Raw genomic sequence first — 57,671 nt, forward strand, 5'->3', positions numbered from 1 at the left:
AGCTGTGGTGTGCTCATCATCACAATATCAGCTTTAAGGCTATTAAGACGAGAGATAGCCTTAGGACTATCGCTACTACCGATGTATTCAAATTGTGCGTTGGGGTTGTGGTTTTGCGTTGTGTGTTTGTTTGTGTTATTAGATTCTAGGTTTTTATCATATTGGGTGCGTAAGTGCGAAATATCTTTTTTGGTTTCTATGTTAGATACTTCGCCCAAAGGCTCAGTATGACAAGTGGTTGTAGATTCTAACTTCTGTATAGAATCTTTTTTAGAATCTAAATCTTTTGTATATAGTTCAAAATCCTCTTTTGATGAAGTAAGATAGGTGTAAGGATAAGAGATGGAATCTAGATAAGTTAATATAGGCTTAAAAACATTGTGATATTGCTTGCCCTCACTATAAAAGACAAGTTTATGATTTTCTTGCTTACCTTTCTTAAGCTTTACTCCCCCGCCAGATGTCAAAGAAATAACTTTATAAAAAATACTTTTGAAGAAAAAGAGAGCTGAAGCAAAAAGAGCAATGGCAGATGAAAGCAATAAAGAGCCAGTGCCCGGATCAAGATAGGCAAATGCTATGCTAGGTGATAGGCATAGCAGAATAAAAAATGAGAGAATGGGTTTCATGTAAATCCTTGAGTATTATTTTAAGCTAGCATTAGTATTTGATAATTAAAATTTGACAAAAACAAAAATAAGTCGAGATTATAACATATATTATAGTTTTTTTTTGCTTTATGAGTTCATATAGAAAGCCTTGCAGCAATAAATTATCTCATCAAAACAAAGCTTACATGCACATTAACACAAAATTTATCCCCATTTTTCGTAGCTATAAAGCTTTATGCTACAATATGTTTTATTTAAGTTTTAAGGGGAATGTATGTCGATTTTTCGTGAATATGATATTCGAGGTATTTTTGAAGTTGATTTAACAAAAGAAGTGGTAGTAAAAATTGGCTATTTACTTGGAGAAGAGATTAAAAAGCATGATAATAAAGTTGCCATTGGATATGATGCAAGGACGCATAGTCCTACTCTCTTTGAATGGCTTAGCTATGGACTACAAGCAAGTGGATTAGAGGTCTTTAATCTTGGCATGATTCCCACACCTGTTGCGTATTACTGCACTTTTAGCACAGAAATTAAAAGCTCGATTATGATTACAGGCTCGCATAATCCACCGCAATACAATGGCTTTAAAATCACAATCAACAAAGCCCCATTTTATGGAGAACAGATTCAAGCACTTGGCAGAAAAATGGCAAGTATCAATGTGCCACATATCACACAAAAAGATTCAGTAAAGCTTAATGTTTTAGAATCTTATATAGACTACATGACAAAAGAGTTTGCGATATTAGAGGACTTAAAAGAGACTATTATATTTGACTGCGGTAATGGCGTGGCGGGCATTGCTTTGACAAAGATTATAGAGAATCTAGGATTGATGGCTATCCCCTTATACTTTGAGCCAGATGGCACTTTCCCAAATCATCACCCAGACCCAAGCGAAGAGCATAATCTAGTGGATATACAAAATGCCCTAAAAGCACACAACGCCCATATTGGTATCGCATTTGATGGTGATGCTGATAGAGTAGCCCTAATCTCACAGAATCACAACTTTAAAGGCGATGAGTTGGCTATACTTTTCGCACGAGACATTGCAAAGACTATTACAAATCCAACGATAATAGGCGAGGTCAAATGCTCTCAAGTCATGTATGATAGCATTAATGCGATAGGCAAAAGTGTAATGTATAAAACAGGACATAGCAATCTTAAAGTCAAGCTAAAAGAGCTAAACGCACAGCTTGCATGTGAGATGAGTGGGCATATATTCTTTAATGATAGGTATTTTGGCTATGATGATGCGATATATGCGGCTTTAAGGATTCTGGAGCTAATCTATAAAGAGAAGCAAACTCATAAGAATCTAAAAACGCCCATTGAGACATTGGAAAATAGCATAAAATCCCTGCCAAAAACTTATAGCACACAAGAAGAAAAGATAAAAACAGATGAAGCACAGAAGTTTCACATTATAACGAGTTTGCAGACTAGATTGCAAGAGATTCTAAAAGCGCAAAAAGAGGGCAAAAATACAGACTTTTCAGCAGATTTTCCGGAGATTGTAGAGATTATTAGCATTGATGGTGTGAGAGTTGTGTTTAAAGATGGCTGGGGGCTTGTGCGTGCGAGTAATACGACACCCACACTTGTTACGCGTTTTGAAGCCTATACAGAAGAGAAGTTATCACTCTATAAACAAGCACTTTTAAGCCTAATCAAGCAATAATGTAAATAAAAGGAATGCAAGATGAAGCAACCCTTAAAAAAGATATAGAATCTAAAAGTAAGGACTTATCACAGAACGATAACACAAAGTCTAGCCAATCACAAGATTAGTTTAAAGCTTTGCTGTGCTTAAATGATAGGTTATTTTAGATTCTAATGATTAAATTGCATAAGGCATGTTTATTGAAAAATCACTTCATCATGGATATTTCCATCTAAAAAGTGAATTGCTCTGTGTGCGTATTGTGCCATGTCTGGCTCGTGCGTTACCATAAGGATCGTAATATTCATATCGCGATTTAGTCGTGTTAGAATCTCCATAACTTCATTACTTCTTTTTGTATCAAGATTACCTGTTGGCTCATCAGCGAGTAAAAATAAAGGCTTCATAACGATTGCACGCGCTATGGCTACACGCTGACACTGCCCACCGCTAAGCTCTCCGCTACTATGATGCGACCAGTCCGCAAGTCCCACCATATCAAGTGCTTCAAGTGCGATTTTTTGCCGCTCTCTTTTGTGCATACCGCGATATATGAGCGGTAACTCCACATTCTCAAGCGCAGAAGTCCTTGATAAAAGATTAAAACCTTGAAAGATAAATCCCATATAATGCCGCCGCAATAATGCCCTTTGTGTCCGTGTCAGCGTAAAAACATCAACACCATTGAAATAATACTTGCCCGTTGTAGCAATATCAAGGCAGCCAAGTATATTCGCCATTGTGGATTTACCTGACCCAGAAGGACCCATGAGGGCTACAAACTCACCTTTTTTAATCTCTAAATTCACACCATGTAGGGCTTGAAAAGTATTTTTACCCTTGCCATAAGTCTTTGTTATAGAATCTAGCTGTATGAAACTCACAATTTTCCCTTACAAAATCTTTGATAGATCTAAAAAAACTAAAAAATTTAGCTCGTCATATTTTATATAAAAAATTTCACAAAAATATTAAAATACAACAGCAATGCAAACCTATATAAAGCTAGTTTCTAAACAAAAAGTATATAATATTGCTAAATTAAAATAAACACTAATAACTCTCACTCTCACTAGGAAAAGCTGCATTTTTTACATCATTAGCATAGTTACGCACAGCTTCTTTTAGCATACTTTTACCATCGCAATACTGCCTTACAAATTTAGGCTTAAACGCATCAAAAAAGCCAAAAGCATCACTCCATACAAGAATCTGCCCATCACAATGCACCCCCGCACCAATGCCAATAGTAGGCACTTTCACTGCTTGTGTAATCTTTTGTGCGACATTTGCTTTTACCCCCTCACAAAGTATGCCAAACACACCTGCTTCTTGCATAGCAATAGCGCTCTCTATCAATTCATTTTCCTCTAATTCATTTTTACCTTTTACTTTAAATCCACCTTCAAAACGCATGAATTGCGGCTTTAAGCCAATGTGAGCCATAACTGCGATCCCCTCACTACAAAGTGCTTTTACAATATCAAGTTTAGCAAAATCTACTTCTATTTTCAGCGCATCAACACTGCATTCCTTGTAATATTTAAGCGCATTTTTTAATGCCATTTTCTTTGTCGCATAAGTCCCAAAGGGCATATCTCCAAGAATGAAAGAATGCTTTGCTCCAGCACACACCGCCTTTGTGTGATAAATCATCTCATCAAGGCTTGCACGCAAAGTCTCACTCTCACCACCAAAACTCATTTTAAGACTATCACCGACTAAAATCATATCGACTTCACCATCAAAGATTCTCGCCATAAGTGCATCATAAGCCGTGATTGCTACAATTTTTTCTTTACCTTTTTTTGCACGAAGTGTATTTAGCGTTACTTTTTTATCTAGCATTCTTGTCTAACCTTGTATGAATTTTAGGGCTTTATTGTAGCATAACTTTCATAAAATCAAGTCGTAATAACGCCTATTCCACGAAGCCCAGAAATAATCATTTTCACTCCCATAGCAATGATAAACACAAGGGCTATGCGTGAAAAAATGTATAAAATAAGTTTGCCAAATATTTTTTCAATAGTCGCTGCATAATGAAATAATGAAAACATAAATAAAAACGCACACATAATCGCCCCAATGGCAACTAACATGCTTTTATCTTCTGCGATAACAATAATAGTCGCAAGTGTGCCCGGACCCACAAGCATGGGGAATGCCATGGGGATAATGCTTTTGCGGAATAATTCATCAAACTTTAAATTCTGATAGCTTGAAAAATCTTGTATTGTCGAAGAAAAAAGCAGGTTTTTTAAACTCATAACAATAAGGATCAAACCCCCTGCAATACGCACATCATCAAGGCTTACACGAAATAAATATTTCATAATAAAAGACCCGGTAAATAAAAACACAAGCACAATGCAAAAAGCAGTAAAAACGATATTTCTAAAAAGCTTTTTCCGCATGGGCTTTTTTACGCCCTCTGTCATTGAGATAAACTGCGGGAGATTACCAAAAGGATTTAAGACTGCAGTTACAGCGATAGCCCCAACAAACAATGCGTGTAAATCAGATTCCATACCGCTAAACATTTTTGCCCTTTATTTCAAAATCTTGCTATTATATTCTAAAATTACATATTTTCATAGATATGACTTAAGAAAGTGTTAGAATCTATTTATAAAAGCTACTTTGAATGTCTGTTATAATTACTTCGGAAAATAACAAAAGGATAAATATGCAAACAATAGCTATCGTAGGTCTAGGCAATATCGGCACAAAATATGCGATGACAAGGCATAATATGGGCTTTTTAAGCTTGTATGCCATCACGCAAATGCTAAATAATCCCTATATACTACACAACTCTTTGGACTATCAAAATACTAAAACTTTACTTGGCGATCTTGAAAGTCTTGTAGATAAAAAAAAGGGCATAATGCAATGGCAAAATCAAAAAAGTATGCAAAGCTTTCAAGCAAAAATTAGCCTTAAAGACTTTGTATCGCCTTTAGAGTATTTTCCATTTTTCTTAACTCAACTCAAATGTCTAAATCCACATAAAAAGCCCTTAGATAGCCTAGAACTACAAAAAATTTTTAGAGAGAAATTAGGAAGTTTATCAAATGAATATGAGATTCTATGTATCGCTCCAACCACCTTTATGAATAGAAGTGGTATCGCACTTCAAAGCATTGAAAAGAAGTGTAATATCGCCCAAATGATTGTTATCTATGATGATTTAGATACTCGTTTTGGGAATCTTAGCTTTCGTTATAAAGGCGGAAGTGGTGGGCATAATGGCTTAAAATCAATCCATGAATATGTGAAGAGAGATTATTTGCGTGTAAAGCTTGGGATTGGCAATAATATCATATTGCATGACATGCTAGATTCTCTTGTAGCGCATAACACACGAGTAAGTATAGAATCTTTTAGGACACTTTTTTATGAAACCTATTTAGAAAAGCTATGTATGGCAAAAATCTTTAAAACAAAAAGCCTTTTTAAAGTTATGGAATCTAAAATTTTTATGGATAAAAATTTAGATTCTAATGATTTTAATATTGGGTGTCAGCAAATGTCTAGCATGGATTCTAATCCTTGTCGTGTTGAGTGCAACAAAACATCTAACAAAAATTTTGAAAAAGATATTTCAAATACAACTCAATATAATAAGATTTTAGAATCTCAACCATTTGGACGGGTGCAGGGCGTAGGGGTGCAAGATAATGAGAATTTAGAATCTACTCAAAGCACAGATTCTATAAATAGCGTTGCAACAACACAGAATAAAGATTCTAAAACTTCCACCCCAAACACAGACTTAACACAAAAAATAGATTCTATAAAACAAGAAGACTACGAAGCTATTATGAATCTCTTTTCTTCACATCAAAAAAGTGGCGATAAAGAAGTGGCAAACTATGTTTTATCGCCATTTAATACGCATGAAAAAACTCTTTTAGCACCCCTTTTAGCATATAATGGGCTTGTAGTTATGGCTACATTATTTGAATGGGCGTATAGAAATCACAATACTCAAACAAGCACAGATTCTACACAAACTCAAACTTTCATGCCCCTTGATCCTTTTTCTGTGCTACTCAAATAGGCTACGCAGCTCTCTTTTTAACGACATAAAGTATAATTTTCTTAATTTTTAGTAACTCTAAGTTAAGATTGTTATCATAAAACCTTAACGCTAAGAAACTCATATACACATCGCTTAGTTTATACATGCTTGTAAAATATATAGACAAATATGAATTAAAGCTTAAATATACTATCCAGTCGTAAGAAAAGATTTGGGTGTGCCAACTTAATATTCTTTGCAAATGCCTTTGCATCAATATCTTGAATATTTCCATTTGATTGCTTGTAGGAATGAAACTCATGCAGGGCTACTGCCATTGTATCTTCTAAATCAATTGGCATAAGCTCTCTTATCTCATATCGTAAAAGCATTAAAAACTTCTCTTCATTATGTTGTTGAATATGTCCTAAAAGATTCTGTAGGGCAAATTGTGGCAGGGCGACAAATTCCTTTCCTTCTGTGGTCTTTAGAAACCACGCTTCATTTTCATTAAAATCCCCCTCTACAAACTCAAGCAGCCATCTAGCATCATCTAGCTTTGCCATATAGGCTACATTGCTCAGAGTTTGCAGGCTTTCTACTAGCTTTTTCTTGTCGTATTTTGTTCGTTTAGCCATACCATTACTCCTTTTTGTGCGTGAAGTCTGTTGTGTGCTTCTTCAATAATCTTGCTTTGTTTCCCATCAATTACTTCTTCACTTACCTCTAATCCACGATATGCAGGCAGACAATGCAAGAAAATCGCATTTTCATGTGCTAAAGACATGATTTTAGAATCTACCTTATAATCCTTAAAGTCCCACATACGCGTCTCTTTTTCGTTCTCTTGCCCCATTGATACCCAAGTATCTGTTGTGATAACATGTGCGTCTTTTGCAACACTAAAAATATCATCAGTGATGACTATTTTTGCACCACTCTCTTGTGCGTTTTTCTCTGCGATTTCTACAATATCCTTGCTAGGCATATACTTCTTAGGACAGGCAAGTCGTATCTCAAAGCCAAGCTTTGAAGCAAGCATAAGCCATGAGTTTGCCATATTATTCCCATCGCCAATATAGGCTACAATGGGCTTTGCAATGCTATTTTTTGCTCCCACATCATGCAGTATAGAATCTGGCACAAATATACCGCATTCAATCATAGTGAGATAATCTGCTAAAAGCTGCATAGGGTGAAATACATCGCTAAGCCCATTAATCACAGGCACACTTGAAAACCTAGCAAACTCTTCTAGCCTCTCGTGCATGTGTGTTCTCACCATAATCATATCCACCATAGAGCTAATCACAGCTGAGCTATCGCGGACGATTTCCCCTCTGCCAAGCTGTAATTCATTATTTGACAAAGAGATTCCAAAGCCACCTAGCTGATAGATCCCCACTTGAAAGCTCACACGAGTGCGAGTAGAGCTTTTCTCAAAAATCATTGCAAGGGTTTTGCCCTTAAGATATGGTGTCGCAATGCCATTTGTATATTCAGTTTTAATTTTTATCGCAAGTGCAAGCATTTCTAGAATCTCATGCTTTGTAAAATCATTGATAGTTAGAAAATGTCGCATGTTTATCCTTCATATCGCAATAAAGTAAAAGTGTAATATTACAATAAAACGCTAGAAAAATAGCTTTTTATAGAGAATTTCAGCTTATCACTGGATTTTGTGTTTAGATTCTAAAGATTCTTACCATCGTTACATTTTGTGCCGTGTCACGAAGTGTTTTATCCAGCATGTTTTAATCAAACACATTTTTATCTTGATAAAGTGAGGGGATACCAGATTGATTAAGCTCTTTGTAGGAATCACAACCTTTTTGCATACCCATATCACATGCCTTGCCATAAAACTCTTTTGCAAGTGACAGATTATGTGCTAAGGCTTTTCCTGCTTCATGCAAGTTACCAAGTGTGAAACAGGCATTAGGATACTTTAATTTACATGATTTTTTATAGAGTGTAGCAGCTTTTTCATAGTCTTGTCTTACACCTTTGCCATGCTCATAAAAATTGGCATTCATAAAACATGATGGAGCATGTTTTTTATCACATGCTTTTTCAAAATATGGCATTGCCTCTACAAAATTATTATTCTGTGCTTTATATAAGCCGATAAAGTAGCAACCATTCATATCTTTTTTATCGCATGCTTTTTCAAAATAGGACATTGCTCGTTTTATAGAATCTGCATATAAAAATATTTCGCCTATCACGCTACATTCATTTTTTGCCTTGCATTCATCTAGGGTTTTTAAGCCGATTCCAATAACTATTTTACATGATTCTGCGTTCTTATTAAGGCATTGTTGCGTATGGACTTCCCAAGTCTCTTTGCTGAAATTATTTGGCTTTTCTGTGCGTATGGAATCTAGTATATTTGCAAAACACACAGAAAATGTAGCCATCACAAAGAATACAAAACGCATAAAACCCCACTTTTGCCGAAATATTCTGTGAAATTTTACATTATTTCTCTATAAAATAAACTTAAAATAAAATATATATGTTTAGTAACTATTTGTTAGCTTTTATAAAGCTACATTTTAATCTCGCATAGAATCTTAAGATTCTGTGTTTTATATTTTTAAAGATTTTTTAGTAAATGCTCTAAAACTTTATAAAAGTTATCTTTTGTGGTTTTCTCTAAACGCTCATCTTTTGCACTCTCATCATCTTTTGCCCATAGAATGTGCTTTTTAAACGCTGATGATATACCACTACTTTTCTTTTCTAAACCATATTTTTCATAATCTTTTTTGCTGAATAGAGATTCTATCTCTTTAAATTTAGAATCTATTTCGCTAAGTTTAATAATATCTAGCTTATCATAACCCTTTTCTTTCTTTATGCTTTCAATCTCTTTGCTTGCTTCATCAGAATCTACTAGCAAGATAGGATCTTTACATTGTCCCATAAGCTTTTCTAATACAATGGCTTTTTCGCTAGAATCTTTACCTAAACCACATATTGGTAAAAAGACAATATCTAGCTTTTCATTTCTCTCTTTTTGTAATAAAAGCTTAAAGGCGCTCAAATAGTTATAATCTGTAATGCCCTCTACAAAAACAAGCCTTACATTCGGCGGATAGAATACATGCATATCTACACCAAATGCCCTTTTAATCTCTAAAAATGTATCTGTATCGCTTGATTGTATGCGTGAAAAGTCATTTTGTATGCTAACGCCTTTTAGCTCTTTGTCTTCGCGGTTTTTAATGATTCTTACTTCATTTAAAAAGTCAGAATCTATCCAAAATAAATCATGCGTTACAATCACAAAGGTGATCCCATTCTCTTCGCCATATTTGCGTAAAAACTCCGCACACTCTTTTCTTGCTTTAGGTGAGAGATTGTGGGCTGGCTCGTCCATTAGCACAATATCCCCACTTTTTAGAATCTTGCCATTTAAGAGATTGAAATATAGGTTAAAAAACCATTTAAAGCCTGTGGATTGCTGCTCTAGGATTAATACATCACGATCGGTTACACCCTCTCCATTAATTTTGTAAGCGGCAAAAGAGATTCTATGCTCTTCTAGTCGTATCTCAAAAGCATATCCATCATTATCATTTTTCCCAAAGATTTCATTAACTCTTTTTGTTACAATATTCTTAATCCTCTCATTTATGACTCTTTCTTGGTTGCTTAAAAAAGCTGGGGTGGTTTTAGCTTTTTTATACGCATTAAGGACACTAAACATTGGCTGATTGATTGCGTTAAAAAGAGATTGGAAAAATCTACTTTCACCAAGCTTATCAAGTGAAACAATTAAATCATCATTTTTAAACTCATCTCTTATATCATTGTAGTTAAAGACTTGTGGTAAAAAGAGAGAATCTTTACTCCCAATCTCTATTACACCACTTTCAAACACTTCCTCTAGCACTTCATCCGCATTTTCATAATTTTTTGTTGTATTGCTTATTTGCTCTTTTATTTCTTTTGGCGTGATAAAGGTAAATTCTAGCTGGTCGCCTTCATTGTTTTGCTCATACATTGCACTTACTTCTTGTATAAAATCTTGCATTTGCCTATAGGCTTGTGTCATTGTGTCATAATCTTTAGCAAAGTATATGTTGCGTTTGACTTTCTGCCACGAATCGCTATTTTGCATAGAATCTAGAAGCCCTAGCTCATTATCATCGTCTGTAAATTCATCTATAATATCGATGGCTGATTCCAATAGCTCATTATATGCTTGTCCCATATCATCATAATATTTACTTTTGAGCTGAATATCCTGAGAATAGCTTGTCTCCATATTTTTTAGCTTTGAATAATTTGCCAATAACTCTTTTTCATTTTTGCTCTCTTTTACCTTATTAGAGATATCAAATATCTCTGCTTTATAGTTTGCCAATAACTCTTCTTCTCTTTTGCTTTCTTTAACTTTATTAGAAGGGTAAAATATCTCTGCTTTATCTAGTAAAAACTTTGTATAGATTCTAATAGCTGCTTTTAGGGCTTCTTTATTATTGCAACATTCATATTTTATCTCGCCATCTTGTTGCTGTATTGCAGCTAAAGTGCGAGAGACATATTTTGCCCCCCCCCCCCCATTGTTTGCCGCTGCTGCTGCTTGTGTATAATCTCTTAACACAAAGCTTAAATCTGGCTCACAAGCTTCATAGTTTGAAAAATTGGGAATATCATTTTCATCAAAAGCCTTTGCATTCCCAAACATAAACTTTGCTAAAGCACGATTTACATTACTCTTACCTGTGTTATTTTCACCAATAATGGTTACTAATCCACCATGATGATCGCCTGTATAACTTGTATTTAGGACTAATTCTTCTGGTTTATCGCTTAAGTTATAATCAGAATCCATTTTGCTAACGCCGATATTTTTGAAGTTTTTGATTACCAAAACTCTTTGCTGTGTTTCTTTTTTCGCCATAATATGCTCCTTATAATAAAATTAAAGTTTTAAACCAAGACTTTCATAAAGCTTTAAAAGTGGTTGCAAAAATGCCTTGCTTTCATCACTCAATGTGTCTTTCTCTAAAAGTTCATAACATGAAATAAAATAGCCAAGTAAGTCATCAAAGCGATTAGATTCTAAAAGCAGGGTAATGAAAGCATCTTTTTGTGCGTTGCCTGTGATTGCCACTCTACCCATTGCCATGCTGCCTTGAAAATCTCTCTCTTTAAGTCTTAAGATATTTTGCGTGATATAGATAAAGACATTTTTCGCGTTGATAAACTCATTTTGTGTAATGTAGTTAAACAATGCGATATAACTAGAATCTAGATTTTCTAGCGTATTATTTTCATAAGATTCTATATGCTTATAGAGTGTGGGGCGTGATATATCTAGCATGTTTGCTAAATCTACAATCTTTATGCCTAACTCCCGCAGGCGATCTCTTAATGTGCTATTTTTATCCATATTATGTCCTTTATGCTTAAAATATTAGCACACTTTACATATATTGTCAATATAAATGTAAAATATTTTTACAAAAATAGTAAAAACTTTACACTATTAGCTATCAAGGTTTATTACAATCTGTTTGTATCCATGTAGATTCTATCTCGTTATAGTCTTGTTGTAGACAGAAATTTAGGCTTTGCTTATTTAAAAGATTTTCAAAAAGTTTTTCATACATGAGCGGATATTGCTGCTTTTTGTGATAGAGAGAATCTATTTGCGTGCTATGTGTAAGGGCTTCATGCCTTAGATATTGAAAATACTCATATTTATGATAAAAAAGTGCTAAAAAATAGAATATAAATATACATAAGGTTGTAAATAAAAGCATTTTTAGGAATGAACGCATACTATAAAATGCCCTTGCATAAAAGTGAATATAAGCTGGTTTTGTGCGGATATACTCTAATGCAAGTAGTTGCAAACATTCTTTCAAAGGCAGGTTAAATAGGCTTACAATGTCCTTAAAGTCTAGCAATAAATCTGCCTTACCGCTAAAATCACAATAAAAAATCTCACCAAAATCCTCAATCAATGAGTAATAATTCTGCAAAGCTTCAGTGCGCTCCAACACAATGCTTATGGTTAAAAAGCCCTGTGCGTAATGGCATAAGGCATGTTTGCTAGAATCTTGAAAAATGATGGTGTAGCGTTTTAAATGCGGGTAGAGTGTGAAAAGCGATGAAAACATTTCAAGTGGGTTTAAGCATAGAATCTTGCCTGAATACTTTAGGGCATAAGATTCTAGAACTTCACTTTTTATCGCAAAAAGCTGGAAGTTAAAATGTGTTTTGTTTTGGCTTTGCAGGAAATATTTGCATTCATGGTTGTAAGGTATTAATCCATTGCTTTTTGCTTTTAGTGGCACGATGGAATCTAGCATATTTGGGCTTTTTAACTCGCTTTTTTCAATGTCAATATTACTTGCTTCTAATGAGTTTAGCGGCAGGATTGTATAATACATTCTCATACTTTTCTTGCGATGAAATATATTTGCTAGTGAGTGTGGCTTTGTGTGATTGCTATTTAATTGATCTAATGTAATATAGGGCTTTTTTAGGGCGTGGAGCAAGGGGGTTAGATTTGCTTGAGTTAGATTCTGTGTGGAATGGATTGTATCTTTTGTGCTGGGATTTTTATTTGTTGTTTGTGTGAAGTATAAATTTCGTGTTAAATCTGCTTGGGGCTGGGAGTTTAGGGCATGATTTTTGGAATCTAGGTTTTGTGCTACTTGTGCGGATACTGGACTTTGGGGCATAGATGTTATAGAATCTAGATTTTGTTTATTGTCATTTTGAGCGTTAAGCAAAAAATCTGTTTTAGATTCTATATTAGATGTTTCGCTACGCTCAACATAACAAGCTGGTTTAGAATCTAGATTCTGTGCTGAATTTGGGTGGGCTGCGGGGTTTAGAGCGTAATTTTTAGAATCTAGATTCCGTTGTAGCTCTATGCTAGATATTTCCCTTTCGCTTTGCTCAAGGTCAATATGACAAGCTGTCGTATTGAAATCTAGATTCTGTGTTGATTTACTTATGGAATCTTGCGATTTGCTGACACTAAGGCTAGGTTTTAGATTTTCCCTATTTTGTACCACTACACCCTGCACCCACCCATTTGGATTAAACTCTAAATTCTCTGTTGTTTGCGTGATAGCTGTATTCTGTAATGTGGAATGTATAGAATTTAAACTTTCAATATTATTTAAATTAGCACTAAATCTTAAGTCGTAATTGCTAGATTCTAACTTCTCATTATTATCCTGAAAATCACTTAAGCCTTCTAAACTCATGCTAGATTCTAGACCTGTTTCATTTTGTGCTACATAAGGCTGGATAGATTCTATAGCGTCTCTCTCGTTATTGTAGGCAGTATTACATGCAGATTTTTTATTTGGTGTAGAATTATTAGTATCTAAAGAAGTCTTTAAGTGCGGATATAAGTCAATGTAAGTATAAGTAGCAATATGCGTATGCCAAAAGTCCTTAAATGCCCTATACTTGCGTATAATTGCATTCAATATCTGCATTATGCACCCAAAATACACACTTTAAAACTTCAATCTTACACGAAAGTTGTGCCACCATCAATGACGATTGTCTGCCCTGTTAGCCAAGAGCTTTGCGTATTATCACAAAGGAAGAATGCAGCCCCCGCTAAGTCATTTGGCGTTCCCATTCTTTTTAATGGACTTTGTTCTTCAACCTTTGCTTTTACCTCATCATAATCTGGAAAAGCTTTTAGTGCGTCTGTGTCAATAGGTCCGCCACTCACTGCATTTACGCGGATATTAAACTCACCTAAATCTTGTGCGGCGTATTTTACCATTGTTTCTACTGCATTTTTAGAGTTGCCATGCCCTGCATAGTTTGGCATATAGACAAGATTCCCTGTGGAGCTAAGTGTTACAATATTGCCACCGCCTACTTTTTGCATACGCTTAACCGCCTCTTGTGCGCCAACGACAAAGGCTAACACGGTTGCTGTGTAAATATTATTTAACCCCTTAGGCTTTAAACGCATAAATGGTGCAAACCCACCGACAACACTTCGTCCATAAATAATAGCATTTGATATAAAGAAATCCACTCTATCAAAATCTTTATCAATCTGCTCAAATAGCCCTACATACTGCTCTGGCTCTAATACATTAAGCGGATAATATCTTGCCTTGATTTGATACTTAGATTCTAAATCCTGTGCGATTTTTTGTGCTTCTTCTTCATTCTTATTATAAGTAAAAGCTACATTCACACCCTCTCGTGCAAAGCGATAAAGAATAGCCTTGCCGATACCCCGAGTAGCACCGCTTATAACTAGAGTCTTGCCTTTCATGTATTCACTTGTCAGTTGTTCTTTCATTTTTGCACCTCATAATGTTGTAAAGTTTTCTCAAGCAACGCTTTGCATTCCTTGCTTGGCTCACACAATGGCAGTCGATATTCTAAAGTAGGGATAAGCCCCTGCAAAAACATCGCCGCTTTGATAGGGATAGGATTGCTTTCAAAAAACAAAGCTTTATTTATACCATAAAGTTTATTAGAAATAGCTAAACTCTCATCATTTTTTTGCTCTATTGCAAAATGACAAAGGTTAGCAATATCTTGTGGGAAAATATTGCCCGTTACTGATACAACGCCACTTCCACCACTGCATAAAATCCCATAATTAAGTGCATCATCACCACTTAAAACATGGAATCTCTTCTGTGAATCAGCCTCTTGCATATTCATAAGCGAATACACTTTATCAAGCATACCGCTTGCTTCCTTAATTGCATATATATTTTTCACGGATTTAAAAAGCCTTATCGCTGTTTCTATCTCGATATTACAGCCTGTGCGTGATGGGACATTATAAAGCATAATAGGTATATTTACAGAATCTGCTATTGCCTTATAGTGTCTATAAATGCCCTCTTGCGTGGGCTTATTGTAATATGGGGCAACTGATAATATAGCATCTGCACCACACTTTTCTGCAAATTGCGCTAACTCAATGGCCTCAGTCGTATTGTTGCTCCCAGCCCCTGCTAATACCTTTATGCCTGTGTTTTTACATGTCTGCACGGCAATTTCTATACACTCTTTATGTTCGCTATGACTCATAGTAGCACTCTCACCTGTCGTGCCTGCTGGCACACATGCGTCCATACCATATTTGATTTGTCGCTTGATAAGATACTCGTAAGTCTGCGTGTCTATTTTTCCATTCTTAAATGGGGTGATTAATGCACTCATCGCACCTAATGGCATATATTCCTCACTTTTCATAGGCAAATAGCCGTTATGATACCTAAAAAATGTTAGAGTTTTGTATATTTTTACTTTTTCTTTGTTTTGTATTAGCTTGTGTGATTAGAGATTGTAAAATCATCATAATCATTCAGCATCCTATTGCTTTAAGACAATTAATAAAGGCAAAGTCAATCTTGAAAGCAATATTTAACACTTTAACTAGCTCTGTTTGTCTTACTGCCCAATCTTTTCCATTACGCCATCATCATTAATGGCGACCTCAAACATTTCAGAATCTTGAGGAAAAATTTTGTTCGTTGCTGGTGGGAAATGTCGTGTTAAAATGATTTGATTGCTATCTTTCCAGCTTGATTCTGTCGTGAGTTTTGCAATACCTAGCATTTTTTCTATCATTTTGCCTTTTTGTGTGTTTTCGGTGCGTAGCTTTTGTAGCTGTGTTGCCATATCTTTTTGCTCTTTTATTTGTCGCAATAAAAGCACATAGAATCCTAGCGTTTTCTTCGTCTCTGCATCAAGCTCAAAGCCTTCCTTTTTACTTCTGTCAATAACGGGTTTTAGATTATCAATGATAGGTTTTAGCTTCTGTGTTTTATCTGCTAATGCCCTGCAAAACGCTACGCGTGCGTTAATATCATCTTTTAGAAGTGAGTCTAGATGAATGATACTTGAGAGTTTTTCTCTATTCTCAAAATTAGCAAAAATATCAAAGCTTATTTGATTTTCATTGCCATTAATCGCTTTTAGATGAAGTTTCTCACAAAATTTAATATGCGTATTAGAATGCAGGTTAGATACCACAATGCTATCGCCTACAATTTTTGCACCTTGGGCATCAAGCACATTAATGCTTCCACCATAGACCTTGCCACTCTCTAGCTTATCAATATCAGCTTCTTTTGCATATAAGATTCCCTTATGGATATTGATACTTGCTTCATCGGCATACATAACTGCACTTTGATGGGTTTGCCCATTAATTGTCAGTTTTTTTGCTTTAATGATGACTTTTTCGCCAACCGTGCCTTTGATATTTACCACTTCAGCTTCAATAATCGCACCATTTTGCACCGCATCTTTTGTCTTATCTGGGCAGTCAATATCTACTTCTGCCATCTTTTCAACACCGCCCAAAATACTATTTGTGCGACCAACTTGCTGAAAAGTGCCTATATCAATAAGCCTTAATCCAGTCTCTGCAAACTCTACAATACCATGTCCATCTGCTTCGTATTTAACAACTTGACCTTCTTCTACTTTTCTTATGCCATTACCAGCTTCAGGCGGGGCTTTATACCTAAATGTCCCGCTTTCAAACTCTTTAGAATCTCCCTTGCCATCTTCATGTTTTGGTGTATTTAAATGCAAGTTTTTCATATCTATAAATTCACCTTGCAAGTTTCTACCAGAAGTAGGTATGGAATCTTTTAAGAAAAAACCGATAGGATCGCCCTCTGCAACCGCATAAAGTGCGTTTGGCATGGGACTTTTATAATTTTCTCTACACCATTTCTCTTCTAAAAGATTTGTAAAGCCTTGTTTCTTAATATCTGCTTTTGAGCGCAAGAATATAAATCTTTTCTCTTCCATAATCGTGCATGGTGGCGTAAAATTCTCACTTATAATCTTATCCACACGCATTTTTATCTGCTCTACGCTTGTAATAATAATGTCTTTTTGTATAAGAAATGCGGTGATATAGTCAGCGAGTTGAGCCTTATATTGCTCCCTATCATCGACAAAAAAGCCTTCTTTTAAGATTAAAACAGCATCTAAATGGCGATAACTAAAAGCAAAATTTAACTTTGAAAAATCATATTCTTTTGGTGTGATTTCAATATCAAATGTTTGATAGATTTCATCACTTGTTTGATTATAGGTTTCTTTAAAAAAGGTTGGGGCTAAAACTTTATCATCTTTTTTTAACATTGTATGTGTATGTGCAACATGAAAGCTACAATCATTAAAACTCAATTCAGAATCAGCACAAAACTGCGTAAGCTCTCTAACCCAATCACGCACACCTTTGAGTTTCTTTTTCGCAAAAAAAGTCATTGCCTTAACCTTAAAATCAAATTTTGTTTGTTACAATAGTTATCCCAAAAAATATTGCATATTCTACTATATTTTTGTAAAGAGTATAAAAAATGTTAGAAAAACATTCAAGCGAAAACATTAAAACGATAGATAATAACAAACAATTAAATAGAAAACAAAACAAGCTTAAACGATTTTTTCTTACCAATGCTTCTGGAATCTTGTGTTCTCGTGTATTTGGATTTTTGCGTGATGCCATTCAAGCAGCAGTGCTTGGGACAAGCATTTATAGCGATATTTTCTTTATTGCCTTTAAGTTTCCAAATATGTTTCGGCGTGTTGTGAGTGAGGGGGCTTTTGTGCAAAGCTTTTTGCCATTTTTTCTTAGTGCAAAGAAAAAGGGGGCATTTAGTGTGAGTATTTTTTGGATTTTTCTTTTTTTCATTCTCATTTTAAGCATACTTGTTATGTGGTTTGCCCCTTTTATTACAAAGATTCTGGCATTAGGTTATGATGAAGAGAGGATTAGTCTTGCTATGCCACTTGTGCGTATCCACTTTTGGTATCTTATATTAATCTTTATTGTAACTTATCTAAGCACACTACTGCAATATAAAAATATCTTTTGGGTTAATGCCTATAATACCGCACTTTTAAATATTGCTATGATTGTGGCTATGCTGCCTTATCAGTTTCAAACGAGCTTAACTGAAAAAGAGCTTTTTGAAGCTGTGTATATATTAAGCTATGCAGTCCTTATTGGCGGTGTGTGTCAAATACTCATTCATTTTTATCCGCTTTATAGGGCGGGATTATGGAAGTTGCAGTATATTGGTATGCTTTCACTCAAAAAGTGGTATAGAGATTCTAATATGACTATAAGTTTTAGGGGGATAAGATTTGGGAGTAAAGATTCTATTGCTTGTCATGTTGAGCGTAGCGAAATATCTCATATAGAATCTAATTCCACCTTAAATACCGCAAACAATCTAGATTCTAAACAGAATCTAGAATCTAAAAAAAGCATAGATAAAAATTCTGCGGAAGTATCTTTGAGTGATTTTGTGGGTTGTGTAGATATTGAAACAAGGAGTTACCTAAAGGGTAATGACGCAGTTTCAATATCAAACTCCCGCAAAAGCACCAAAGAGACAACGCAAGACTCAAGATTCTATACAAAAGCAAAACACAATATCTTACGCTTACTTGCTGACATTAAAGCCTTTTTTAAAGCCTTTTTCCCCGCTATGCTTGGGGCTTCTACCGCACAAATTATTGCTATTATTGACTCTAGTCTTATCACACTTTTGCCAAATTCAGATGGAGGCGTTAGCACACTAAACTTTGCAAATAGAATCTTTCAGCTACCTTTAGCCATCTTTGCTATTGCTATCTCTAGTGCATTATTCCCAACCATTGCAAAGGCGATTGAGCGAAAAGATGAAAAAATAGCTTTGCAAAATCTAAAAACAGCCTTTTGGTTTTTACTCATAACGCTTTCTATTTGCACGCTTGGTGGCATTATGTTGAGTAATGAAATCGTATGGCTTTTGTTTGAGCGAAAAAACTTTGTAAGAGAAGATACCCTGCAAGTTGCATGGGCGTTTATCGGCTATATGGCAGGACTCTTAGCCTTTGGCTTAACGCGGATTTTCTCCCTCTGGCTTTATGCGAAAAAGCAACAAGCAAAAGCGGCAAAATACTCTGTCATCGCACTTGCGGTTGGCACACTGCTTTCTGGAATCTTTATTTTTTTCATGCGATATTTTAGTATTACAGATGGCATACTTTGGGAATTGCGTTATTTTATAGTTGCACTGGCTGGGAGTATCGGTGGTGTTGTGCTTTTTGTTTTCAATATAAAAGCATTTGGGATTCACAATTTTTTAGCTATAATCTCGCATAAAAAATACGCCTTTTACCTACTTTTAGCACTTGGCGTAACATTTAGTATATTACAAATTTTCAAGCACTTTTTTCACATTACATAACACTAAGGAAGACAATGAAAGTTTATGATTCAAAACATAGGGATAAAATAGATCTCGTTCCGCTTAACTCAAATGAAATACGCATGTATATATGCGGTCCGACGGTCTATGATGACGCACATTTAGGACATGCTAGAAGTGCTATTAGCTTTGATTTACTCGCAAGATTCTTAGAGACAAAGGGCTATAAAGTCATAGTCGCTAAAAACTTCACAGATATTGATGATAAGCTGATTAATAAATCCTTTCAAACTAAAACTCCACTCAATGAACTAGCAAAGCATTATATCGATAAATACTTGCAAGATATGGAACCTTTAAATGTGAGAAGAGCCCACTTTGAGCCTCGTGCAACGGAGTTTTTAGAATCTATGTCAAATTTTATAGAATCCTTATTGCAAAAAGATATAGCCTATCGTTTGCCAAATGGAGATATTTGCCTTGAAGTGAGTAAAGATAAGAGTTATGGCACATTAAGTAGGCATTTAGATGATACAGATTCTGTGCATAGAGTTGAGGTAGAAGAGGGCAAGAGAGACCAAAGAGACTTTGTATTATGGAAAGCATACAAGGGAGAAAATGATATAGGCTATGAAAGCATATTAGGCAAAGGCAGACCCGGCTGGCATATTGAATGTTCTGCTATGATTGATTCTGTATTAGCATATAAAGATAAAGAATTTTGCATTGATATACATGCTGGTGGGCAGGATTTATTCTTCCCACATCATGAGAATGAAGCCTCACAAACTCGCTGTTTGCATAATAAGGAACTTGCGAAATATTGGCTACATAATGGCTTTGTTACCATTAATGGTGAGAAAATGAGTAAGAGTCTAGGAAATAGCTTTTTTATTAAAGACGCATTAAAGGTATATCATGGCGAAATACTGCGTAACTATCTCATAGGCACACATTACAGAAGCCCTTTGCATTTTAATGAAGAAGATTTACTGCAATCAAAAAAAAGGCTTGATAAAATATATCGCCTTAAAAAAAGGCTTGATTATGAAAAAGATTCTATACCTAAATTTTTACCATTTTCTAATGACACAGATTCTATAAAAGCAAATGAATGGGAAGAGTTTTTTAAGCCTTATATGAGTGAGATTCTAAAACAAGCTACAAAAGATTTTAGTGAAAAGTTTCTAGAATCTCTTAGCGATGATTTAAATATCTCACTTGCCCTAAGTGTGATTGAAGAGTTTATAAAAGAGGCAAACGAACACCTTGACACACAGCCAAAAGATAAAGCCTATAAAGCTCAAGCAAAAGCAAATCTAGCATTAATCGACTTTGTGCTAGGACTTGGGACTTTAAGTTATAGCGAATATTTTCAGCTTGGTGTAAGCGATGAAGAAAAGCTAAAGATTGAAACTCTCATAAAAGAGCGACTAGAAGCAAAGGCAGTAAAAGACTTTGTAAAAGCAGATTCCATACGAAATACTCTAGAAAATATGGGTATAAGCATCATGGATAAAAGCAAAGAGCATACAGAATGGGAGAAGTTTTAGGTTTTGTTTTTCTAAATTAAGTATTCCGTGAAAAATTCGCAAATATTTTTGAGTTTTCATGCAGAATAACAAACATCAGTTTTAATCGTAATGTTTATATAACAGAATCTCTGCTTGCAAAATAAACAAATCAAGGTGGCATTATGAATATTTTTACAAGGTTATTTAAGGTTAGCACAACAGGAACAAAAATCAAGATTCTAGCGTTTGCAATATTTGCAAATATAGCTTTTGCTAATGAGAGTTTGCAAAAGTTGTTTAATGAATACAATGTAGGCAAAGACAAGCAAGAGTATATCAACAAAGAATGCAATAAGGAAGTCCTTAAAGATAATTTCAAGGATTTAAGTAAGATAGAGCAAATCTATAAATTTGAAGTAGCACGGATTGATTGTGAAGTGAATAACTTAGGCGAAGTGCTAGGCTCAACACAAGGCATTTTAGCTTCACTTAATTATGGCTATGATGAGTATGACAAGCTTTTAAACAAATACTACAAACTCTACCGCGCTGAAGTAAAAAAGCAAAACAAAACCACACCAACAGGGGCTTTCTCCCACGAGCCGAGTATCCAAAAAGGGCAAGATACACTGCTAGAAGAACAAAGAGCGTGGCTCAAGCTCCGCGATAGCTATGAAGCATACACAAAGGCACACCACGCACATATTTATGACATAAATGGCGGTGGCACGATATATAGCATTGAAGCAAGTAATGCTCGGTTAGGACTCTTAAAAATGCGTGTAAATGAGCTATTTTCACGCTATTTGATGATGATAACAGATGGTGGCGTAGAATTTGATAGTATATTTGGGTGTAATGTAGGTGGAGATATATAGGCTCAAGTTATAGCTAAATCCTGCAAGATTCTATGTTTGGCAAAGTCTCTCTTTTAGCAAACTTTTAGCAAAATAGGGTGCATTAATCCTTGCATTATTAGAATCACACCTTGCTCAAATCACTCAAAATATAAGAATCTAGCCTTTCATTTTACTTTCCAAAGTTTTAGAATCTATCCCCACTTCATAAAACTCTTAGAATCTTAGCCAAACTAAAACTTCTTCATATTTGCATCTTGTAAAATATCTTGTGCGATATGCTCTACACCTAGGCTAATCTCTTGCGTTTTGTGTGCGGTTTGCGTGTTATGATTTGTTATCTCTTCTAGCTCAACAATGCTTTCATTGATATGCTCAATACCCTCCATTTGCACCTTAATCGACTCGCCCATATCATTGATACTTTGCACAAGCAAATTCACACTTGCCCCTATCTCGCCAAGACTCTTTTGTGTGCGTTCAGCCAAGTTTCTCACTTCATCAGCTACAACTGCAAAGCCTCTGCCGTGCTCCCCTGCCCGTGCTGCTTCAATCGCTGCATTTAATGCTAAAAGGTTAGTTTGATCAGCAATCTCTGCGATAAACCCTAGAATCTTTTTAATATCATCGCCTTGCTGCACCACTTCTTGCGCCTTACTATCAACACCCTGCATAGATTCTGTAATCTCTCTTACCGCATTTGCCGTCTCTTCTAGCGACTTGCTTTGCTTCTGTGTGCTTTCACTCATCGCCATTACAGAATCTTCTAGCTCTTTTGCCTTAAGATTTAGCGATTTTGCAAAATCAAGGCTTGTAAAAAGCATTTTGCGTATCTCTTCGCCCAAATGCCCCACACCTTCATTCATCGCTTGAAGTTCGCCTTGTAAGTTCTGTGTTGTCCCATTTTCTTGCTTTTGGAAGTCATTTTCAGCGTAGCGATTTAAAATCTCAAGCACACGCGAGACATTCTCATCAAGGGAAGTTAGCATTTCATTAAATAGCACGCCAAGTTGCGTTAGCTGCGGATTATTCGCATTTGTCTGTATCTGCAAATGCAAATGCCCCTGCTTGATATTCTCAACCGCTTGGAAAAATTCCTGCAAACTCTTTGTATCCTTTAAGAGATTATGCTGGATTGTCTCTACATTTTCATTGATCGCTTCTGCCATTTCTTGAAACTCATCGCCACTGCGGAGTTTCAAAGGATTCACACTTTTTTGCTTGTGATTTAAAAAGTCAAAAAACTCTAGCAAACTCTTTTTAATGCGTCTAATGGGCTTTAGCAAATACGCCAAAATCACATACAACGCCACCACAAGAATAAGGGCAAAAATGCCTAGCATAATGAAAATAGGTTTGTTGTTTTGACTTAGCTTATCGGCTATGCGAGATTCTGGGATAATGGAGCATAGTAGCCATTGCGTTTGAGATTCTACCTTGCAAGTTGCGATATTAGAATCTAGTTTAAAAGTCGGTGTGTCCGCGCTAAAGCTACTTTTTATCGCTTGAGCCAACTCATCACTTTGCAAAATCTTATTCTCATCATTATGGCTAACATAATTGCCATTTTTGTCTATGATGATAATCTCTTGTTCGCTTGTATTCTCATCTTGTGCGTGGATATAGGCATTGAGCGATTTTAGGGCAATATCGCTACTAGCCACACCGATGAATTTGCCATTTTCAATCAGCGGAGAGGCAAAGCCAAAAACGGGGATTTTATAAGAAGCCTGAATCCACGGCTCACTTAGCACTTCATCTTTGAGTGAATTTTTAGGGATTTGATACCAGCTTCGTGTGCGGGGGTCATAGCCATCTTGTGGGTATTGATGTTTGCCATTACCCCGTAGCATTCTCCCGCTAGATTCTATGCCGATATAAGTGAGATTAAAATCCCCTGATTCTTGGATAAGGCGGAGATTTTGTGTCATTTGGGATTCATTTAAGCCACTTGCAAGGGCTTCTTTTGCGAGTTTATTAATAAGGCGTTTTTTCTCATCAATATAGACATCTATGAGATTTTCTAATTGCGTTACTTGCTTTTCTTGTGTCTCATACTCAATGAGTGTAATGGTCTTTTGTGCGTTAAAATACACAAACCACGCCAAAATGCTAAAACTCACAAGCACCATTAAAGTCGTGCTGATAGATACCTTTGCGTTGATTCCTAGTTTTGTCATTGAGTAGCCTTTTATATTGTGATAAACAAGTAAGCGTAAATATCATACACAAAAAAACAAAAAGTTGTCTTTTTTATAGCATAAAAGCATTGTAAATATGTATTTTGTGTATTTTATGCACTATACATTGTATATTGCAATGCAGGTTTATTATGCCATTTTATTGTTTGATAAGGAAAGCTTGCGTTGATAATCTAACAAAAACAACAACGCAATAATTAAGTAAGGATAAATACCATGACAATATGGCGAAAAGTGAAGTTAGACAATAAATTAGAATCTATACATATAACGCGCAACAAATGAGAAAGTCTCTTTTGAATAATATTCATTTTTATCGCCATCACTATAAAGATATGTGCCAGTATGTGCCTCTATAAATGGAATCTTACCAAGCAATTCTATCACATGCTCATTTTGAGTCCAACGCACACCAATATTTAATGCCATATCAAATGCTAGTGAGTTTTGATTACTAGAGCTACCCCACCAATACCATGAGTTTAGCCAATACACACCACCCACTTGCAAACCAGCTATAACGCCTAGATTCCCATCAGCAACATTTGTAATGTTATATATCACATCAGCACCAACGCCAAATTGCATAACATAGAAATTAGCCCCACTAAAGAGTGCATAACCACGCACACCTAAACTATTACTAAACCAATATTCATAACCACCAAGCACACCATACGCTGCAGTTGTATAGCTATATCTATAAGTGTTCCTGTTATTTGTCCAATGATACTCATTTTTCTGTTGCAAAAGCGAAGTCCCAGCCTGCAAACCAACAAAACCACCACTTTTTTCCTCTTTTAATCCATCGGCATAAGCCATACTAGAAATAAGTGCCAATGATAAAACACTTGTCTTTATACTCTTTTTAAATCTCATGATTTCTCCTTAAAATTTGTAATGAAGTTGGCATTCTACAAAAAAAAAAAAACAAATCAAGGGTAAATGGAATATTGTGTGGATATATGAAATTCCAAGTGTTATAAAATCTAAAATACTCATACAGGGATAAACTGACAATAGTTTGAATATTTAAATCTAGAAAGAAATGTTTATTGTCGGCTTATTCCAGTCGTGCCATATCGCACAAAATGTGGGGCTTAAAACTGCAGTTAATTAAGTGTGGGATTATGTTGGATTGCCACATAATTGCCCAAAGCCCATGGTTTTAGAGACTCTTTTTAGCCTGTGGTAAAAATGCAAAAGATTCTAAAATATATTTTATAGGTTAATAACTCTTGACATAAGAGCCACTAGAAGCTTTATATTTTTTTACTTTGCCATTAGCAAGTCTTATAGCAATGCTACCACCGCCCACATTTACACCTACAGCATCTCTATCGGGGTATGTCCTTTTATAAGATCCACTTATACTATACTGCTTGACTACATTTTTCTCTACACATGCCACCCACTCATCATCACAATCACATGCAATTACATTTGAACCGACCGATCTTTTATAAGATCCACTATCATATATTTTCGCTTTGCCTTGATCGATTTTTACGATATATGCCATTTCCAACTCCCTATTCGCTACTAATCATTATAGAATGGAATCTAGCCAAGTTTATATTCCGTCTCTAAGTATTTTGTATAGATTCTAGAATCTTCAAAATCTTTATTATCCATCATCTTTATATGGAATGGAATAGTCGTTTTAATCCCTGCGATTTTAAACTCTTTTAGGGCGCGTTTCATGCGTTTTATAGCTTCTTGTCTTGTCGCACCCCACACAATGAGTTTGCCAATCATAGAATCATAAAACATAGGCACGACATAGCCACCATAAGCATGTGTATCAAGCCTTACATTCGCACCACCCGGGGCAATCCACTCTGTGATTTTACCCGGACATGGATAAAACTTTTCTGGATCTTCTGCTGTGATTCTGCACTCTATGCTATGCCCTTTAAATGTAATAGAATCTTGACTAGGAAGTTTCTCACCCTCTGCTATGCGTATCATCCACTCTACTAGATCAAGCCCGCTTACCATCTCACTCACGGTGTGTTCGACTTGCAAACGCGTATTCATCTCCATAAAGTAAAAATCTTTATTATTAGAATCGAGTAGAAATTCAAAAGTCCCTGCACCTACATATTTAATATGCTTGGCGGCTTTAATGGCGGTATCAAGCAAATTCTTCCTTACCTCATCACTTAAGACAACTGCTGGAGTCTCTTCAATCAATTTTTGCTGTCGTCTCTGCATAGAGCAATCTCTCTCGCCAATATGCACGACATTACCATGCTTATCAGCTAGAATCTGCACTTCAATATGCTTTGGCTTATTAATAAACTTTTCCATATAAATTGTGCCATCACCAAAGGCGCTTAATGCCTCACTCTCAGCAGCTAAATATAGATTCTTTAAAAGCCCTTTATCAGGCACGACACGCATACCCCTGCCACCACCACCTGCTGCGGCTTTGAGTATGACAGGATAGCCGATTTTATCCGCTACCTCTAAGGCTTCTTTATAGCTTTTTAATGCCCCATCACTCCCTACAATCACAGGCACACCTGCTTCTTTCATGCAGTCTTTTGCCTTTGATTTATCACTCATTATCATCATTACTTCTTTGCTAGGACCGATAAACTCAATATTATGATGTTCGCAAATCTCAACAAAGTTTTGATTCTCACTCAAAAAGCCATATCCGGGAAATATCGCATCTGCTTCAAATAAATCCGCTGCACTCATAATAGCCGGAATATTGAGATAGCTTTCACTGCTTTTTTCCCCACCAATACACACTTTCGCATCGGCTACTTCAAGATAATGTGTATCTTTATCAGCGATAGAGTGTATCGCAATAGCTTGTTTTCCCATCTCTTGAATCGTGCGTATAGCACGCAGGGCAATCTCACCACGATTTGCGATAAGAATGCGTTGCAATTTCTTTTTTATAACGCCGCTATTTTCATTTGTGTCTTGCTGCTTACTCTCTGTTGTCTTTGCATTACCCATAAGATACCCCTAGATTCTCTCAACCATAACAAGCTTTGTGCCATACTCAACAGGCTGTGCGTCATTTACCTCTATCTCTACGATCTTGCAGTCAAACTCTGCTTCAATCTCATTCATAATCTTCATTGCCTCAACAATGCCTATTGTCTGTCCCTTTTTAATCGTATCACCCACACTTACATAGGGTGCTGCACCCGGACTTGGTGAGCGATAAAATGTGCCTACCATAGGAGAAGTGATAAAATCAGCATTATTTGCATTTGCAGGTTTTGGACTAGATTCTATGGTTTGTGTTGCAGGTATAGTTTCTGTCTTTTGTATAGGTGCAGCTTGTGCTACTTGCTGGATAACTTTGTCTGCTTTTAGCTTTTTGCCTTCTTTATTGAGTTTTAGCAAGAAGTTCTCTTGCTCTAAGCGAAGTGAAGCAAGATCTGAATCATTAAAGAGCTGGATGAGTTCCTTTATCTCGGATAATTTCATATGAAATCCTTCAAACATAAAATAATAATCGTTTATGATAACATAAACTTGTAAAGTTTTTGAGAATCTCTATATTTTAATGCTTACTCTCACTAAAAGCTACCCTTACCCCCTCTCCAATAAATACAAGCAAAGATAGCACAATAGACATAACAAGAAATCCAGCTATACCTAAATGTGGTGCTTGTATATTATTTTTACCTTGATTAAGTAGCTCCCCTAAACTTGCACTCCCAAGTGGCATGCCAAAGCCTAAAAAATCAAGCGTAGCAAGTGTCGTAATACTCCCAATGGTAATAAAAGGCAAATAAGTAATAGTCGCAATTAAAGCATTAGGCAGAATATGCACAAACATAATATGTAAATCACTAAAGCCCAAAACCTTTGAAGCCTTAACATAATCCTGTGTCCTTGCCCTTAAAAACTCTGCACGCACCACACCCACAATACTAGTCCAGCTAAAAAGTAGCACAATCCCTAAAATAATCCAAAATGTCGGCAGTATAAAGCTTGATACAATAATAATCACAAAGAGTGTAGGCATACCACTCCAAATCTCTAAAGCCCTCTGCCCAAATAAATCAATAAGCCCACCATAATAGCCCTGCATACCACCGATAATAACGCCAATACACACGCTACACACACTCAAAATTATCCCAAAAAGTAGCGAAGTGCGTAAGCCATATAATAATCTTGCACAAACATCTCTGCCTTGATCATCAGTCCCTAAAATATGCTCTCTGCTTGGTGGTGTAGGCGGTATGCCTTTTAGATCCCAGTCGATACTATCAGCAGCATACTCTATTAAGGGATAAAGTATAAAATCATTTGCAAAAAGATTCCTAACATATGGGTCTTTATAATCTGGTGTCGTATAAAAATCCCCGCCAAATTCAACTTCACTATAATCTATAAAAATAGGAAAATAAAACGAATTATTTTTATAAATAAGTAAAGGTTTATCATTTGCTAAAAATGGTGCGAATAAACTCATAATAAAGATAAAAATAAAACAAAAAAGTGAGAATCTAGCCATTTTATGTGCGTAAAATAAACGCCAACGCATAAAAAGTAATGATGGTGTTTTGCTGTATTGCATGATATGCCTTTTGTGATGAATAATGTAGAAGTATATTATATAAATAGGTGCAAATAAAGATTTCAAATGAAGAAAAAGAATTTTTATGCTAAATAAAATATATAAAGACTTTAAAATCTTATTCACATAGCGAAGATATAAAAGTTTTAAAAGCGACTAAATATATACACAAATCTAGCTTGTTGTATATCAGATTCAAGAAATTTATATCAAAAAAGTAATATTACATTTTGTAGATTATTGTTTGCTCTAACATAGAATCTAAAAGATTTGTTGGATGTTATCTTATTATTTAGCTTCCATATACACAAAACAATAAGAAATAGATTTTAGAGACATGATTTATAGAATCTTACAAGCCTAAAAAATAAAAACTAAATTAGCAAAAAGTATAATTGCCTATAACCACATAGACTTATGAACTTACAAAAGGCCAGATAATTTACTCAATAACGACTACTTATTGCAGAATCCAGCAAGGAAGCAATCACCCTACTGAAAATCTAAAAGACTAACAATAAAGCAAAAAAAAGAATTATGCCTCAAGCATTTCCTTTACTTTTTCTAAAATATGTGCGCCTATTGGGATAGCAGAGGTTGCAGCAGGGCTTGGGGCATTACATACATGCACAGACCTTGGTGTATTTACAAAAAGAAAATCTTCAATCAATTCGCCCGAGTTACTCACAGCTTGCGCACGCACACCAGCAGGATATGGGCTTAGATCTTCTTTTGTGAGTTTTGGGCAGTATTTTTGCACGAGTTTGAGATAGCCACCTTTGCAGAATGAATTTTTCATTTCAACAAGCCCGGTTTTTAGATTCTTATATATCACTTTTCTAATGCCAGAATGCGTTATCATCTCTGCAATATCATCGATAGAAATATCAGTTTTTGTGTATCCCTCGCGTTTAAAAGCAAGCACAGCGTTAGGACCAACCGTTACGCTCCCATCAATCATTCGTGTCAAATGCACCCCAAGAAAAGGCACACTAGGATCAGGGATAGGATAGATGAGATGCTTTACGATTTGATTATGCTGACTTTGCAAGCGATAATATTCACCACGGAAAGGGCAAATAACAAAATCCGGTGTAATACCTAGCATTTTCACAAGTTTATCCGACATAAGCCCAGAGCAAGTAACAAGATAGCGACTCTCATATTGTCCTTTTGTGGTTTGGACTATCATGCCTTGCGAGTGTTCTACCAAGCCTACCACCTCTGTGCTATAAAAAATACTTCCACCTTTTTCTTGAAAGCGTTTTGCCATAGCTTGTGTTACTTCCACATAGCTTACAATGCCACTTGATGGGAAGAAAATGCCGCCAAGCCCAGTGATATTTGGCTCTCTCTCTTGCAACTCTTTAGAATCTAGCCATGTGCGTTCTAGTCCGTTTGCCTCTGTGCGCTCCCACAATGCCTTCATACGCTCCATTTCAAGCGGTGTTGTTGCTACCAATAATTTACCGCAAATGTCGTATTTAATCCCATTTTCATCGCAAAAAGCCTTTGTTGCCTTATTTCCCTCAAAGCAAAACTTTGCTTTCAAACTCCCGGGTGTATAATACACACCCGCATGGATAACGCCACTATTATGCCCAGTTTGATGCTGCCCGGCAGTTGCCTCTTTCTCCAATAATGCGACCTTCATGCCCGGATATGCGTCCATAAGCTGCATAGCGACAGACATACCGATAATACCACCACCAACAATAACAAAATCATATATCATATTTTTCCCTTTACAACGCATGTGTAATACACATTTTGCTGACTTAGAATCTATAAGTTTAAGATTCTGCATTATAGCTTAAAATTGTATGTTAAAGACTGAAATCCCAAATTACTCACTACAATAAAACCATTAAAAAAGAATCTTTAGCTTAAAGACCACTATAAATGGATTTACAGAATCTCATCTCTTGCCATGTTAAAACTTGGCTACAATATCTATCTTGGATTTTTCACCAAAATACCAAAAATGACAAGATTTTGTCAGATTTCAAAACACTAGATCTAGAGATATGCTAGACTTAAAATAAAATCATGTCCAGCACACTTTGATTCAATATTTAATGTAGATACAAATAAGTCCTGCAAACAAAATCTCTCATTGACTGATGAATTTCTTTGCTTACTTTACAAAATGCAACAATTATATAGCTGCTTTTTTTAATCCATGATAGGCTTTAAAAGGGTTTGAAGTGAATGAGAAATAGCCTCTTTGACGCATAAGCTCTCTACGCAAATTCTCATGTCTTTCAAACTTATCTCTACCATGTAGCCAGAAAAGATTATTGATAAGCAGGAATTGTCCCACTGGCACAGGGAATGATAGCTTATTCTTGCTATTTTCTAGTGAATCTCCCATATCCGCAAGCCAAGTGCCTTCTTCATAATCTTTTGGCTGTGCAAATTGATCGATAAAAAGCATAACGGGACGACCATCAGCATCGACCTCAAATACCGGGTGATAAGCATCTTCTGTTACATTTTTGCTTGGTGGTGCAGACCATTTAATAACGCGTTTTGCTAAATGATGATTGAAATATTTATCTAAATCTTCCCAATCATCAAGGTGTAAAAGTTGAGAATCTCCACCTTTCATATTTTGCTCATCAATTTTATACATTAATACATAATCTGTGGTTTGATTCACATAAGTGCCATCGTTATGCAATTCAAGTGGCTTTTGTGGTTGGCGTAAATAGCTATCTGAATTATCAGTATTAACAACAGCCCATCTAGCATAATATTTGCCTGTCATGTCATCAAAGTTTGAGCGACCTATTAAATGCACGAATGCGGTAGCAATTTTTACCATATCATCGCCTTGTGCTACATCATTAATGCCCTCTGGATTCACAAGCAATGCCCCTTGATCTCTATTGCTTAGCGTGTTTTGCAATACTTTTTGCAATTTGTTATCGCATAGTTTATTAAGAATCTCCGCCACTCTGAATCGCAAGAAAGATTTATACTCAAGTGCTTGCACTGGATATTGCTCCACTTCTTTCAAAAATTGTGCAATAACCTCTTTCGTAAAAACCATTTCCAAAAGTTTTGGTGAATATTTAGAAGGTGTTACCTTAAACTGCTTATTCTCAAAAATACTTGCCATGTCGTTCTCCTAAAATTGAAATACTTGCGATTGCAAGAGTGTTTGAGGATTTAAATCCTTGAAAGTAAGAATTGCATTTTAAACATTAATTTTAGCTTAAATTGATAATAATATACACTTTTTTATTTTGTAAAAATTATAAATTGTTACATATTTACAAGTTTTAGTATAAAATTATCATTATTAGCTAAATAATAAGAAGAAAAAATAGGACATTGCGAGATTCTATAAAATTACACAGAAAAAAGCCTATTTTACGATAAAAAGTATATAAAATACACTTTTTAGCACTTTTGTATTATGGAAAAATAGTTACAATTATAAACTAATAGAATATACAAATGTTACTTTATGTAAAAATAGAATTGCAAAAAACATAATCAATAGATATCTCTTAAAATAAAACACAATTGGTATAAATCTCTACTAAAACCTATCTCATTAAACGCATTTGAGCAATAGTTGCCATCTCATCATGCTTAAAGATTCCAAAAAGACTAAGCAATGCGGTTTGCAAGGCATACATAGATTCTATGTCTGGGGATACTTGTGAGTTTGCTTTCACGCAGACTCTTACCTCAAAGCCACAATGCCCCTGTGCTTTAGTTTCTCTTACTTGTTGCTTTTCAATGCGTATCTGCTTATTTTGAAAGTTCATTACTGCTTGATTAAATCTTAGACGCATATTAGATTCTGTGTTATCTTGTATTGGTTGGGCTTTTTGTGTCTCTTTATCTTTTTTAAGAGAAAAGCGTTTGGGCTTAAAGCTTGGGAGAAAATTTGTATAATATTGCAGTGAATCTGTAAATATAGAATCTGTTGGCTGTATCTCAATATCTATGCTTTGCAGGGCGATTTGATAGCATAGTGTAAAAATCTCGCTAGTCCTTTTTGCCGCTTCCACGCCTGAAGCGATGGCTATGTGAATATGCTTTGTATATGTAGAATCTGCCATAAAGTTTGCAAAGCTTTGCGGCGATATGATAAGCAGTCCTGCGGCATTGCTTATTTGTTCCTTGCATGGCTTACTTGCGATATTTGCTAATCCCATAGATATTGTATTCATAGCTAATCTCTTTTTATGAAATCTTCATAGCATTCTTTTATATCTAATAGGGCTTTTCTCATTACTTCTTCTTCATGTGTTAGGGCGATACGCACATATCCCATGCCGCTTTTCTCTCGTCCAAGAAACGAGCCGGGCAATATCTTATGTCCGCTTCTTTTATATAGCTCCTGTGTGAAAAGCATATCACTAGTAAAATCTTTTGGAATCTTATGCTTTGTATTTGCCACACATAGCCACAAATAAAATGTATAAGGATATACATGAGTATTTGGGAAAATCTCTTGTGCTATCTCTAGATTCTTAGCAAACTTTTTGCGTATGCTTTGTGCGTATTCATCTTCCTGCCATGCGATTATACTTGCCTTTTGCAAGGTTAGAGGCATACTGATACCAACATAGGTGCGAAACACCTTATAATCTTTTAAGATATTAGAATCTCCAGCTATAAAGCCACTTCTTAAACCCGGCGCAGAAAGCCGCTTTGAGATAGAGTTGATAACAAAGCTATTTTTAAACGAAGTATTGCCAATAGCCTTGCATGCTTCAAGTAAGCTAGGCGGGGCATTATCTTTGTAAATCTCACTATAACACTCATCATTTACTAAAATAAAGTCATATTCAAGTGCGAGTTTTGCCCACTCCATAAGCTCTTCTCTATTTAGAATCTGTCCTGTTGGATTATTTGGCGAGTTAAGGATAACCATGCTAACTTTTCTTAAATCAGATTCTAAAAGTTTGGGTTTAAAGTCATTTTGCTCATTTAGTGGCATATAAATCGCATCGGCATGATTTGCAATCTGTGCGCCTTCATAGATTTGATAGAATGGATTTGGGAAAGATAATGTTGGCTTATTTTGTTTTTTACATATATCGCTTGTGAATATAAAATGTGTAAAGTTAAAAAGCACCTCTCTTGACCCAAAAGTTGGGATTAACTCATCTTCTTTCAACGCGATATTAAATCGCTTATAAAAAAACTCTCTTTGGGCTTCTGGTAGTTTAGAATCTAGTGTGGGATAATAGCGGATAAGACTTGCATTATCACACAAAGCCTGCACGACTTTTGTGGGTGATGGAAACGCTGGCTCACCTATGCTTAAATTTAAACCGCTACTTGAATGTAGTTTGCAAGATTCAGTTTTATTGTCATTTGTATCGCAAGTTTCTAGTAATGCTCTTAATTTCTCAAATGGATATGGATTGAAAGTCAAAATTACTCCTTAATTATGAATGCAAAGTATTGCTATAATTCTAGCAAAAAATCATGTAAATTATAAGGGATAATAAAAGTGTGTGTATTGCAAAATCTTATAAAAATTTCATTTATTAATCCTTTGTGCATTTTTATATTTCATAGTTGAGTAAGAATAAATAACAGGAATCATTGTATAAACCAAACACACCTTTGAGTCAAATTTTCTGTTTTTACTTGAGTGATTTGCAAGATTCTAGTCTGCAAAATAAACAGAATCTACATAACAAATGAAAAACTTAAAATGAGATCGCATGTTGAATGCATATTCATAAATTAATAATCTTTTGCTACAATACAAGCTTTTATTATTTTTGTGTTTGGAGAATAAAATGGTAACACGGACTGAACAAGTAATTGCTAAAGCATTAGAGCAAACAGGGAATGATAGATATAAGCTTTCTGTATTAGTGTTTGCAAGAGTGAAAGAGCTTAGTGTTGGGGCACAGCCATTACTGAATTATCCAGATGATTATCTAAGAAAAATGGAGCCATGCGACATTGCCTTGCAAGAAATAGCTGATGGTAAAGTAACACTTGCAAATCACCTTTAATAGATTCTACAAAGTATTGAGCCATTAACAATAATAAGCCTTAAGGTTGCTACATGGATTTTTTTGATAATTTAGCACAAATTGAGACAATAGAAGATGCACTAAAGCAATTAGAATCCTTGCAAACAATTACACCAAAAATTGTAAAAGCCATAGAGGACGCACAAAGGTTTCATGAGGGGCAATTGCGTAAAAGTGGCATACCCTATGTTGTGCATCCTATATGTGTGGCTTGTATTGTAGCACATTATGGTGGCGATGAAGCAATGGTTTGTGCTGCGTTGCTTCATGATATTGTGGAAGATACATTGTGTGAGATTGACTATATCCATGAGAGTTATGGCGAAGAAGTCGGAGCGTTAGTAGATGCTTTGACAAAGATTGTTGAGATACGCAATGAAGAGCTTACTTCGGATACAAGCAATGAAAAGCTTGTAGCACAAGCCTTATCTTTCCGTAAAATGCTTATAGCAAGCATACAAGATGCAAGGGTGCTTGTCATAAAGATTAGTGATAGAATGCATAATATGCTAACGCTTGATGCCCTAAGCACAGCGAAACAGATAAGAATCGCAGAAGAAACGCTTGTCGTTTATGCCCCTATCGCTCATAGACTTGGCATGTCTTCATTAAAAAATGAACTAGAAGATAAAAGCTTTTATTATATCTATTCTGACTCTTATAATAAGATACAAGAAGAAAAGAATGCGAAAAGACAGAATCTTGAGTTGCGTCTAAATGATTTCACACAAAAGATTTCTAAGCTTTTATTAAACAATGGCTTTCTGCGGGATAGCTTTGAGATTCAGAGTCGAATTAAACGCAATTATTCCATACATTTAAAAATGCAAAGAAAGGGCATTAGTATGGACGAAATGCTAGATTTACTTGCAGTGCGTATCATTGTAAAAAATCAGATAGATTGTTACCGCGCTTTAGGTATCGTGCATATTAATCTAAATCCTATACCTTCAAGGCTTAAAGACTACATTGCATTGCCAAAAGAGAATGGCTATCAAACAATACATACCACGGTGTTTGATGATGGAGCGGTTTATGAAGTCCAGATTCGCACCTATGATATGCACAAAAGTGCCGAAATGGGTATGGCAGCACACTGGAAATATAAAAGTGGCAGTGTATCGCCAAATCTTAATTGGCTAAAAGATATGAAAGAGAGTAGCAGTGTAAGCAAAAGTGCCGAAGAGTTTTATGAAGTAACAAAAAATGATCTTTACAGAGAAGATATTGTCGTTTTTGGTCCAGATGGAAAGACTTTTAGTTTGCCTGTTGGCTCTGTGGTGCTTGACTATGCGTATGCGGTGCATAGTGATGTAGGAGATATGGCTGAAAAAGCATTTGTGAATAATCAAAGGGTATCTTTACTGCAAAAATTAAAGAGTGGTGATATTGTAAAAATCGAAAAGGGTGAAGTCGCACAAACGCGTTGCACTTGGATAGATTCTGTGAAAACTTCAAAAGCAAAGATTCACATGCGGACAATGTGTCATAATAAAATAAAAGAAATTGATAAAAAAGTAGCTATAAATATTTTAACCACCATTTTTGATAAAGAACATAAGTTTTTTGATGAGTTTATAAGAAATCATAACTTAGAAGATCGCATAGGGCAAGCTGCAACAGATTTAACCTTTTTGCAAGAAATTACGAATGATTTTAAGCGAGAATATAAGATTGATAATAGCTTTTTTGCATTTATGCGTTTTAAGACGCTGAATCTAAAAGAGCAAAAATTTGATAATTTAATCCTACATACAAATAGAAATATTAGTGAGTTAATTTTTGATCATTGCTGTCATCCAAAATTTGGTGATTCGGTAGTTGCCATAAAGAATGGACAGAGGGCTATCGTGCATCACAAGCTTTGTGATAAAGCAAATGAGAGAATTAATCAAGGCGTAAATCAGCTATTTGTAACATGGGCAAAACATGCAAAAGTGAGCTTTAGGGTTATTGTTTCATTTGAAAATAAAAATGGGGCAATTGCAGAGTTTCTCACAACTCTAGCAAAACACAATTATAATGTAATAAAAGTAGAATATGATGGACATAAAAATAGCTTTTCACCCGTGTGTGAAGTTATCATAGAATCTGATCAAAAAGATACAAAGATAATCAAAGAAGCATTGCAGAAAAAGTATAGAATCATTAAGTTTGTAAATCTCAAAGATGCGTATCAAGAGTAGATAAAAGTGTATTGATATTTATTAAAGTGTTAAAAGATTTATAGTTTGTTTGCTGATTTTATAACTTTCTGCAAAATATTATTCCTATAAATTGTAAGATCCGCTACGACTAAAAAGCATTTAAGATTTAGGATGTGATATAAAAACCCGCTTTTAATATATCCAAAAAAATACATAAGAAAATTGCTCCTTTGTGGTTTTTAAAGTAACTTGCATAGTATGTTTAACACGCATAAAGCTTAGTGTATACTTTTTGTTAAACATCTCTTCTTTTCATATTATTTATTGCATAGCATGGACTTTTATCATAGATATTTACCCCTTTAATTTCTCTCTTAAAAGCTCATTTACCCTTGCTGGATTCATGCCTTTTGTTTGCTTCATCACTTGCCCTACAAAAAAGCCTAACATTTTTTCCTTACCTGCCCTATATTCTGCGACTTTATCTTGATTTGCTGCTAAAAGCGTGTCAATAACTTGCAGTATCGCACCATCGTCATTGATTTGCTCTAGACCTAATTCCTTAATCAGCATATCAACATCACCACCTCTTTTTTCCACTAACACATCAAGAATCTCTTTTGCACCAGAGCCGCTAATCTTTTGAGATTCAATGCGTTGCAATAATGTTGCAAATGTAGCTTCATTAATACCGCAAGTAGCAAGTGTGTTACCATTTTTTAGTCGCCCTTGCAACTCTACGCTTAACCATGTGCATACTAAACGCGGCGATATCCCCTTTTCTACCATGTATTCAAAATATCGCACCATATCAATATCCTGCACTAATACCTTTGCATCACTCTCTTTAATGCCAAGTGTTTCTATATACCGCTTGATTTTAGAATCTGGCATTTCAGGGATATTTTTAGCACGCTCTAGCAACTCATCACTAAGAAAAACAGGCAATAAATCTGGGTCATTAAAATAGCGATAGTCTGCACTCTCTTCTTTACCACGCATAGATTTTGTTACGCCTTTATCAGTATCAAATAGGCGTGTTTCTTGATAGACTTCAGTATCATAAGTGCCATTTTCAAAGGCATTTTGCTGTCTTGCTACTTCATATTCAATAGCCTTTTGGATAAATTTAAAGCTATTTAGATTCTTAATCTCAACTCTTGTATAAAATTTATTCTCACCTTTTGGACGAATAGACACATTTGCATCACAACGAAAGCTTCCCTCTTGCATATTCGCATCGCTTATACCAAGGAATTTTACAATAGAATGCAGCTTCTTTAGATAAGCTATCGCCTCATTGCTGCTACGCATATCAGGCTCACTCACAATCTCTAAAAGCGGCGTGCAAGCACGATTTAAATCAATTTTTGAATGTGTGCCCTCATGGATATTTTTACCTGCATCTTCTTCTAAATGCGCGCGCGTGATACCTATGGTTTTTATTTCCCCATCAACTTCAATATCAAGCTGCCCTTTGCCAACAATGGGAATCTCAAACTGGCTGATTTGATATGCCTTTGGTAAATCTGGATAAAAATAATTTTTACGCGCAAATACAGAATCTTGATGTATTGTAGCCCCGATTGCTGTGCCAAAAGATATAGCTTTTGCTGCCGCCTCTTCATTTAACACAGGAAGAGCCCCCGGTAATCCCAAGCACACAGGACACACATTTGTATTTGGTGATTCCCCAAAACTCGTAGGACATGAACAAAAAATCTTTGTTTTCGTATTCAACTGCACATGCACTTCTAAGCCGATAATTGTCTCAAAACTACTCATATTTTTCCTTTAATTCATAGAATCTTTATTACTCATTAATTTGCGTATTATACATGAAACCTTTATGAGTTTGAACTAAACTCACACTTAAGATTCTAGCCCACTCAAGCAAGAAACCTAGATTTCATAGCTTCTGCATATTGCCTAGCTATATGCAACCACTCTAAAACTTACGCCGTTTGGAGTCTTCCACAGAATCTAATGCCATTCTAGAAACTTCACTTGCGACTTCATTGTTTTGGATAGTGATATTTGTATTTTCTTGCGTAATGCTTTCAAGCTGTGTAACTGCAGAATTGATTTGATTTATACTTTCTACTTGCTCTTTTATAGATTCAGACATTTCATTAATACCTTGCACTAGCATATTTGTATTTGCCTCAATCTCGCCCAAACTTTTTGATGTGCGTTCCGCAAGTTTTCTTACCTCATCAGCTACGACTGCAAAGCCCCTACCATGCTCTCCAGCTCTTGCCGCTTCAATAGCGGCATTAAGTGCGAGTAGATTTGTCTGATCAGCAATATCCTTGATAATGTCAATAACATTTTTAATATCTGCACTTTGGGCTGTTACCTCACTTGTTTTGTCTTCTATATTCTGCATAGAATTTGTGATTTCTTCAATAGAAGTTGCAGTTTGTTGCAAGCTTGCAGTTTGTGTATTCATAGAATCTGCTAAAGCATTCATAGAATCTCTTAGATTTTGAGATTTGTTTTGCAAGTTCTCACCCAAGTCAAGCTGCACTTTTAGAATCTTGCTAATCTCATCACCCATGTGATTCACACCATTAAAAAGTTCCTGCATGATCCCATTTAGCTGTGTGCTATCAACGCGTTTTGTAAAATCATTATTTGTGTATGTATGTAGCACTTCTCTTACCTGTGCTATGTTGTCATAAAATGCTTGTAATAGGTCGTTGAGTATCTTTTGTAATTCAGCAAGGTTTGGACTATGCGGGGTAGATTCAATACGCAGTTTCAAGAATCCGCTACTAGCCTTTTTTGCAATACTTGCAGTTTCTTGTATCATGGCATTATCTTTTTGCAAACCAGCCTGCACCTTTTGTATATTTTGGTCTAAAACTCGAGACATTTCACCAAACTCATCTCTATTCTTAATAACAATGGGCTTAATCTCATTTGTTTCATTATTAATATATGCACAAAACGAAATAATGCCCTCACGGATTGTTTTAAGCGGTCCAACAATACCCCAAATAACAGCAAAAGATAAAAACGCAAAGACAACAACAGCACCAAGCAGCATAGCAATCATCACTGTATCAACGAATGCAAGTGAATGGGCGGTTTGAGTGGTTAGCCAATGTGAAAGTGTATTGAGCTTGTCTGAAGCCTCTTTGCGTATGGAAGAATTTCGTTGTGCATACTCGTCCATACCTTTAATACCATCACTCTGATCGGTCTTTATGCGTGTTTGCATAGTCTCTTGCAGGGCTTTAATATAGCTTTCAAGGCTACTAATTACATCATTTGACATTGAGAGACTTTCTTCTGTAAAAAATGTCGTTTGAAGCTTGCGTAAATCGCCTACAACCTCATTAAGCGTATCGATAAACTCTTTATATGCCTCTGTTGAGCGACCATTTTGATAAAAAAGCTGACCCGCATTTAAAAATTTTATTTGAATCCTAGTTAATGTCTCATTTTGATCTAGTCTTGCCAAAGCCTTATTGTTTTCATTGCTAAAAATACTATAAATTATAATAAAAATAATCGCCAAAAATAGTGGAAATAATCTTAGCCGCCATCGCACATTCATGTTGTTTAACATTGCTTAATCCTTTTGATAAAAATTTGACAAACAATCACATAAAAGATTGTATTATAGGAAAATATTCCTGAATCTAAGTTTGTATTGTTGCTAATCTTTTGTGCTTTTGTGATTTGGGATAACATACATTGATATTACCCAAATGATTTTTGCAACAATAAATATACATAAAATATTATCTAAATTATTCTAGTTAGCGATATGTTTAAACCAACACCTCAAAAAATACCCTATTTGCTTCTCCATTAAATTCTCGTATTTTAAGCATTGCTAGGCTCAATTCTATGGCATTTATCACAAAGGCAATCTCATGCAATGGAATGTATCCCATGTGATTTACTCTAAAGATTTTGTCTTTTAGCCTATCTTGTCCGCCTGCTACATTGATATTGAAACGTGATTTTAGAATCTTTATAATATCTTTTGCATGTGTAGAATCTACAACACTCATACTATTTGCTGGTGTTTTTGGATAAATGTGTAAGTCTAGGGCTTGCAAGGCTTTACGCGTGGCATTTGCTATTTTTGCACTATATTCATATATATCTGTAATTGTTAGATTCTTACTTGCAAGCATGTCAAAATATGCTTTAATGCCTATTATGATAGAAGTTGTCGCTGTGTATGCTGTGGTATTTTTACGCTGATTCTTTAGCTCTTTTGAGAGATTGAAGTAATAACCCTTTGGATTACTTTCTATAAAATCAATCGCCATTTTACTTAAACCGATAAAGGCTAATCCCGGTGGCAACATAAAAGCCTTTTGACTACCGCCAATTAGAGCGTCAATATGTGCAGTATCAATGTGTTCTACACCCATAGCCGTTATGCCATCAGCGATGACAAAAATGTCTTTATTATGCTGTTTTACTAGTTTTGCAACTTCTTTATAAGGATGTGAAAGACCACCTGCTGATTCACAAATCTGTAAGTATATACATTCAATATCTTTGTGTTGTGCTAAGGCTTCTTGTATAGATTCTACACTTACTGGCGTATCCCATTCATTTATAATTTCAACTACTTCTCTACCTAATGCCCTGCCTATGCCCCCAAAGCGTTCGCCAAACTTACCGCTATTTACACTTAGAATCTTGCGTGAAGAAAAAGTGGCAATACAAGCTTCCATAGCTCCTGTGCCGCTACTTGCAAGCATGAGTGTCTCTGGCATACCAAGCATTTTAGCTAAATGTGTTCTAGTCTCTTTAAATATAGATTCAAACTCACTTGTTCTATGATGTAGTGTAGGCTGTGCCATAGCCTGACGGATAAACTCTGGGGTAGGCGTTGGACCGGGTGTAAATAAAAGCGATTGTGTTATAATCTTTGAGATATTTGTTTCCATTTTTTCCCTTTTTGCAAAAAAATATGTGTAAGTATAGCAGAAATATGAATGCAGTTAAGTAAAATGTAGTATCCTTGCATTCAAACAAACCAAAATCATGGTTTGTAATTTTACATTATAAAGGAAACACAATGAGTATTGGAATATTTTTTGGAAGTGATAATGACACTACAACTGATGTATGCGAAAGATTGGCAAAAAAATTGGGCGGTGCAGAGATTATCAATGTAGCTGATGCTGATGCTGATGCAATCAATAAGTTTGACAAAATTATACTTGCAAGCTCAACATGGGGCGATGGTGAATTACAAAGTGATTGGGAAAGCTATGCAGAAACTCTTTCTGGAGCAAATTTTGGCGGTAAAGTCGTAGGATTACTAGCTTTAGGTGATGCTGATAGCTATGGCAGCACTTTCTGTGATGCACTCTATCATCTTAAAAATGTGGCAAAAGGTGCAAAACTTGTTGGTGCAACTTCAACTGATGGCTATGAGTTTGATGAGTCTAAAGGTGTAGAAGGCGGAAAATTTGTAGGTTTAGCTATCGATGAAGTAAATCAAGATGACAAAACTGATGAAAGACTTGATGCATGGGTAGCACAAATTAAAGGCGAGGGATTCTAGAGTCTAACTCAAGTTAAAGCTACTTTTTTAACTCTCAAGCGTTGATTTTCAGTCATGTTGTAACTATTCATGAAGTGTTACAGCGTGTTAGAATCTTAATGTGTATTGTTTCTTATTCTTACGATTTTGTAGATTATTAATAATATTTACTCAGTTTTACAATCTTGCGAATAATATTAAGATAAACTTAAGATGTAATCTCACCCTTAGTATAGATTCAGCAGCTTCTCTATATAAATGACAATAATGTTGTAGAAAATTTGCATTTAATTCCTTTTTACAACCCCCCCCCCAACTCCGCCAGTCCAGCGAATATATCCCAACTAGGGACCAAATCACATATTCCACTCTACAATGGAATATCAACCTTTGATATAAGATAAAAAGTAACTGCACCAAAGATAGCTGATAGTGGCACGGTAATAAGCCATGAAGCAACGATTCTATTGATTGCACTTCGTCTAACTAGCTCTTGCTTATAGGCTTTTTTCAGACTTTTACGCTCTTTTTTCTTCAATACGGGCAAATCGGCATTCTTCTTATCAGTTTTTGCAGCATTCTCTTTTAGCGATTGCAGCATCTCTTGCTTTTGCTTGATATTTGCGCGTTCAAATTTTGTTAAGAATCTTTGCACAGCTTCTTCATTTTTACCCTTATATGCCTCAATTATTTCTTGTTGCATAGTGTAGTAACGCTTTTTTAGATATTCACGCAAAAATCCAACGCCAAAAATCGCACCAATAGCAATGTGTGTAGAGCTTACAGGCAGTCCTAATTGTGAAGCAATAAGCACGGTGATAGCAGCAGAAAGGGCTACACAGAAAGCACGCATTTTATCAAGATCTGTAATCTCACTACCAACCGTCTTGATAAGTTTTGGTCCATAAAGGGCTAGTCCTAGCGAGATTCCAAGCCCACCAATAAGCATAATCCAGAATGGCACTTGTGCTTTACCACCAAACGCTTCCATAGTCGTCTCTCTAATTGCCTCATAGATTCCCGCTAAAGGTCCAATCGCATTTGCTACATCATTTGCACCATGTGCAAAGCTAAGAAGAGCAGCAGAAAATATCAAAGGGAGTGTAAAAAGCTCGTTAATGTCCTCTTTTGTGTTTGAAAGCGTATCAGCCTTTTTGATGATAAATGGACGAGAAACAAAGAAAATAACAATTGCAATGGCTAATCCAGCAAGTAAGGCAACACCAAAACTCAGTTTAATCATGCCAGTTTTTTGCACCAAATACACGCTAAATGACCATGACATAATGAGAATTAGTAATGGCACAACGCGTTTTGCCGCAGTCTTTTTATCGCTTTGATAGGTAATAGATCGCTTAATGATAAATAAAAATATCATGGCGATTAAGCCACCAAGACAAGGCGATACAACCCAGCTTAATGCAATCTCTCCCATAGCACCCCAGTTTGCTATGCCAAAGCCACCAGCCATAATACCAGCCCCAAGCACACCACCAACAAGTGAGTGTGTCGTAGATACAGGCGCACCAAGCGCAGTAGCCACATGCAGCCAAATCGCCCCAGAAGTAAGGGCAGCAAGCATTACATAAATAAAGGTTTTACTATCTTGCAAACTCGCGGGATTAATAATGCCAGATTTAATCGTATCAACGACATCTTTTCCAGCAATAATCGCCCCTAAAGCCTCTGCAATCGCAGCGATGATTATCGCACCAACAAGTGTGATAGCATGAGACCCAACCGCTGGACCGACATTATTTGCCACATCATTTGCACCGATATTGAGAGCCATATAGCCACCCACAACCGCAGCAAAGATAAGCACAACAGGGCTACTGACAGGATAACCAAAAGTGATAGCAATACCAGCAATAACAATAAAAAATGCAAGCACAATGCCAATCTTTATAATATCCTTTTGCCCAAATGATGTAGCATTCTCAATCTTGTTAATATTTTGAATATCCATAAAACCTTCCTTAAGACTTGAAATGGCACAAAAACCTTTTCATTATAGCTTAATATCTCACTCTTTGCTTTGCGAATTAGTGCAAATATGTCATTCATAGGTCACAAATGCATAGATTCTAGTATAAATAAACACATGCAATTACAAATCCCATAATATTATCAACATATCACACATAGCCCATAAAAGACATAATTATAAGAAATCAATTTAGAATCTTCTCTCCAATATTGTGATTATCGCATTACATTTTCACATATATATTTGTGTATTTTTGATAGAATACAAGCTTTTTAATTTTGTAATTTTTGGTAGAGAAAAAGGGAAAATATGGGACAAAATGACAATATCACAATCATAGGTGCAAAAGAAAATAATCTAAAAAATATAAATCTCTCTATCCCAAAAAATAAATTAGTCGTATTCACAGGTGTGAGTGGTAGCGGTAAAAGCACACTTGCATTTGATACCTTATATGCCGAAGGGCAAAGGCGATATATAGAATCTCTCTCAAGCTATGTGCGGCAATTCCTTGATAAAGTAGGTAAGCCAAATGTAGAAAAGATAGAGGGGCTAACCCCAGCTATTGCCATAGACCAAAAGACAACTTCAAAAAATCCACGCTCAACCGTTGGCACTATCACAGAAATATATGATTACTTGCGGCTTTTATATGCTAGAGTTGGTATGCAGCATTGCCATTTATGCGGGGAAAAGATTAGTTCTATGTCTTCAACTGATATTATTAATGAAGTTTTAAAATTGCCAAAAGATTCCAAACTCATTATTTATGCCCCCATTGTTAAAGAGAAAAAGGGAAGCTTTCAAGATAAATTAGAATCTTTACGCACAAAAGGCTATGTAAGAGCAAAGATTAATGGTGTGATGACAAGACTTGATTCTGAAATCACACTTGCAAAGACTAAAAAGCATAGCATTAGCATCGTTATGGATAGAGTGGTGCTAAATGAAGAAAATCATGCAAGAATAGCTTATGCGATAGAATCTGGACTAAAAGAATCTTATGGTGAAATTGAAGTTGAAATTTTGCAAGATTCAAAAGAGCATAATGAGATAATCCACTTTAGCGAACATTTAGCTTGTTTTCAATGTAAGGTAAGCTTTGAAGAGCTAGAGCCTGTAAGCTTTTCTTTCAATTCCCCAAAGGGTGCATGCAGGGATTGTGGTGGCTTAGGTGTGAAATACGCCCTTGATATGAATAGCATTATTACACAGCATGAGCCACTTAATAAAGGCGGGATAAAGTTTATTTTTGGATTCAATAAAAGCTATTATTACGCACTTTTTGAGGGCTTTTGTAATGCCTATGATATAAAGCCTAGTAGCACTTTTGCAGAACTCTCTAAAGATAAGCAAAACGCACTTTTATATGGCAGCACAAAAGATATTATGGTAACTTGGAAAAATAGCACGATAAAGCAGACTTGGCGTGGTGTCATGCAAATAGCCCTTGATGTGCTAAAAGATGATGCAACAGATTATATGGTAGAAAAAACTTGCAGTGGTTGTAATGGCAATAGACTAAATCCACAATCTCTAAGTGTCAAAGTCGCGGATAAAGGGATAGCAGAAGTTATTAATATGCCAATTGAGCATTGTTATCATTTCTTTGATACAAAAGAGAATTTTTCCTACCTTAGCACACAGCAAAAGCAAATCTCAGATTCTATACTTAAAGAAATACGAGAGAGATTATTCTTCCTTTATGATGTCGGCTTAGGCTATCTTACACTGCATCGTGATGCGCGTAGCATTAGTGGAGGGGAGAGTCAGCGGATACGCATTGCAAGTCAAATCGGCAGTGGGCTAACAGGCGTTATGTATGTGCTTGATGAGCCAAGCATAGGATTACATGAAAGAGATACGCTAAAGCTTATTAAAACGCTAAAATCATTGCAAGAAAAGGGTAATAGTGTCATTGTCGTAGAGCATGATAAAGAGACTATTATGCGTGCAGATTTTATAGTCGATATAGGACCGGGTGCTGGAATCTATGGTGGTGAAGTCGTATTTAGCGGTAAGGTTAAAGATTTATTAAAAAGCAAGACTTTATCCGCACAATATCTAAATGGCACAAACAAGATTGACTATAAATATAATAGAAAGCAAGAGGCATGGCTAAGTATGCGAAATGTTACTTTGCATAATCTCTGCAATGTCAGCGTAAAGATTCCATTAGCAAACTTTGTGTGTGTAACAGGCGTTAGTGGTAGTGGTAAAAGCTCACTTATTTTACAGACACTCTTACCCGCCGCACAAGAACTGCTTAATCACTCAAAACGCATTCAAGCAAATAGCGGTGTGATTATTGAGGGCTTAGAGAATCTTGACAAAGTAATCTATCTAGACCAAAGCCCAATAGGCAGAACCCCAAGAAGTAACCCAAGCACTTACACGGGCTTAATGGATGATATACGCCATCTTTTTGCCGAGACAAAAGAGGCAAAAATACGCGGTTATAGTGTCGGTCGCTTTAGCTTTAATGTCAAAGGTGGTAGATGTGAAAAATGTCAAGGTGAGGGCGAAATAAAGATAGAAATGCACTTTCTACCCGATGTGATGGTGAAATGTGATGTATGCAAAGGTGCGAAATATAATCCCCAAACATTAGAGATTACCTATAATCATAAGAATATCGCAGAAGTCCTTGCTATGAGTGTTGATGAAGCATGTAGTTTTTTTAGTAAGATTCCAAAGATTTTTAATCGTCTTAAGACTTTGCAGGCAGTGGGGCTAGGCTATATTACACTTGGGCAAAGCTCACTTACACTAAGTGGTGGGGAAGCCCAAAGGATTAAGCTAAGCAAGGAATTAAGCCGTAAAGATACAGGTAAAACGCTGTATATCCTAGATGAGCCCACAACGGGACTTCACTTTGCTGATGTGGATAAACTCACAGGTGTGCTGCATCATCTTGTAAGTCTTGGAAATTCTGTCGTCGTGATTGAGCATAATTTAGATGTGATTAAAAACGCAGATTATATCATTGATATAGGACCAGATGGTGGCAGCGGTGGTGGGAAAATTGTAGATTGTGGTAGCGTAGCTGATATTATAAAAAATAAGGATAAAAGCGGGAGCTACACCGCACAATTTTTAGCAAATGAAGTGTTGTGATGGTTTTAGTGAGTTTAAAAAGATTAGTTATCGTTTAATATAACAAAGTGGGGGTTAAACACTCGTGTGTTTCTAGAATCTATATTTGTTAGATTAGCTATATTCGCATTCCATACGGATAAAATTAGAATCCACCTATGCTAGACGACTTAATCTATTGGGTGGGCAATGATTTTCTCAATTCATAGAATCTTCACTTAGCATTCTCTAGCTTCATAGCATGGAATTACAACTATAAATACTAAAGATTTATATCTTACTAAAGCAAAGTTTTAAAATACGCAATAGTCTTTTCTAGCCCCTCTCTTAACTGCACTTTTGGACTAAAATTTAGCTCTTTTTTGGCTAGGGTTATATCTGGTTGGCGTTGCTTTGGGTCATCTTGGGGTAGCGGAAGAAAGACAAGCTTTGATTTAGATTCTGTTAGTTCAAGCACATTTTGTGCGAGCTCTAGCATACTAAACTCGTGCGGATTACCGATATTTACGGGTCCGTAGAATCCATCTCTACTATCCATAAGTGCTATCATTCCGCTAATCAAATCATCGACATAGCAAAAGCTTCGCGTTTGACTCCCATCGCCATAAATGGTAATGTCCTCCCCACGCAACGCTTGAATGATAAAGTTACTCACCACTCGCCCATCATTTGGGTGCATTCTAGGACCATAGGTATTAAAAATCCGCATAACTTTGATGTTTAGATTATGCTGCCTTTGATAGTCAAAAAATAGCGTCTCCGCACATCTCTTGCCCTCATCATAACACGCCCTTATGCCGATAGGATTGACTGAGCCTTTATAAGATTCTACTTGCGGGTGGATTTCAGGATCGCCATAGACTTCGCTTGTGGAAGCCTGCAAAATCTTTGCTTTCACGCGTTTAGCAAGTCCTAGCATATTGATCGCCCCCATTACAGAAGTTTTCGTTGTTTGCACGGGGTCAAACTGATAATGCACCGGGCTTGCTGGACAAGCAAGGTTATAAATCTCATCGACTTCTACATACAGCGGGAAAGTTACATCGTGTCGCATAAACTCAAATCTAGGATTTGATAAAAGGTGGAGAATATTTTGCTTTGTGCCGGTGAAGAGATTATCCACACATAGCACTTCATCGCCGCGATCAAGTAGCCTTTCACATAAATGTGAGCCTAAAAATCCCGCACCGCCGGTTACTAGAATCTTTTTGTTTAGCATTTGTATTCCTTTATAAAAAATGTGGATTTTAGCATAAATATCGCATGGATTAAAAAAGATAACAAGATTTATGCCCACTCAAAGCTATAAAAGCTACAAAGATTCTAAACCTTTATAGAATCTTTTTATGTTGTTTTGTGTATAAAAATATGATACTTAAAACGAGCTTTATTACACTTAACTTGCATCGATATATTCCACATCATCTGGTGGCTGAAATATAAACACACTGCCATCAATCTTTGCATTCATCTTCACACTCTCAAAGCGTATAGTAATGACATTATCAATACTATCAGTATATTTTAGCTCATAAGGCTTAGAATCTTTGATAATCACATAATAGGCAATATCGCCAATTTGTGTTTTATAGCTATCTTTTCCTATCTTTTGCACTCTCTTTAGAATCTGTATGAAATCTACATTTTCTTTTAGATTCCCAATCGTTACTTGTTTTAGCTCTGGTTCGTAGATATAGGCTTGTGTCTTTTCTAAATACACTTCTTTTGCAAGGGGTGCTACATAAAGCCATTTTACCTTATTGTCTGCTGCATAGAGTTTGCCTTTATACACGACGGGTATCGCACCCTTTTCACCCTTAATCTCTTGTGTAAAGTCTGCCTCAATGCTTTTTACATTACGCCATACTTCTTGTTGATTTTGCCCAAATGAAAATGCGCTAAATAAAAGTAATATCATACAAAGTTTTTTCATCATTCTCCCTTACATTGCAATAAAGTATAGATTTGCCTAGATTCTAGAATCTTAGTGTCATATTTAATGGTAAGCAAGTTTTCTTGCAAATTCTCATACCATTCTCTAATGCCTACAAGTGAATTTAGAGATTCTAAATCTTTTAATCCTATCGTATCCATTGGAATGTAGAGTGTTTTGTGAGTTTCAGGATTTTTCACAAGCATAATCACGATAAAAATCCATAGAATCATACTCGCCATAAGTGTGCCAAAAAGCACCCAATGCCATGCAACAATCGCTTCATATTGACTAAAAAAGCCACCTATCATAGCCCCCACAAAGCTCCCACCAAAACCAGCCGCACTAAAATCGCCTATAACACCGCCGCGATTTTTCGCCTTTGCATATTTGCTTATCATGCTTTGCAGTAAGGCTTCTTGCATGGAAAATGCCGCAAAAAAGCATGCAAGTCCAATGGCAAAAATAATAATATTATCAATCCATAATGCCATGCAAAAATATGCGATAAAAAAGATTGCAATGCTTACAAGTAATACTTCTTTTGATTTGCCCTTTTTCTCACTTATCACTGAAGTTGGACCAAGGGCTATAATACCAGCAAACATAGCAGGGACATAAACATACCAAAAATGCGTTTTATCTATATGCTCGTTTAAGATAATAGGCACTAATGCAAAGGTTAAAACCATAAGTAATTTTTCAATAAAGCCACTCAAACTCACCGCAAAAATACTTCTTTTAATCATAGATTCTGAAGCTTTATCCTCATCATGATTTGGATATACATAAGCGATTTTTGGTGTTGGCTTTACAAATACAAAAGTGATAATAAGCGAAATTATAGTAACCACTGCGCTTAAGGCAAAAAGTGAGTTTAGCCCATAATGTGCGCCAAGTATCGAACCTAATATCATGGCGATAACAAAACTTACAAAGATTCCAACGCCCATTAATGCCATAGCACTTGTGCGTTTCTCTTCTTTTACAGAATCTGCAACTAACGCCGTGAGTATCCCGCCAATAGCCCCCATACCTTGCACACATCGCCCAAGTATGAGATAATAAATCGAGCTTTCAAACATGCAAATAATCGTGCCAATAAGAAATATAACAAGCCCTAATATAAGGATAGGTTTGCGACCATAAATATCACTCCAGCGACCAAAAAAGGGCTGACAAATCATCTGTAAAAGATAGGGCGCACCAATCGCCATGCCAACACTCCAAATATTTGCATGAGGCATTGTAGCAATCAATAGGGAAATAACAGGCAATACGATAAAAAGCCCAATAAAACGAAATATCAAAATACTCAAAAATGGTAGAATCTTTATAAACATTAAAACGCCTTATATCTCATTTTATTTTATAAATTTTAGATTCTAAACATAGAATCTTTTACAACAATCTTGACTAAAAGAATAAACCTAACTTAGAATAAATAAGTGAAAATAAACAAAAACTAGTATTGTAGCAAAAAACATACAGCATTTTAATTCTAAATGTAAAAATATAACTTTAGATTGATATAGAATCTTGTGTGTAGTTAATAAGGTATCATAAATGCTTATTAAACATGTTATAATTACTTGAAAATAAAGGGATTGCAATGGGTGTTTATAGGTTTTGTTTATTATCTTTTATATCGTTTCTTGTTTGCATTGTTTTTCCTAGTTGCACCGCGGAGCCAAGCACGGCAAACGCTAGTGATCTTCAGCAACAAGCTATTGATGAGCGATTGAGTGGTTTTGAGCTTGGTGCTTTGCAGTATGCTTGTGATGGTTGTGATTTCTATATGCAAGAAGCTATTGCGAGTAAAAGTGCAGATATGAATGTAGGCAGAGTTGGCGGATCGCGTAGTCAAACCGGTGTGAAAGTTTATATTTTTCATAATAGCTCAATTGATCGTGCATTTTATAAGCTTTTAGATTCTAATATCTTTGCACGCAATATGGATAGAGAGCTAAAAGATTCCCTTATGCGTGCAATCTTAGCAAAAAAGAAAGACTTTAGCGAGCAAAATGGCGTTGATGAAATCGGGCTATATGCCTTTAGCTCACTTTCCTATGCAAAGAGACTAAATAATGATGCCTCATCACCAAAAGCCATGCTAGATTCTGTAGAAATCGTGCAAAAGCAAGATGAATCGCTTCATAGCACAAACTCTCTAGAAGCCTTTATTGTGAATAAAACAATTGTTATTTTGCATTTCTATGGCGAAAATAACTCATGGACAAGGCGTTAAGTATTGCATAAAGTTTTATTAAATCTTGTTTTGATGGGTTTAGATTCCATCCATAAGATTTTCTCAAGGGCTGTTGCCATTGTTTAAAATGTAGAGAAACTACAAGCATGGATTTCAATCATTTTACTACTACTTATTGCTTGATATTTTCTTTATTTTATTTTGAATCTTATCTATGATTTTCCTGCCAATATTCCGCTTTTTTGTTGTTTTTTGACTAGATTCTGTATTTTCTATATTTTGACATTGATTTTGATATTGCTCAAAGGTTAAAAGACTATCTCTCAATATAGAATCTTTTGTAGTTGAAACGCTTTTTCGCTTAGATTCTTCCATAAAATAAAAGAGTGCATTAAACCAATCATCAATATAAAGAATGTTAAAAATATCGGGGAAATTTCGCACACACCAAATATAAAGCTTTTGGTCATCGTCCATAATATTAAAAGACACAAAGGCTTGCAGTGCCTTTTGCATACATTCATTAAAGCTTTTCCACGCTTCTTTTGAGCCATACAAACAGCCGCCAATAAGAAAATTTTCACTCCCCTTTAGCAAAATATGCGGCAATGCCCTATCATCTTTACGCCCCAAACAGAATAGATTGATCTTAGAATCTATGAGTGGGGCTTGTGGGGTGAGAATAAAATCAAACTCATTAGAATCTACAAACATAGCCCCATTAAAGTTATAGCCAAAATCAAGCCATAGAATCTGCTCGTTTAAATAGGGCTTTGTGAGTGGATTATGTAGTGCATCGCACACAAAAAAGGACTTGCAATACATAAGATAGTTATATTCCGGGCTTGTGTGGGGTGGGTGCTCAGGGTCAAATCTATCTGCGGCTTGATTATAATCTTTAAAAACTTTGCGGATAGAATCTAGGGCTTTTGTGTCAAAAGATTCTAAATCTTTATGAATGATTATCGTTTTAGATTCTAATCCATATAAAGATCGCATTGCATAAATTTCAGAATCTATATCTTCATTTGTGTAAATGATGAAGTTATTTTGCAGTTTTGATAAAAAGCTAAAGTATTCAAGGTAGGTTTGTGTTGTGCGTTTTGCTTTGTAGGACTTTGTGCTTTGTGTGGCTAAATCAAGCTTGTAAAAAGCAGTGATGATTGTGGGGGGGGGGGGGAACTAACTTGATGAGTTATTTCAATAATTTTATTCATTTCTATTTCTCACCCTTTCTAAAATATCTGTTATTATCTACACATTAAACCTAAAGTGCATTATATCCCCATCTTGCACGATATATTCTTTCCCCTCAATCCGCATAGCCCCAGCTTCCTTTGCCTTTGCTTCTCCGCCATACTTGATAAAATCTTCATAACTTATACATTCCGCGCGGATAAAGCCCTTTTCAAAATCCTTATGTATCACACTAGCCGCCTTTGGTGCTAAATCCCCACGCCTTATCGTCCAAGCCCGAACTTCTTTTACCCCCGCAGTAAAGTAGCTAATAAGCCCAAGCCGTGAAAACCCCTCTCTAATAATCTGCTCTAGCCCACTCTCACTTGCCCCCAGACTTGCCAAAAACTCCGCCCTTTCACTATCCTCCATTCCTACCATTTCTTCTTCAATCTTCGCACAAAGCTTGATAGCAATGCCCCCATTTTTCTCGGCATATTCACGCACTTTTTTTACATAAAGATTATCAGATTCTAGCCCATCTTCACTCACATTTGCTCCATACATCACTTCCTTATTTGTGAGAAATCGTAGCTCACGATTAAGCGTTATAAACTCTTCACTCTCTTTTTTAGCAAAGGTTTTGACCGGCTTATTAGATTCTAAATGGGCTAAAAGCTCTTGTGCAATAGAGAGTTGTGCGTTTGCACCCTTTTGTGCCTTGCTCTCTTTTTGTAGCTTTTCAATGCGTTTGTTAAGACTTGCCATATCAGCAAAAAGCAGCTCTAGCTCAATAATCTCAATATCGCTAATAGGATCAATCCGCCCTTCCACGTGTGTGATGTTAGAATCTTCAAAGCATCGCACAATATGCAAAATCATATCCGCTTCTTTAATGTTTGCTAAAAACTGATTGCCTAGCCCCTCACCCTTACTCGCCCCTCGCACAAGCCCAGCAATATCCACAAACTCCACGACTGAATGCTGAATCTTTTGGGGATTTACTATCTTTGCTAACTCATCTAGCCTAGAATCTGGCACAGGCACAACCGCCTTATTTGGCTCAATTGTGCAGAATGGATAGTTTGCCGCCTCCGCATTTTGTGCCTTTGTGAGTGCGTTAAAAGTTGTTGATTTACCAACATTTGGAAGCCCAACAATACCAATTGAAAGTCCCATTAATTTACCTTTTTTTGTGTTTTTGCTAAAAAATAAAGGGCCAGATTCTACCATAAAACATACATTTTAATGCTTTTTGGGATATAAATCTAATCTTGATTTAGTGAAAATATATTTAAAAGTATATGACTTTTTGGATTTTATGACCTATGCTTAAACCACACATGGCAAAATAGAATGCCAAATATTTGCATTAACACTCACACGATTAATATAGAGCTAAACTACCCCATCACCTTTTTCTTTTTTTCACTCATTTCGTCAATGTATTGATTGTAGAGTTGAATGTTTTCTTGCATTTTTGGCAAGGCGTTGATTCTAAAGTTTTGTGTATCCTCCATTGCACTTAGCACATCATCAAATGCTTTTTTGAGTTTTTCCATATCAAGCATTGCGTTTGCAGCACCCTGCTGTATAGCTACGCCTTGTTGTTTGAGATTTGCAGCATTTTGTGCGAGTAAATCACTTGTTGTTGCGTTAATATCATTGACTGCTTTTAGCACTCTTTGCTGCTGGTCTAGCCCTTGTGCGGTAATAATTGCGACATTTAGGGCATTAAGCGTTACGCTTTTTGTCCTATCTACGCTATTTGCAAGCTCCTTATTGTTATTGATAAGTGTTTTCATAGCGATTTCACCTTGCGTATGGACTAGGATTTGTTGCTGAAAGTCTGTGATTTTTTGCTTCAATGGAAAAAGGATTTGATTTTGTATTTCTAGGCGTTTTTCTGGGCTAATCTCTTGCGAAGTAACCACCGCATAAATATCCTGCATAGAATCTTGTGTGCTTGTCTGCGTGATGGCTGTGCTAGATTCTGTATTTTGTGGAGTTAGATTCTGTGCGAGTAGTTGTGTGTTTTGTGTAGCTATGTTTTGATTATTTGCCCCTTCAGCCAGTAAAGATTCTATATAGTTATTAGCTTCTAGGGCGAGTTGTAGTTGTGCTTTTATTTTTTCTGCAAGTTCTGCGTTTTTTGTTGCTTCAATCTCTAGGGCAACATTATCTCTTAAAAGGATTTGTTTGCCTTCTTCAAGTTTTTTTATCAGCTCATCAAGCAGGGCTTGATTCTCTTGAAATTTATCAAAATATTTTTGCATAAAATTATTTTTACCAAATAATTTATCAAAAAATGAAAGTTTGAAATTACTTGGATTAATTTCATTTACCGCATTTTTCAACGCACTAAGTGCGTTATAGACAGGCTTATCTGTTGCTTCAAAATTCGCTAGATTTCCACGCACCATTTGACTGATTTGTATGCTTTCATTCTTTTCTTGTTCTGCGAATCTATCAACCATATCACGATTTATTTTATTGCCTTTGATTGCTGATTGTAAATCATTTAAAAGTGTGTTTATTTGTGCCATTGTAGTTCCTTTATTTTAAATAAAATATTTGGATTATAACATATTTAAGCATATTTCCTACAATCTTAATGCGTATATTTTAATTTAGGCTATAATTACACTTTTAGATTCTAAACGACTGAAGGGGAAAACATGCTATTTACATTAAAGACATTGCTACTTTCTAGTGCGATTTTAACACAAGATGACATGGCTTTACAAGCTAGGGTAAATACATTATTATCGCAAAATAGAGTGCAAACCTTACATGATGAAAAGCGTGATAAGGCAGCAAAACTTGTATCGCAAAGCTCGTATGCAAGTGTGATAGAACATAATGAAGATCTTGGATTGGAGTTATTGCGGGAAGCTTGTAATCTTGAATATGGTCGTGCATGTTGGTATTATGCCTATGAAACTGAAGATGAAGCAGATATGTTGCATGCACAAGAAGTGTTACAAAAGTCATGCTTTAGCCCATCAGCAAATAAATATAATGGGGAATCTTGTGCTTATCTTGGCATTATGGTATCGCATAATAAAGCTGATATAACAGAGAGTGAGCAAGAGCTTTATACTCGTGCGTGTAACCTTGGCGATGGCTGGGGCTGCTATCGTTTAGCAAAGGACTTTATCATTGATGAAGATATAGAAAAAGCAAAAGAGATTGAAGAAAAGGCTTTAAGCATTCTTTTGCAAGATTGCAGTAAGGGTGAAGCGGCAAGTTGCTACTTTGCTGGTAGTATGTATGCAGAGAAAGGGAGCGAAGATGACATAGTTAAAGCGCATGAGTTTTATAAGAAGGGCTGTAACCTTGGCGATGGTGACTCGTGTTATGAATTACAAACGAATAAACATGAATAAGACTAGCATGTTTGCATATTTCTGCTTATTGGTGTAAAGGTAATTTCTTGGCGTTATACAAGCGTTTTCTATACTCTTTGCTTGGGGTGTGGTTAAAATTGCTGTAAGTTTATTTTTTAAGGTTTTATAACTTCATACGCCAAGATAGCTTAGAAAATCATGTTTCATTTAAGCATATTTAGTCATTAAAGTCATATTTTCATTTACCCCCATTACATTATAGCTAAACTCATCGCAATCAAATACGCTATGTGCTTTTACGCTCAACTTGCTACGCTTTGCTAACTCTAACCAGCCTTTATAGCCAATATCAATTCTAGCTTCAGTTACATAACCATTGCCTTGCCTTACACTGCGTGGCACAATATAAGCTTTTCCTAAATTCTTATTTAGATTTAGCTTCAATCCTGCTATATCTAAACTTGCTTTTACTATGCTTTGCATACTACAAGCAGATAAATTAGAATCTAATGCAATATTTAATAAACTTGCTTTAAACTTATCCTTACTTGCTTCATTACCACATAAAGCACAAAGTCGCTCTTGTATCTCTTTATTCTCAAGCAAAACCATAACTTCGTTTTTGCGTTGTTGTATCATGTTATTACTCATTTTTAGCTCCTTTCTCTAGCTTTTTTTCTAAGCGATAGATTCTATATTCACAAATACCAACCCAAGCCGCTAAAATCACAATCAAAACAAAATTCAAATCCATAACCAAATCCTTTCAAACTTATGATAGAATACAAACATTGTATAAGTTAATCACCCCCTTTCTTTTGAAATTGGGTTTAAAATGAACGCTTAACCTAATAACTTATACAATGAGACTGCATAAAATACAATCTGCAAAGACAAAGCTATTATTCTAAGAATTTTTAACTTATCCATGCTTACCTCCTACCATATTTTGTAACAAGCTATCTCTAACTTGTTACAATGTTAAAGAAAGGATTATCGACCCCCTTCATCATATTCGTATTACTTATTTTTTGTCTTATGTTCAAGTTTTTCTAACCACAACAATTTTAAGCTAAAAGTATAACCCACAACAATATAAAAATATTTTATTAAATCTAAACTATCACAATGGATTAACTTCTAAAACCCCATTCTTTTTTAAGTGCTTCTAAGGCAGCTTTGTCAATCTCTACACAAAGCATACCTTCTTCATTTAATAGAGAATCCATAATATCTTGCCCTAAACTCACAAAGCTATGTCCGTAAAAATCCCATGTTTGCTCATCACTTGCATGATGTGTGCCTATGCGATTTGCCCTAAACACATAGCAGGAATTTGTAAAAGCATGTGTTGTGAGTAGATTCTGCCAACGCTTTTGTGAAGTAAAGGTGCTTGCACTTGCGACCAACACAACATCAACAGAATCTTTCTTAAACTCCATCCAAAACTCATCAAAATGCGCCTCAAAGCCAAATAAAACACCAAACTTTATACCATTTGCCATGAAAGTCATGGGTAACTTTGGCAGCTTTTTTGTATCATTAGAAAAAAAGTTTGCTTCATTCCAATGTGGATATTGTATCAGTCGC

The 57,671-nt window shown here is 35.7% G+C and carries 45 protein-coding genes and 1 pseudogene (1 of these 46 running past the window's edge); 11 read left to right on the forward strand and 35 right to left on the reverse strand.

Annotated elements, in window-relative coordinates:
• The coding region (locus C6H17_RS03800) for a hypothetical protein (RefSeq protein ID WP_104731351.1) at positions 1-629 on the reverse strand (629 nt) is incomplete at its 3' end.
• Between the two features lie 256 nt (positions 630-885).
• On the opposite strand from C6H17_RS03800, the gene C6H17_RS03805 reads away from it, so the two are divergent.
• The gene (locus tag C6H17_RS03805; protein WP_005219358.1) at positions 886-2,304 is read left to right on the forward strand and encodes a phosphomannomutase/phosphoglucomutase; all 1,419 of its coding nucleotides are present in this window, start codon (positions 886-888) and stop codon (positions 2,302-2,304) included.
• Between the two features lie 179 nt (positions 2,305-2,483).
• Here C6H17_RS03805 and C6H17_RS03810 read toward each other — a convergent pair whose 3' ends face one another.
• From C6H17_RS03810 to C6H17_RS03820, 3 genes are all read right to left on the reverse strand, one after another.
• Positions 2,484-3,170: an ABC transporter ATP-binding protein gene (locus C6H17_RS03810; RefSeq protein ID WP_005219359.1), complete on the reverse strand. Its 687-nt coding sequence runs from the start codon at positions 3,168-3,170 to the stop codon at positions 2,484-2,486.
• A gap of 169 nt (positions 3,171-3,339) precedes the next feature.
• On the reverse strand, positions 3,340-4,134 hold the full coding sequence (panB, locus tag C6H17_RS03815; protein ID WP_005219361.1) for a 3-methyl-2-oxobutanoate hydroxymethyltransferase: 795 nt from the start codon (positions 4,132-4,134) through the stop codon (positions 3,340-3,342).
• Between the two features lie 56 nt (positions 4,135-4,190).
• The gene (locus C6H17_RS03820; protein ID WP_004084009.1) at positions 4,191-4,829 is read right to left on the reverse strand and encodes a MarC family protein; all 639 of its coding nucleotides are present in this window, start codon (positions 4,827-4,829) and stop codon (positions 4,191-4,193) included.
• Positions 4,830-4,975: 146 nt separating this feature from the next.
• Here C6H17_RS03820 and C6H17_RS03825 point away from each other — a divergent pair, with 146 nt between their 5' ends.
• Entirely contained in the window at positions 4,976-6,352 is a 1,377-nt protein-coding gene (locus C6H17_RS03825; RefSeq protein ID WP_020995552.1) for an aminoacyl-tRNA hydrolase, read from the forward strand.
• A gap of 155 nt (positions 6,353-6,507) precedes the next feature.
• Here the strand turns inward: C6H17_RS03825 and C6H17_RS03830 are convergent, their stop codons facing one another.
• The 9 genes from C6H17_RS03830 to C6H17_RS03870 form a co-directional block, all read right to left on the reverse strand.
• A complete protein-coding gene (locus tag C6H17_RS03830; protein WP_005219366.1) occupies positions 6,508-6,951 on the reverse strand; it encodes a DUF2603 domain-containing protein in 444 nt (147 codons plus the stop codon).
• Positions 6,915-7,895 carry an ornithine carbamoyltransferase gene (argF, locus tag C6H17_RS03835; protein ID WP_004084016.1) on the reverse strand — a complete coding sequence of 327 codons (981 nt, stop codon included), beginning with the start codon at positions 7,893-7,895 and terminating at the stop codon, positions 6,915-6,917. The genes C6H17_RS03830 and argF overlap by 37 nt, the downstream gene beginning before the upstream one ends.
• Positions 7,896-8,067: 172 nt before the next feature.
• Complete coding sequence (locus tag C6H17_RS03840; RefSeq protein WP_005219369.1) at positions 8,068-8,754, reverse strand: tetratricopeptide repeat protein; 687 nt, start codon at positions 8,752-8,754, stop codon at positions 8,068-8,070.
• A gap of 158 nt (positions 8,755-8,912) precedes the next feature.
• Complete coding sequence (locus C6H17_RS03845; RefSeq protein ID WP_104731352.1) at positions 8,913-11,228, reverse strand: AAA family ATPase; 2,316 nt, start codon at positions 11,226-11,228, stop codon at positions 8,913-8,915.
• Between the two features lie 21 nt (positions 11,229-11,249).
• Positions 11,250-11,720: a hypothetical protein gene (locus C6H17_RS03850; protein WP_005219377.1), complete on the reverse strand. Its 471-nt coding sequence runs from the start codon at positions 11,718-11,720 to the stop codon at positions 11,250-11,252.
• Between the two features lie 103 nt (positions 11,721-11,823).
• Positions 11,824-13,791 (reverse strand): hypothetical protein, encoded by a 1,968-nt coding sequence (locus C6H17_RS03855; protein ID WP_005219378.1) that lies wholly within the window; start codon positions 13,789-13,791, stop codon positions 11,824-11,826.
• Between the two features lie 35 nt (positions 13,792-13,826).
• A complete protein-coding gene (locus C6H17_RS03860; RefSeq protein WP_005219380.1) occupies positions 13,827-14,624 on the reverse strand; it encodes an enoyl-ACP reductase in 798 nt (265 codons plus the stop codon).
• A complete protein-coding gene (gene dapA / locus C6H17_RS03865) occupies positions 14,621-15,517 on the reverse strand; it encodes a 4-hydroxy-tetrahydrodipicolinate synthase (protein WP_020995553.1) in 897 nt (298 codons plus the stop codon). Before dapA ends, C6H17_RS03860 begins: the two co-directional genes overlap by 4 nt.
• Positions 15,518-15,733: 216 nt before the next feature.
• Positions 15,734-17,572, reverse strand: a complete 1,839-nt coding sequence (locus C6H17_RS03870; RefSeq protein WP_005219382.1) for a hypothetical protein — start codon at positions 17,570-17,572, stop codon at positions 15,734-15,736.
• A gap of 92 nt (positions 17,573-17,664) precedes the next feature.
• Between C6H17_RS03870 and murJ the strand changes: the two genes are divergently transcribed.
• The 3 genes from murJ to C6H17_RS03890 all read left to right on the forward strand — a co-directional run bounded on the left by murJ (position 17,665) and on the right by C6H17_RS03890 (position 21,898).
• Positions 17,665-19,545, forward strand: coding sequence for a murein biosynthesis integral membrane protein MurJ (gene murJ, locus C6H17_RS12435; protein WP_005219385.1), 1,881 nt, complete (start codon positions 17,665-17,667; stop codon positions 19,543-19,545).
• A 14-nt stretch (positions 19,546-19,559) separates the two neighbouring features.
• Positions 19,560-21,059, forward strand: a complete 1,500-nt coding sequence (cysS, locus tag C6H17_RS03885) for a cysteine--tRNA ligase (RefSeq protein ID WP_005219386.1) — start codon at positions 19,560-19,562, stop codon at positions 21,057-21,059.
• Between the two features lie 143 nt (positions 21,060-21,202).
• On the forward strand, positions 21,203-21,898 hold the full coding sequence (locus C6H17_RS03890; protein ID WP_005219387.1) for a lysozyme inhibitor LprI family protein: 696 nt from the start codon (positions 21,203-21,205) through the stop codon (positions 21,896-21,898).
• A 212-nt stretch (positions 21,899-22,110) separates the two neighbouring features.
• Here C6H17_RS03890 and C6H17_RS03895 read toward each other — a convergent pair whose 3' ends face one another.
• The 10 genes from C6H17_RS03895 to C6H17_RS03940 form a co-directional block, all read right to left on the reverse strand.
• Positions 22,111-24,057 (reverse strand): methyl-accepting chemotaxis protein, encoded by a 1,947-nt coding sequence (locus C6H17_RS03895; RefSeq protein ID WP_005219389.1) that lies wholly within the window; start codon positions 24,055-24,057, stop codon positions 22,111-22,113.
• Positions 24,058-24,330: 273 nt separating this feature from the next.
• Positions 24,331-24,957, reverse strand: coding sequence for an outer membrane beta-barrel protein (locus tag C6H17_RS03900; RefSeq protein WP_020995554.1), 627 nt, complete (start codon positions 24,955-24,957; stop codon positions 24,331-24,333).
• 349 nt (positions 24,958-25,306) lie between these two features.
• Entirely contained in the window at positions 25,307-25,600 is a 294-nt protein-coding gene (locus C6H17_RS03905; protein WP_005219392.1) for an IceA2 protein, read from the reverse strand.
• A 41-nt stretch (positions 25,601-25,641) separates the two neighbouring features.
• Positions 25,642-27,054, reverse strand: a complete 1,413-nt coding sequence (locus C6H17_RS03910) for an acetyl-CoA carboxylase biotin carboxylase subunit (RefSeq protein WP_005219393.1) — start codon at positions 27,052-27,054, stop codon at positions 25,642-25,644.
• A gap of 9 nt (positions 27,055-27,063) precedes the next feature.
• Entirely contained in the window at positions 27,064-27,534 is a 471-nt protein-coding gene (accB, locus tag C6H17_RS03915; protein WP_005219394.1) for an acetyl-CoA carboxylase biotin carboxyl carrier protein, read from the reverse strand.
• A 76-nt stretch (positions 27,535-27,610) separates the two neighbouring features.
• Complete coding sequence (locus C6H17_RS03920; RefSeq protein WP_005219396.1) at positions 27,611-28,636, reverse strand: ABC transporter permease; 1,026 nt, start codon at positions 28,634-28,636, stop codon at positions 27,611-27,613.
• 535 nt (positions 28,637-29,171) lie between these two features.
• The gene (lhgO, locus tag C6H17_RS03925; RefSeq protein WP_004084061.1) at positions 29,172-30,371 is read right to left on the reverse strand and encodes an L-2-hydroxyglutarate oxidase; all 1,200 of its coding nucleotides are present in this window, start codon (positions 30,369-30,371) and stop codon (positions 29,172-29,174) included.
• Positions 30,372-30,794: 423 nt separating this feature from the next.
• Positions 30,795-31,760, reverse strand: a complete 966-nt coding sequence (gene glaH / locus C6H17_RS03930; protein WP_005219400.1) for a glutarate dioxygenase GlaH — start codon at positions 31,758-31,760, stop codon at positions 30,795-30,797.
• A gap of 433 nt (positions 31,761-32,193) precedes the next feature.
• On the reverse strand, positions 32,194-32,826 hold the full coding sequence (locus C6H17_RS03935; protein ID WP_005219402.1) for a cyclic pyranopterin monophosphate synthase MoaC: 633 nt from the start codon (positions 32,824-32,826) through the stop codon (positions 32,194-32,196).
• Between the two features lie 2 nt (positions 32,827-32,828).
• Positions 32,829-34,040 carry a succinyldiaminopimelate transaminase gene (locus C6H17_RS03940; protein ID WP_005219404.1) on the reverse strand — a complete coding sequence of 404 codons (1,212 nt, stop codon included), beginning with the start codon at positions 34,038-34,040 and terminating at the stop codon, positions 32,829-32,831.
• A 373-nt stretch (positions 34,041-34,413) separates the two neighbouring features.
• Here C6H17_RS03940 and C6H17_RS03945 point away from each other — a divergent pair, with 373 nt between their 5' ends.
• Both C6H17_RS03945 and C6H17_RS03950 read left to right on the forward strand, forming a co-directional pair.
• Positions 34,414-34,635: a DNA-directed RNA polymerase subunit omega gene (locus C6H17_RS03945; protein ID WP_004084069.1), complete on the forward strand. Its 222-nt coding sequence runs from the start codon at positions 34,414-34,416 to the stop codon at positions 34,633-34,635.
• Between the two features lie 53 nt (positions 34,636-34,688).
• The gene (locus tag C6H17_RS03950) at positions 34,689-36,842 is read left to right on the forward strand and encodes a RelA/SpoT family protein (protein ID WP_005219407.1); all 2,154 of its coding nucleotides are present in this window, start codon (positions 34,689-34,691) and stop codon (positions 36,840-36,842) included.
• 315 nt (positions 36,843-37,157) lie between these two features.
• Here C6H17_RS03950 and gatB read toward each other — a convergent pair whose 3' ends face one another.
• From gatB to C6H17_RS03965, 3 genes and pseudogenes are all read right to left on the reverse strand, one after another.
• Positions 37,158-38,588 (reverse strand): Asp-tRNA(Asn)/Glu-tRNA(Gln) amidotransferase subunit GatB, encoded by a 1,431-nt coding sequence (gene gatB / locus C6H17_RS03955; RefSeq protein WP_005219410.1) that lies wholly within the window; start codon positions 38,586-38,588, stop codon positions 37,158-37,160.
• A gap of 163 nt (positions 38,589-38,751) precedes the next feature.
• Positions 38,752-39,237 (reverse strand): annotated as a pseudogene (locus C6H17_RS13520) (methyl-accepting chemotaxis protein); the annotation flags it as partial.
• A gap of 1,348 nt (positions 39,238-40,585) precedes the next feature.
• Positions 40,586-41,725 carry a pyridoxal-phosphate-dependent aminotransferase family protein gene (locus C6H17_RS03965; RefSeq protein WP_005219413.1) on the reverse strand — a complete coding sequence of 380 codons (1,140 nt, stop codon included), beginning with the start codon at positions 41,723-41,725 and terminating at the stop codon, positions 40,586-40,588.
• 131 nt (positions 41,726-41,856) lie between these two features.
• Here C6H17_RS03965 and C6H17_RS03970 point away from each other — a divergent pair, with 131 nt between their 5' ends.
• Positions 41,857-42,348, forward strand: a complete 492-nt coding sequence (locus C6H17_RS03970) for a flavodoxin (protein WP_005219415.1) — start codon at positions 41,857-41,859, stop codon at positions 42,346-42,348.
• A gap of 349 nt (positions 42,349-42,697) precedes the next feature.
• Here the strand turns inward: C6H17_RS03970 and C6H17_RS03975 are convergent, their stop codons facing one another.
• Positions 42,698-44,296: an inorganic phosphate transporter gene (locus C6H17_RS03975; RefSeq protein ID WP_005219418.1), complete on the reverse strand. Its 1,599-nt coding sequence runs from the start codon at positions 44,294-44,296 to the stop codon at positions 42,698-42,700.
• 330 nt (positions 44,297-44,626) lie between these two features.
• Here C6H17_RS03975 and uvrA point away from each other — a divergent pair, with 330 nt between their 5' ends.
• A complete protein-coding gene (uvrA, locus tag C6H17_RS03980) occupies positions 44,627-47,434 on the forward strand; it encodes an excinuclease ABC subunit UvrA (RefSeq protein ID WP_005219419.1) in 2,808 nt (935 codons plus the stop codon).
• Between the two features lie 259 nt (positions 47,435-47,693).
• Here the strand turns inward: uvrA and C6H17_RS03985 are convergent, their stop codons facing one another.
• The 3 genes from C6H17_RS03985 to C6H17_RS03995 all read right to left on the reverse strand — a co-directional run bounded on the left by C6H17_RS03985 (position 47,694) and on the right by C6H17_RS03995 (position 50,689).
• A complete protein-coding gene (locus tag C6H17_RS03985; RefSeq protein WP_005219421.1) occupies positions 47,694-48,632 on the reverse strand; it encodes a UDP-glucuronic acid decarboxylase family protein in 939 nt (312 codons plus the stop codon).
• 177 nt (positions 48,633-48,809) lie between these two features.
• Positions 48,810-49,346, reverse strand: a complete 537-nt coding sequence (lolA, locus tag C6H17_RS03990) for a LolA-like outer membrane lipoprotein chaperone (protein WP_020995556.1) — start codon at positions 49,344-49,346, stop codon at positions 48,810-48,812.
• Positions 49,346-50,689 (reverse strand): MFS transporter, encoded by a 1,344-nt coding sequence (locus C6H17_RS03995; RefSeq protein WP_005219426.1) that lies wholly within the window; start codon positions 50,687-50,689, stop codon positions 49,346-49,348. The genes lolA and C6H17_RS03995 overlap by 1 nt, the downstream gene beginning before the upstream one ends.
• A 269-nt stretch (positions 50,690-50,958) precedes the next feature.
• On the opposite strand from C6H17_RS03995, the gene C6H17_RS04000 reads away from it, so the two are divergent.
• Entirely contained in the window at positions 50,959-51,594 is a 636-nt protein-coding gene (locus C6H17_RS04000) for a hypothetical protein (RefSeq protein WP_005219428.1), read from the forward strand.
• A 129-nt stretch (positions 51,595-51,723) separates the two neighbouring features.
• Here the strand turns inward: C6H17_RS04000 and C6H17_RS04005 are convergent, their stop codons facing one another.
• The 3 genes from C6H17_RS04005 to C6H17_RS04015 form a co-directional block, all read right to left on the reverse strand.
• Positions 51,724-52,719: a WlaTC/HtrL family glycosyltransferase gene (locus tag C6H17_RS04005; protein WP_104731353.1), complete on the reverse strand. Its 996-nt coding sequence runs from the start codon at positions 52,717-52,719 to the stop codon at positions 51,724-51,726.
• Positions 52,720-52,809: 90 nt separating this feature from the next.
• Positions 52,810-53,910: a redox-regulated ATPase YchF gene (gene ychF, locus C6H17_RS04010; RefSeq protein ID WP_005219432.1), complete on the reverse strand. Its 1,101-nt coding sequence runs from the start codon at positions 53,908-53,910 to the stop codon at positions 52,810-52,812.
• Between the two features lie 224 nt (positions 53,911-54,134).
• Entirely contained in the window at positions 54,135-55,277 is a 1,143-nt protein-coding gene (locus tag C6H17_RS04015; protein ID WP_005219433.1) for a toxic anion resistance protein, read from the reverse strand.
• Positions 55,278-55,409: 132 nt separating this feature from the next.
• On the opposite strand from C6H17_RS04015, the gene C6H17_RS04020 reads away from it, so the two are divergent.
• Positions 55,410-56,120, forward strand: coding sequence for a tetratricopeptide repeat protein (locus C6H17_RS04020; protein WP_005219434.1), 711 nt, complete (start codon positions 55,410-55,412; stop codon positions 56,118-56,120).
• A 168-nt stretch (positions 56,121-56,288) separates the two neighbouring features.
• Here C6H17_RS04020 and C6H17_RS04025 read toward each other — a convergent pair whose 3' ends face one another.
• The gene (locus tag C6H17_RS04025) at positions 56,289-56,732 is read right to left on the reverse strand and encodes a recombinase RecT (protein ID WP_005219435.1); all 444 of its coding nucleotides are present in this window, start codon (positions 56,730-56,732) and stop codon (positions 56,289-56,291) included.
• Positions 56,733-57,214: 482 nt separating this feature from the next.
• Positions 57,215-57,671, reverse strand: partial view of a carbon-nitrogen hydrolase family protein gene (locus C6H17_RS04030; protein ID WP_005219436.1) — the 3' portion only. It continues 338 nt past the right edge of the window; only the last 457 of its 795 coding nucleotides appear in the window; its start codon lies off the right edge, out of view; its stop codon occupies positions 57,215-57,217.

The organism is Helicobacter rappini (assembly GCF_900198625.1).
GTDB lineage: Bacteria > Campylobacterota > Campylobacteria > Campylobacterales > Helicobacteraceae > Helicobacter_A > Helicobacter_A rappini.

Excerpts from the sequence above, each read along its gene's own strand:
- C6H17_RS03805 (WP_005219358.1), top strand. The coding sequence starts at position 886 with ATGTCGATTTTTCGTGAATATGATATTCGAGGTATTTTTGAAGTTGAT.
- panB (WP_005219361.1), bottom strand. The coding sequence starts at position 4,134 with ATGCTAGATAAAAAAGTAACGCTAAATACACTTCGTGCAAAAAAAGGT.
- C6H17_RS03820 (WP_004084009.1), bottom strand. The coding sequence starts at position 4,829 with ATGTTTAGCGGTATGGAATCTGATTTACACGCATTGTTTGTTGGGGCT.
- C6H17_RS03825 (WP_020995552.1), top strand. The coding sequence starts at position 4,976 with ATGCAAACAATAGCTATCGTAGGTCTAGGCAATATCGGCACAAAATAT.
- C6H17_RS03830 (WP_005219366.1), bottom strand. The coding sequence starts at position 6,951 with ATGGCTAAACGAACAAAATACGACAAGAAAAAGCTAGTAGAAAGCCTG.
- argF (WP_004084016.1), bottom strand. The coding sequence starts at position 7,895 with ATGCGACATTTTCTAACTATCAATGATTTTACAAAGCATGAGATTCTA.
- C6H17_RS03840 (WP_005219369.1), bottom strand. The coding sequence starts at position 8,754 with ATGCGTTTTGTATTCTTTGTGATGGCTACATTTTCTGTGTGTTTTGCA.
- C6H17_RS03845 (WP_104731352.1), bottom strand. The coding sequence starts at position 11,228 with ATGGCGAAAAAAGAAACACAGCAAAGAGTTTTGGTAATCAAAAACTTC.
- C6H17_RS03850 (WP_005219377.1), bottom strand. The coding sequence starts at position 11,720 with ATGGATAAAAATAGCACATTAAGAGATCGCCTGCGGGAGTTAGGCATA.
- C6H17_RS03855 (WP_005219378.1), bottom strand. The coding sequence starts at position 13,791 with ATGCAGATATTGAATGCAATTATACGCAAGTATAGGGCATTTAAGGAC.
- C6H17_RS03860 (WP_005219380.1), bottom strand. The coding sequence starts at position 14,624 with ATGAAAGAACAACTGACAAGTGAATACATGAAAGGCAAGACTCTAGTT.
- dapA (WP_020995553.1), bottom strand. The coding sequence starts at position 15,517 with ATGCCATTAGGTGCGATGAGTGCATTAATCACCCCATTTAAGAATGGA.
- C6H17_RS03870 (WP_005219382.1), bottom strand. The coding sequence starts at position 17,572 with ATGACTTTTTTTGCGAAAAAGAAACTCAAAGGTGTGCGTGATTGGGTT.
- murJ (WP_005219385.1), top strand. The coding sequence starts at position 17,665 with ATGTTAGAAAAACATTCAAGCGAAAACATTAAAACGATAGATAATAAC.
- cysS (WP_005219386.1), top strand. The coding sequence starts at position 19,560 with ATGAAAGTTTATGATTCAAAACATAGGGATAAAATAGATCTCGTTCCG.
- C6H17_RS03890 (WP_005219387.1), top strand. The coding sequence starts at position 21,203 with ATGAATATTTTTACAAGGTTATTTAAGGTTAGCACAACAGGAACAAAA.
- C6H17_RS03895 (WP_005219389.1), bottom strand. The coding sequence starts at position 24,057 with ATGACAAAACTAGGAATCAACGCAAAGGTATCTATCAGCACGACTTTA.
- C6H17_RS03900 (WP_020995554.1), bottom strand. The coding sequence starts at position 24,957 with ATGAGATTTAAAAAGAGTATAAAGACAAGTGTTTTATCATTGGCACTT.
- C6H17_RS03905 (WP_005219392.1), bottom strand. The coding sequence starts at position 25,600 with ATGGCATATATCGTAAAAATCGATCAAGGCAAAGCGAAAATATATGAT.
- C6H17_RS03910 (WP_005219393.1), bottom strand. The coding sequence starts at position 27,054 with ATGGGTAATGCAAAGACAACAGAGAGTAAGCAGCAAGACACAAATGAA.
- accB (WP_005219394.1), bottom strand. The coding sequence starts at position 27,534 with ATGAAATTATCCGAGATAAAGGAACTCATCCAGCTCTTTAATGATTCA.
- C6H17_RS03920 (WP_005219396.1), bottom strand. The coding sequence starts at position 28,636 with ATGCAATACAGCAAAACACCATCATTACTTTTTATGCGTTGGCGTTTA.
- lhgO (WP_004084061.1), bottom strand. The coding sequence starts at position 30,371 with ATGATATATGATTTTGTTATTGTTGGTGGTGGTATTATCGGTATGTCT.
- glaH (WP_005219400.1), bottom strand. The coding sequence starts at position 31,760 with ATGGCAAGTATTTTTGAGAATAAGCAGTTTAAGGTAACACCTTCTAAA.
- C6H17_RS03935 (WP_005219402.1), bottom strand. The coding sequence starts at position 32,826 with ATGAATACAATATCTATGGGATTAGCAAATATCGCAAGTAAGCCATGC.
- C6H17_RS03945 (WP_004084069.1), top strand. The coding sequence starts at position 34,414 with ATGGTAACACGGACTGAACAAGTAATTGCTAAAGCATTAGAGCAAACA.
- C6H17_RS03950 (WP_005219407.1), top strand. The coding sequence starts at position 34,689 with ATGGATTTTTTTGATAATTTAGCACAAATTGAGACAATAGAAGATGCA.
- gatB (WP_005219410.1), bottom strand. The coding sequence starts at position 38,588 with ATGAGTAGTTTTGAGACAATTATCGGCTTAGAAGTGCATGTGCAGTTG.
- C6H17_RS03965 (WP_005219413.1), bottom strand. The coding sequence starts at position 41,725 with ATGGAAACAAATATCTCAAAGATTATAACACAATCGCTTTTATTTACA.
- C6H17_RS03970 (WP_005219415.1), top strand. The coding sequence starts at position 41,857 with ATGAGTATTGGAATATTTTTTGGAAGTGATAATGACACTACAACTGAT.
- C6H17_RS03975 (WP_005219418.1), bottom strand. The coding sequence starts at position 44,296 with ATGGATATTCAAAATATTAACAAGATTGAGAATGCTACATCATTTGGG.
- uvrA (WP_005219419.1), top strand. The coding sequence starts at position 44,627 with ATGGGACAAAATGACAATATCACAATCATAGGTGCAAAAGAAAATAAT.
- C6H17_RS03985 (WP_005219421.1), bottom strand. The coding sequence starts at position 48,632 with ATGCTAAACAAAAAGATTCTAGTAACCGGCGGTGCGGGATTTTTAGGC.
- lolA (WP_020995556.1), bottom strand. The coding sequence starts at position 49,346 with ATGAAAAAACTTTGTATGATATTACTTTTATTTAGCGCATTTTCATTT.
- C6H17_RS03995 (WP_005219426.1), bottom strand. The coding sequence starts at position 50,689 with ATGTTTATAAAGATTCTACCATTTTTGAGTATTTTGATATTTCGTTTT.
- C6H17_RS04000 (WP_005219428.1), top strand. The coding sequence starts at position 50,959 with ATGGGTGTTTATAGGTTTTGTTTATTATCTTTTATATCGTTTCTTGTT.
- ychF (WP_005219432.1), bottom strand. The coding sequence starts at position 53,910 with ATGGGACTTTCAATTGGTATTGTTGGGCTTCCAAATGTTGGTAAATCA.
- C6H17_RS04015 (WP_005219433.1), bottom strand. The coding sequence starts at position 55,277 with ATGGCACAAATAAACACACTTTTAAATGATTTACAATCAGCAATCAAA.
- C6H17_RS04020 (WP_005219434.1), top strand. The coding sequence starts at position 55,410 with ATGCTATTTACATTAAAGACATTGCTACTTTCTAGTGCGATTTTAACA.
- C6H17_RS04025 (WP_005219435.1), bottom strand. The coding sequence starts at position 56,732 with ATGAGTAATAACATGATACAACAACGCAAAAACGAAGTTATGGTTTTG.